General features: G+C 33.5%; 58 protein-coding genes and 3 tRNA genes (2 of these 61 only partly in view). 21 read left to right on the top strand and 40 right to left on the bottom strand.

Features of this window, described 5'->3' with window-relative positions:
• On the top strand, positions 1–172 hold the 3' end of the coding sequence (gene rpoN / locus AABD74_RS02940; protein ID WP_232681853.1) for an RNA polymerase factor sigma-54. It extends 1,289 nt beyond the left edge of the window; the window shows 172 of its 1,461 coding nt (coding positions 1,290–1,461); its start codon lies off the left edge, out of view; its stop codon occupies positions 170–172.
• Between the two features lie 319 nt (positions 173–491).
• On the opposite strand, the gene AABD74_RS02945 is transcribed toward rpoN, so the two are convergent.
• Both AABD74_RS02945 and AABD74_RS02950 read right to left on the bottom strand, forming a co-directional pair.
• Positions 492–911 carry a hypothetical protein gene (locus AABD74_RS02945; protein WP_232681852.1) on the bottom strand — a complete coding sequence of 140 codons (420 nt, stop codon included), beginning with the start codon at positions 909–911 and terminating at the stop codon, positions 492–494.
• A gap of 46 nt (positions 912–957) precedes the next feature.
• Positions 958–1,548: a thymidine kinase gene (locus tag AABD74_RS02950; RefSeq protein ID WP_232681872.1), complete on the bottom strand. Its 591-nt coding sequence runs from the start codon at positions 1,546–1,548 to the stop codon at positions 958–960.
• Positions 1,549–1,784: 236 nt separating this feature from the next.
• Between AABD74_RS02950 and AABD74_RS02955 the strand changes: the two genes are divergently transcribed.
• The 8 genes from AABD74_RS02955 to AABD74_RS02990 all read left to right on the top strand — a co-directional run bounded on the left by AABD74_RS02955 (position 1,785) and on the right by AABD74_RS02990 (position 9,950).
• Positions 1,785–2,765 carry a hypothetical protein gene (locus AABD74_RS02955; RefSeq protein WP_232681851.1) on the top strand — a complete coding sequence of 327 codons (981 nt, stop codon included), beginning with the start codon at positions 1,785–1,787 and terminating at the stop codon, positions 2,763–2,765.
• 136 nt (positions 2,766–2,901) lie between these two features.
• Positions 2,902–3,621, top strand: a complete 720-nt coding sequence (gene rsmI, locus AABD74_RS02960) for a 16S rRNA (cytidine(1402)-2'-O)-methyltransferase (RefSeq protein ID WP_232681849.1) — start codon at positions 2,902–2,904, stop codon at positions 3,619–3,621.
• 167 nt (positions 3,622–3,788) lie between these two features.
• Complete coding sequence (locus AABD74_RS02965; protein ID WP_035681760.1) at positions 3,789–4,133, top strand: HopJ type III effector protein; 345 nt, start codon at positions 3,789–3,791, stop codon at positions 4,131–4,133.
• Positions 4,134–4,251: 118 nt separating this feature from the next.
• Positions 4,252–5,952, top strand: a complete 1,701-nt coding sequence (gene recJ, locus AABD74_RS02970) for a single-stranded-DNA-specific exonuclease RecJ (protein ID WP_406844627.1) — start codon at positions 4,252–4,254, stop codon at positions 5,950–5,952.
• Entirely contained in the window at positions 5,942–7,222 is a 1,281-nt protein-coding gene (locus tag AABD74_RS02975; protein WP_406844628.1) for an MFS transporter, read from the top strand. Before recJ ends, AABD74_RS02975 begins: the two co-directional genes overlap by 11 nt.
• Positions 7,222–8,136 carry an alpha/beta fold hydrolase gene (locus AABD74_RS02980; protein WP_406844629.1) on the top strand — a complete coding sequence of 305 codons (915 nt, stop codon included), beginning with the start codon at positions 7,222–7,224 and terminating at the stop codon, positions 8,134–8,136. The genes AABD74_RS02975 and AABD74_RS02980 overlap by 1 nt, the downstream gene beginning before the upstream one ends.
• Before the next feature lie 166 nt (positions 8,137–8,302).
• The gene (locus AABD74_RS02985; RefSeq protein ID WP_406844630.1) at positions 8,303–8,659 is read left to right on the top strand and encodes a hypothetical protein; all 357 of its coding nucleotides are present in this window, start codon (positions 8,303–8,305) and stop codon (positions 8,657–8,659) included.
• An 82-nt stretch (positions 8,660–8,741) separates the two neighbouring features.
• On the top strand, positions 8,742–9,950 hold the full coding sequence (locus AABD74_RS02990; protein WP_232681843.1) for a cytochrome c3 family protein: 1,209 nt from the start codon (positions 8,742–8,744) through the stop codon (positions 9,948–9,950).
• On the opposite strand, the gene AABD74_RS02995 is transcribed toward AABD74_RS02990, so the two are convergent.
• From AABD74_RS02995 to AABD74_RS03010, 4 genes are all read right to left on the bottom strand, one after another.
• Positions 9,951–10,694, bottom strand: a complete 744-nt coding sequence (locus AABD74_RS02995) for a UDP-2,3-diacylglucosamine diphosphatase (protein ID WP_232681842.1) — start codon at positions 10,692–10,694, stop codon at positions 9,951–9,953. It lies immediately after the preceding gene.
• A 78-nt stretch (positions 10,695–10,772) separates the two neighbouring features.
• Entirely contained in the window at positions 10,773–11,225 is a 453-nt protein-coding gene (locus AABD74_RS03000) for a 6-carboxytetrahydropterin synthase (protein WP_053473283.1), read from the bottom strand.
• A 32-nt stretch (positions 11,226–11,257) separates the two neighbouring features.
• Complete coding sequence (locus AABD74_RS03005; RefSeq protein WP_232681841.1) at positions 11,258–11,434, bottom strand: hypothetical protein; 177 nt, start codon at positions 11,432–11,434, stop codon at positions 11,258–11,260.
• Between the two features lie 117 nt (positions 11,435–11,551).
• Positions 11,552–12,316 carry an enoyl-CoA hydratase/isomerase family protein gene (locus tag AABD74_RS03010; RefSeq protein WP_406844631.1) on the bottom strand — a complete coding sequence of 255 codons (765 nt, stop codon included), beginning with the start codon at positions 12,314–12,316 and terminating at the stop codon, positions 11,552–11,554.
• A 519-nt stretch (positions 12,317–12,835) separates the two neighbouring features.
• On the opposite strand from AABD74_RS03010, the gene AABD74_RS03015 reads away from it, so the two are divergent.
• Together AABD74_RS03015 and AABD74_RS03020 are read left to right on the top strand one after the other, a co-directional pair.
• Positions 12,836–12,909: transfer RNA gene (locus AABD74_RS03015), tRNA-Ala, on the top strand.
• Positions 12,910–12,982: 73 nt separating this feature from the next.
• Complete coding sequence (locus AABD74_RS03020; RefSeq protein ID WP_232681839.1) at positions 12,983–13,231, top strand: GIY-YIG nuclease family protein; 249 nt, start codon at positions 12,983–12,985, stop codon at positions 13,229–13,231.
• A gap of 102 nt (positions 13,232–13,333) precedes the next feature.
• Here AABD74_RS03020 and AABD74_RS03025 read toward each other — a convergent pair whose 3' ends face one another.
• Complete coding sequence (locus AABD74_RS03025) at positions 13,334–13,510, bottom strand: hypothetical protein (protein ID WP_232681838.1); 177 nt, start codon at positions 13,508–13,510, stop codon at positions 13,334–13,336.
• A 226-nt stretch (positions 13,511–13,736) separates the two neighbouring features.
• On the opposite strand from AABD74_RS03025, the gene AABD74_RS03030 reads away from it, so the two are divergent.
• Together AABD74_RS03030 and AABD74_RS03035 are read left to right on the top strand one after the other, a co-directional pair.
• Complete coding sequence (locus AABD74_RS03030; RefSeq protein ID WP_232681837.1) at positions 13,737–14,768, top strand: oxidoreductase; 1,032 nt, start codon at positions 13,737–13,739, stop codon at positions 14,766–14,768.
• Between the two features lie 38 nt (positions 14,769–14,806).
• Positions 14,807–15,376 carry a hypothetical protein gene (locus tag AABD74_RS03035; RefSeq protein ID WP_406844632.1) on the top strand — a complete coding sequence of 190 codons (570 nt, stop codon included), beginning with the start codon at positions 14,807–14,809 and terminating at the stop codon, positions 15,374–15,376.
• A 341-nt stretch (positions 15,377–15,717) separates the two neighbouring features.
• Here the strand turns inward: AABD74_RS03035 and AABD74_RS03040 are convergent, their stop codons facing one another.
• From AABD74_RS03040 to AABD74_RS03050, 3 genes are read right to left on the bottom strand one after another with little or no spacing between them, the layout of a single operon-like run.
• Complete coding sequence (locus AABD74_RS03040) at positions 15,718–16,674, bottom strand: lipid A deacylase LpxR family protein (protein ID WP_406844633.1); 957 nt, start codon at positions 16,672–16,674, stop codon at positions 15,718–15,720.
• Positions 16,664–17,443 carry a monofunctional biosynthetic peptidoglycan transglycosylase gene (gene mtgA / locus AABD74_RS03045; RefSeq protein WP_232681834.1) on the bottom strand — a complete coding sequence of 260 codons (780 nt, stop codon included), beginning with the start codon at positions 17,441–17,443 and terminating at the stop codon, positions 16,664–16,666. Before mtgA ends, AABD74_RS03040 begins: the two co-directional genes overlap by 11 nt.
• Entirely contained in the window at positions 17,443–18,555 is a 1,113-nt protein-coding gene (locus tag AABD74_RS03050) for an NAD(P)/FAD-dependent oxidoreductase (RefSeq protein WP_406845620.1), read from the bottom strand. The genes mtgA and AABD74_RS03050 overlap by 1 nt, the downstream gene beginning before the upstream one ends.
• Positions 18,556–18,858: 303 nt before the next feature.
• Between AABD74_RS03050 and AABD74_RS03055 the strand changes: the two genes are divergently transcribed.
• Together AABD74_RS03055 and AABD74_RS03060 are read left to right on the top strand one after the other, a co-directional pair.
• Positions 18,859–20,760 (top strand): alpha/beta fold hydrolase, encoded by a 1,902-nt coding sequence (locus AABD74_RS03055; protein WP_406844634.1) that lies wholly within the window; start codon positions 18,859–18,861, stop codon positions 20,758–20,760.
• Positions 20,761–20,938: 178 nt separating this feature from the next.
• A complete protein-coding gene (locus AABD74_RS03060; RefSeq protein WP_406844635.1) occupies positions 20,939–23,377 on the top strand; it encodes an ATP-binding protein in 2,439 nt (812 codons plus the stop codon).
• On the opposite strand, the gene AABD74_RS03065 is transcribed toward AABD74_RS03060, so the two are convergent.
• From AABD74_RS03065 to pdxA, 12 genes are all read right to left on the bottom strand, one after another.
• Entirely contained in the window at positions 23,374–24,726 is a 1,353-nt protein-coding gene (locus AABD74_RS03065; protein WP_406844636.1) for a sigma-54-dependent transcriptional regulator, read from the bottom strand. The two genes, AABD74_RS03060 and AABD74_RS03065, sit on opposite strands and share 4 nt — an antisense overlap.
• A gap of 129 nt (positions 24,727–24,855) precedes the next feature.
• Positions 24,856–25,152 (bottom strand): PepSY-like domain-containing protein, encoded by a 297-nt coding sequence (locus tag AABD74_RS03070; protein WP_232681830.1) that lies wholly within the window; start codon positions 25,150–25,152, stop codon positions 24,856–24,858.
• 16 nt (positions 25,153–25,168) lie between these two features.
• Entirely contained in the window at positions 25,169–25,465 is a 297-nt protein-coding gene (locus tag AABD74_RS03075) for a hypothetical protein (RefSeq protein ID WP_232681829.1), read from the bottom strand.
• Between the two features lie 18 nt (positions 25,466–25,483).
• Positions 25,484–25,774 (bottom strand): hypothetical protein, encoded by a 291-nt coding sequence (locus AABD74_RS03080; RefSeq protein ID WP_232681828.1) that lies wholly within the window; start codon positions 25,772–25,774, stop codon positions 25,484–25,486.
• 24 nt (positions 25,775–25,798) lie between these two features.
• On the bottom strand, positions 25,799–26,098 hold the full coding sequence (locus tag AABD74_RS03085; protein ID WP_232681826.1) for a hypothetical protein: 300 nt from the start codon (positions 26,096–26,098) through the stop codon (positions 25,799–25,801).
• Between the two features lie 69 nt (positions 26,099–26,167).
• Positions 26,168–26,464, bottom strand: a complete 297-nt coding sequence (locus AABD74_RS03090; protein ID WP_232681825.1) for a hypothetical protein — start codon at positions 26,462–26,464, stop codon at positions 26,168–26,170.
• Between the two features lie 545 nt (positions 26,465–27,009).
• The gene (gene accC, locus AABD74_RS03095; RefSeq protein WP_232681824.1) at positions 27,010–28,356 is read right to left on the bottom strand and encodes an acetyl-CoA carboxylase biotin carboxylase subunit; all 1,347 of its coding nucleotides are present in this window, start codon (positions 28,354–28,356) and stop codon (positions 27,010–27,012) included.
• 110 nt (positions 28,357–28,466) lie between these two features.
• Positions 28,467–28,958, bottom strand: coding sequence for an acetyl-CoA carboxylase biotin carboxyl carrier protein (gene accB / locus AABD74_RS03100; protein ID WP_406844637.1), 492 nt, complete (start codon positions 28,956–28,958; stop codon positions 28,467–28,469).
• Positions 28,959–28,981: 23 nt separating this feature from the next.
• The gene (locus AABD74_RS03105) at positions 28,982–29,980 is read right to left on the bottom strand and encodes a beta-ketoacyl-ACP synthase III (RefSeq protein ID WP_232681822.1); all 999 of its coding nucleotides are present in this window, start codon (positions 29,978–29,980) and stop codon (positions 28,982–28,984) included.
• Positions 29,981–30,151: 171 nt separating this feature from the next.
• Positions 30,152–30,346, bottom strand: coding sequence for a 50S ribosomal protein L32 (gene rpmF, locus AABD74_RS03110; RefSeq protein WP_008465217.1), 195 nt, complete (start codon positions 30,344–30,346; stop codon positions 30,152–30,154).
• Between the two features lie 9 nt (positions 30,347–30,355).
• Complete coding sequence (locus AABD74_RS03115) at positions 30,356–30,898, bottom strand: DUF177 domain-containing protein (protein WP_232681821.1); 543 nt, start codon at positions 30,896–30,898, stop codon at positions 30,356–30,358.
• Between the two features lie 105 nt (positions 30,899–31,003).
• Positions 31,004–32,053 (bottom strand): 4-hydroxythreonine-4-phosphate dehydrogenase PdxA, encoded by a 1,050-nt coding sequence (gene pdxA, locus AABD74_RS03120; protein ID WP_232681819.1) that lies wholly within the window; start codon positions 32,051–32,053, stop codon positions 31,004–31,006.
• A 57-nt stretch (positions 32,054–32,110) separates the two neighbouring features.
• Between pdxA and AABD74_RS03125 the strand changes: the two genes are divergently transcribed.
• Positions 32,111–32,701, top strand: a complete 591-nt coding sequence (locus AABD74_RS03125; protein ID WP_232681818.1) for a riboflavin synthase — start codon at positions 32,111–32,113, stop codon at positions 32,699–32,701.
• A 34-nt stretch (positions 32,702–32,735) separates the two neighbouring features.
• Here AABD74_RS03125 and AABD74_RS03130 read toward each other — a convergent pair whose 3' ends face one another.
• Positions 32,736–32,978 (bottom strand): hypothetical protein, encoded by a 243-nt coding sequence (locus tag AABD74_RS03130; protein ID WP_232681817.1) that lies wholly within the window; start codon positions 32,976–32,978, stop codon positions 32,736–32,738.
• A gap of 559 nt (positions 32,979–33,537) precedes the next feature.
• Between AABD74_RS03130 and dcm the strand changes: the two genes are divergently transcribed.
• A complete protein-coding gene (gene dcm, locus AABD74_RS03135; RefSeq protein ID WP_406844638.1) occupies positions 33,538–34,527 on the top strand; it encodes a DNA (cytosine-5-)-methyltransferase in 990 nt (329 codons plus the stop codon).
• Positions 34,528–34,530: 3 nt separating this feature from the next.
• Here dcm and AABD74_RS03140 read toward each other — a convergent pair whose 3' ends face one another.
• Together AABD74_RS03140 and AABD74_RS03145 are read right to left on the bottom strand one after the other, a co-directional pair.
• Entirely contained in the window at positions 34,531–34,971 is a 441-nt protein-coding gene (locus tag AABD74_RS03140; RefSeq protein WP_406844639.1) for a very short patch repair endonuclease, read from the bottom strand.
• A gap of 126 nt (positions 34,972–35,097) precedes the next feature.
• A tRNA-OTHER gene (locus AABD74_RS03145) sits at positions 35,098–35,169 on the bottom strand.
• A gap of 128 nt (positions 35,170–35,297) precedes the next feature.
• On the opposite strand from AABD74_RS03145, the gene AABD74_RS03150 reads away from it, so the two are divergent.
• Positions 35,298–36,509 carry a tyrosine-type recombinase/integrase gene (locus AABD74_RS03150; RefSeq protein WP_406844640.1) on the top strand — a complete coding sequence of 404 codons (1,212 nt, stop codon included), beginning with the start codon at positions 35,298–35,300 and terminating at the stop codon, positions 36,507–36,509.
• Positions 36,510–37,098: 589 nt separating this feature from the next.
• Here AABD74_RS03150 and AABD74_RS03155 read toward each other — a convergent pair.
• The 14 genes from AABD74_RS03155 to AABD74_RS03220 form a co-directional block, all read right to left on the bottom strand.
• Positions 37,099–37,260, bottom strand: a complete 162-nt coding sequence (locus tag AABD74_RS03155; protein ID WP_406844641.1) for a hypothetical protein — start codon at positions 37,258–37,260, stop codon at positions 37,099–37,101.
• Positions 37,212–37,832, bottom strand: a complete 621-nt coding sequence (locus tag AABD74_RS03160; RefSeq protein WP_406844642.1) for a zeta toxin family protein — start codon at positions 37,830–37,832, stop codon at positions 37,212–37,214. Before AABD74_RS03160 ends, AABD74_RS03155 begins: the two co-directional genes overlap by 49 nt.
• 680 nt (positions 37,833–38,512) lie before the next feature.
• The gene (locus AABD74_RS03165) at positions 38,513–40,948 is read right to left on the bottom strand and encodes an arylsulfatase (protein ID WP_406844643.1); all 2,436 of its coding nucleotides are present in this window, start codon (positions 40,946–40,948) and stop codon (positions 38,513–38,515) included.
• A gap of 163 nt (positions 40,949–41,111) precedes the next feature.
• A complete protein-coding gene (locus AABD74_RS03170; RefSeq protein WP_406844644.1) occupies positions 41,112–41,663 on the bottom strand; it encodes a hypothetical protein in 552 nt (183 codons plus the stop codon).
• 16 nt (positions 41,664–41,679) lie between these two features.
• Entirely contained in the window at positions 41,680–42,696 is a 1,017-nt protein-coding gene (locus AABD74_RS03175) for a relaxase/mobilization nuclease domain-containing protein (protein ID WP_406844645.1), read from the bottom strand.
• A complete protein-coding gene (locus AABD74_RS03180; RefSeq protein ID WP_406844646.1) occupies positions 42,693–43,073 on the bottom strand; it encodes a plasmid mobilization protein in 381 nt (126 codons plus the stop codon). The genes AABD74_RS03175 and AABD74_RS03180 overlap by 4 nt, the downstream gene beginning before the upstream one ends.
• A gap of 122 nt (positions 43,074–43,195) precedes the next feature.
• On the bottom strand, positions 43,196–44,287 hold the full coding sequence (locus AABD74_RS03185; RefSeq protein ID WP_406844647.1) for a toprim domain-containing protein: 1,092 nt from the start codon (positions 44,285–44,287) through the stop codon (positions 43,196–43,198).
• A 109-nt stretch (positions 44,288–44,396) separates the two neighbouring features.
• Positions 44,397–45,629 (bottom strand): primase-helicase family protein, encoded by a 1,233-nt coding sequence (locus AABD74_RS03190; RefSeq protein WP_406844648.1) that lies wholly within the window; start codon positions 45,627–45,629, stop codon positions 44,397–44,399.
• Positions 45,630–45,715: 86 nt separating this feature from the next.
• A complete protein-coding gene (locus tag AABD74_RS03195; RefSeq protein ID WP_406844649.1) occupies positions 45,716–46,051 on the bottom strand; it encodes a helix-turn-helix domain-containing protein in 336 nt (111 codons plus the stop codon).
• Positions 46,052–46,231: 180 nt separating this feature from the next.
• Positions 46,232–47,053 (bottom strand): hypothetical protein, encoded by an 822-nt coding sequence (locus AABD74_RS03200; protein ID WP_406844650.1) that lies wholly within the window; start codon positions 47,051–47,053, stop codon positions 46,232–46,234.
• A 129-nt stretch (positions 47,054–47,182) separates the two neighbouring features.
• Positions 47,183–47,256, bottom strand: a tRNA-Ile gene (locus AABD74_RS03205).
• Between the two features lie 146 nt (positions 47,257–47,402).
• Positions 47,403–47,807, bottom strand: coding sequence for a methylmalonyl-CoA epimerase (gene mce / locus AABD74_RS03210; RefSeq protein ID WP_053473314.1), 405 nt, complete (start codon positions 47,805–47,807; stop codon positions 47,403–47,405).
• Positions 47,808–47,816: 9 nt separating this feature from the next.
• Positions 47,817–50,174 (bottom strand): hypothetical protein, encoded by a 2,358-nt coding sequence (locus AABD74_RS03215; protein ID WP_406844651.1) that lies wholly within the window; start codon positions 50,172–50,174, stop codon positions 47,817–47,819.
• A complete protein-coding gene (locus AABD74_RS03220; RefSeq protein ID WP_232681870.1) occupies positions 50,134–51,111 on the bottom strand; it encodes a hypothetical protein in 978 nt (325 codons plus the stop codon). Before AABD74_RS03220 ends, AABD74_RS03215 begins: the two co-directional genes overlap by 41 nt.
• A 199-nt stretch (positions 51,112–51,310) precedes the next feature.
• Here AABD74_RS03220 and AABD74_RS03225 point away from each other — a divergent pair, with 199 nt between their 5' ends.
• Positions 51,311–52,999 carry an Ig-like domain-containing protein gene (locus tag AABD74_RS03225; protein ID WP_406844652.1) on the top strand — a complete coding sequence of 563 codons (1,689 nt, stop codon included), beginning with the start codon at positions 51,311–51,313 and terminating at the stop codon, positions 52,997–52,999.
• Here AABD74_RS03225 and AABD74_RS03230 read toward each other — a convergent pair.
• The gene (locus AABD74_RS03230) at positions 52,996–53,763 is read right to left on the bottom strand and encodes a nitrilase family protein (protein ID WP_406844653.1); all 768 of its coding nucleotides are present in this window, start codon (positions 53,761–53,763) and stop codon (positions 52,996–52,998) included. The genes AABD74_RS03225 and AABD74_RS03230 overlap by 4 nt on opposite strands.
• Before the next feature lie 237 nt (positions 53,764–54,000).
• Here AABD74_RS03230 and AABD74_RS03235 point away from each other — a divergent pair, with 237 nt between their 5' ends.
• Both AABD74_RS03235 and AABD74_RS03240 read left to right on the top strand, forming a co-directional pair.
• Positions 54,001–57,156 (top strand): SusC/RagA family TonB-linked outer membrane protein, encoded by a 3,156-nt coding sequence (locus tag AABD74_RS03235; protein ID WP_232681809.1) that lies wholly within the window; start codon positions 54,001–54,003, stop codon positions 57,154–57,156.
• 34 nt (positions 57,157–57,190) lie between these two features.
• A protein-coding gene (locus AABD74_RS03240; protein WP_406844654.1) for a SusD/RagB family nutrient-binding outer membrane lipoprotein crosses the window boundary here: on the top strand, positions 57,191–57,671 show its start. It continues 1,046 nt past the right edge of the window; only the first 481 of its 1,527 coding nucleotides appear in the window; it begins with the start codon at positions 57,191–57,193; its stop codon lies beyond the right edge, outside the window.

Below are 57,671 nucleotides of genomic sequence, written 5' to 3' on the forward strand. Positions count from 1 at the left end.
CAAAAAGATTTTGAAGAATACAATTGAAGAAGAAGATAAAAAGAAACCGCTTCCAGACGATCAATTGGCAGAAATCTTAAAAGAAAAAGGTTACCCAATTGCGAGAAGAACTATTGCGAAATACCGCGAGCAGCTTGATATTCCGGTTGCGAGAATGAGAAAGAAAATTTAATTTTCTATATATCATATCAAACCCGACAGGTTTTAAAAACCTGTCGGGTTTCGTTTTTATTAATTATTCTATTTTTTATTCCGTAGGAATATCTCGTTGGTAGAAAAAAAATGGTGTTATTTAGGTTGTGTCCTGTAGGGACACTTGTAATCATCAATAAATATCTCGAACCACAATCAAACGTTCCTACGGAACGTGTATCTAAATCCAATTAAAAATTCTACCGACCAAACATTCCTACGGAATGATTTTTTCTAAACGAAAAACCCGACAGGTTTTTAAAACCTGTCGGGTTTAACAACATTTTACAAACGTTAAATTATTTATATTCGTCTGGTAAAATCTTCACATCAAACAAAAACACTTTCTTTTTATCACTGTAACTATAATTCAAAGTATAATCATTATCTCTAAAAACCTGAAGTCCCGGATTTGCTTTTGCTGTACTTAAAAGGCTTTTCTCAATTTCGCCCTGTATAACATTAATTTCAGCCGTTTCTTTTTCTACATTCAGCAATGTTAAATTATACTGAACGACTCTTTCTTCATGTAAGCTAACGCTGTCTAAACGAATACCTTCCTGAATTTTTAACGGACAGCTTTTATTATATTTTTCAATTAATTCTGTAATTTCTGTATTTACCTCATCCGCTTTTTCAGAAAGAAAAAATTGAAAAAAAACAGCCAAAGCAACCGCAATTCCAATCACAACTAATAGTAAGATATTTTGTTTTCTCATATTTTGCTTTTCTTGTATTGGTTATTAAAGTTAAATAGAATTTAGATTATTTTTCCTGATTTTTTTTCATTGCTTTAAAATAGGCAGCACGGCTCAGCGGCTCATATTCTTCGGTTTCACCAAGCATTACCAGTTTATCATTATCCGTTTTACGGAAACTATAATTGGCAAGGTTTCCGGTTCTGGTACAAACGGCGTGAACTTTCGTTACATATTCGGCAGTTGCCATAAGTGCCGGCATTGGCCCAAACGGATTCCCTTTAAAATCCATATCAAGTCCTGCAACTATCACGCGAATTCCCTGATTGGCAAGATCATTACAAACTGTAACAATTTCATCATCAAAAAACTGAGCTTCGTCAATACCAATAACGTCACAGCCTTGAGCTAAAATAGCAATATTGGCTGCAGCCGGAACCGGCGTAGAACGAATTTCGTTGGCATCGTGCGATACCACCATTTCGTCATGATAACGGGTATCAATAGCGGGTTTGAAGATTTCGACTCTTTGTTTGGCAAACTGGGCGCGTTTTAATCTGCGGATTAATTCCTCGGTTTTACCCGAAAACATTGATCCACAAATAACTTCAATCCAACCAAATTGTTCTTTGTGATTTACTGTATTTTCGAGAAACATTTTGTATTTTTCTGCCTTTAAAAATGAATAGTTTTTATTACTTTGTACTGGTAATAAATCGACGTAAAAATGTACTGTTTTACATTTTTTCAAAAGTAGAAAATTTTTATCAAATCGGAGATTGGCAGACGCTTATTAACAGAAATAAAAAAATATCTATCAGATTTCCTTAAGAATTAAAGACATTCAGACACCAAATACACTAAAATACCTTATTCACTATAATTTCAACAGTTATGAAAAAAAAATTGGAAGCCGATTTAATCAGCATTGCACATCGAATTTTAAAACTTAAAAACAAATCCGATATCAATCAATTATATCTTGAAACTCAGAAATTATATGAGAAATTAGCGATTTTAAAATTTGTAGATGAAAATTTCGATGAAGCAAAACCAACAATCAGCCACAGCGAAATAAGCTCTGAAATTGAAACTATTTTTGAAAAAGAAGCCGTTTCTGAAAAAATAATTCCAGCGGAAACTGTAATCGAAACTCCAGCTCTTTTTAAAGAAATTAAAGCAGAAGAAACCCCAGAACCAGTAATTGCTGAAGAAATAACTGCAGAAATTCCTGAAGAAAAAACTCCTGAACCTGTTGAAGAAACTACCGAAGAACCAATAACAGAACCAGAAGTTGTTAAAGAAATTGAAAAAACAGAACCTGAAAATAATATCGAAGAACTTTCGTTTACGACTGTAAACAATTTAAAACCAATTCCGGATTTCAAACCTATTTTTGAATTAGACACAGAAGAAATAAAAGAGGAGGCTAAAGAAGAACCAAAAACAGAATCAAAAGCAGCGCCCATTCCAATTGCATTTGAAGATTTCGGAATCAATTATGCCGATGCGCAATTTGTAAAAGTGGACAGTTTCGAACCTGTTTCTTCTTTAAACAATGATTTAAAAGAGAAAAAGAATTTTGAAATTCCAGTTTTAGAAACTCCAAAAGAACCAAAATCAGTTTCTTTAAACGAAAAATTAGCAAAAGGTTTCCATATTGATTTGAACGATAGAATCGCTTTTACAAAAAATCTTTTTGGAAACAGCACAGAAGATTATAGCCGTGTTTTAAACCAATTACTAACTTTTGATTCTTATGCCGAAGCAAAGGATTTCATCGAAAACATGGTAAAACCGGATTATAATAATTGGGAAGGAAAAGACGATTACGCAGAACGTTTTCTTGGAATTATTGAGAAAAAATTCGCTTAAAAATAAAACACAGATTACACGAATTAACACTAATTTTTTCTTTGTGAAATTTTTTAAAAGCACTTGTAATCTGTGTCAATTAGTGACTCGAGCGAAAGCGAACAGACGAAGTAAATTCGTGTTATAATATAAAAATATGTCAAAATTATATATCGTTCCAACGCCAATTGGCAATCTTGAAGACATGACTTTTAGAGCCATTCGGGTTTTGAAAGAAGTCGATTTGATTTTGGCTGAGGATACCCGAACAAGCGGAAAACTCCTGAAGCATTTTGAAATTGGCACGCACATGCACAGCCATCATATGCACAACGAGCACAAAACAACCGAAAATTTAATTGCGCGTTTGAAAGCAGGCGAAACCATCGCTTTAATTTCTGATGCAGGAACTCCGGCAATTTCAGATCCGGGATTTTTGTTAACTCGTGCTTGTGTCGAAAATAAAATTGAAGTAGAATGTCTTCCGGGCGCAACGGCTTTTGTTCCAGCACTTGTAAACAGCGGACTTCCAAATGATAAATTTATTTTTGAGGGTTTTCTACCTGATAAAAAAGGACGTCAGACTCGATTTTTGGCTTTAGCCGAAGAAACCCGAACGATGATTTTATATGTTTCTCCGCATAAACTCGTTAAAACATTAGCCGAATTTATTCAATATTTTGGAGAAGACAGACAAGTCTGCGTTTCGAGAGAATTATCAAAATTACACGAAGAAAATGTACGTGGAACGGCGAAAGAAGTTTTAGCACATTTTGAAAAAACCGCGCCGCGAGGCGAAATTGTAGTAGTCGTTGCCGGAAAAACAATAACAAAAGAACCTAAGAAAAGTAAGTTTTCGAAGGACGAAGAAGAATAAATAATTATTTCAGCCACAGATTAAAAGGATTAACACAGATTAAGAATAAGGCTGTCACGAATTACACTAATTTCCACTAATTCAATTCGTGCTAATTCGCGAAATTCGTGGCAAAAAAATCCTTTTTAATCCTTTTAATCTGTGGCAAAAAACAATAAATAACAATCATGAGCATTCAAGCCTTTTTAGAAAAAGTAAAACAAACTCCAACTCAAATAACATTTCCAGAAACTATTGCAGTAATCGAAGAAAATTACAACTTTACACCAACCGCTTTTCAAAACGGGACACAGCATAATGCTGCCGGAGAAAATTCAGGTTCTTGTAAATTATTTTCATTCGCAAAACTGCAAAACTTAAGCAAAGAAGAAACCTTGGCGTGTTTTGGAGCTTTCTATTTTGAAGAAGTTTTAGGAGATCCAAACGGAACGAATCACCAAAATATTAGAAATTTCATCAACTTAGGCTGGGACGGAATTAAGTTTGAAGGAAACGCTTTAGAAGCAAAATAATTCTATTTAAGATTTTTGATTAACGATTTTTGATTTCAGATCTTAAAATCAAGTACTTTAAGATCATCTATAGCAAATCAAAAATCTAATATCAACACTCTAAAATCTAAAATCAATTATGCGTTGGACCATAAAACAAAAACCTTCTGAAAATAAAATCAAACATTTGGCGCAAGCCCTAAATGTAGAAGATTTTGTAGCAGCACTTTTAATTCAGCGTGGTATTGAAACATTTGAAGATGCCAAAAATTTCTTTCGACCGTCATTAGAACATCTTCACGATCCATACTTGATGAAGGATATGGACAAAGCCGTTGCCCGAATAGAACAGGCAATTGAAAATCAGGAAAACATATTAGTTTTTGGCGATTATGATGTTGACGGAACAACAGCCGTTTCTCTGGTTTCTTCCTATTTAAAATCGCATTATTCCCATATTACAACTTACATACCAGATCGCTATGACGAAGGTTATGGTATTTCGTATAAAGGAATTGACTATGCAGACGATAATGGAATTTCATTGATTATCGCGCTCGACTGCGGAATAAAATCAATCGATCATATTGCTTACGCGAAAGCAAAAAACATAGATTTCATTATTTGTGACCACCACAGACCTGGAGAATTTCTTCCGGATGCGGTTGCGATTTTAGATCCAAAAAGAGAAGACTGTTCGTATCCTTATGACGAATTATGCGGCTGCGGCGTTGGTTTTAAACTGATTCAGGCTTTGGGACAAAACCGAAATGAAACTATTCAAGATTTGGTTCCATATCTGGATTTAGTTGCTACGGCAATTGCTGCAGACATTGTTCCGATTACGGGAGAAAATCGTGTTCTGGCTTATTTTGGTTTGAAGGTAATTAATGGCGAACCAAGACCCGGAATTAAAGCTTTGGTGCATCAGGTAAAAAAGAAAGTTTTAGATATTACCGACGTTGTTTTTATTATTTCTCCCCGAATTAATGCTGCCGGGAGAATCAAACATGGAAATCATGCAGTTGAATTATTAACTGAATTTGATTTTGAACAAGCGCAGCAATTCGCTTCAGAAATTGAACAATACAACGCAGACCGAAAAGATTTAGATAAAAAAATCACCAAAGAAGCGTTTCAGCAAATTCTGGAAAACAAAGAAGAAGAACGTTATTCTACTGTTGTTTTTCAGGAAGACTGGCACAAAGGTGTTATCGGGATTGTGGCCTCGAGATTAATTGAAACCTATTATCGCCCGACTTTGGTTTTTACTAAAAGCGGAGACAAATATGCCGCCTCTGCCCGATCTGTAAAAGGATTTGATGTTTATAATGCATTAGACGCGTGCGCAGAACATTTGGAACAATTTGGAGGTCATATGTACGCAGCAGGAATGACTTTAAAAGCTGAGAACTATCCGGCTTTTAAAGAAGCTTTTGAAAAACAGGTATCTGCAACTATTTTACCGGAAATGCGAACTCCGGAAATTGAAATTGATGCCAAAATAAATTTCTCAGATATAACTCCAAAACTCATCCGGATTTTAAAACAATTTGAGCCTTTTGGTCCGCAGAATATGACGCCGGTTTTTATGACTTCGGATATAAAAGATACGGGTTATGCCAAAACTTTGGGCGCTGAAGAAGAACATTTAAGGCTTTTCGTTAAACAATCTAATTCCGACGGAATTGCTGCCATTGGCTTCGGGCTCGGAAAAAAACTTAATATAGCGCAAAATCAAAATCTGTTTCAATTGGCTTATACAATTGCAGAAAACGAATGGAACGGAACTATTTCAACACAGCTTATGCTGAAAGACATTAGAACAAATGACAACTAAATCAAACAAACCTGATCCCTATCAGGCACTTCGTTACAGAGAATTCAACGTATTTTTATTATTGCGTTTTGCTATGGTTTTTGCCTGGGCAATGCAGTTTATCATAATAGAATGGGAGGTTTACAGTTTAACTAAAAACCCGCTTTCGTTAGGAATTATTGGTTTAATGGAAGTTATTCCTGCCGTTGGTATGGCTTTATTTGCCGGACATATTGTTGACCAAAAAGAAAAGAAGGGATTACTGGTAAAATGTATTTTGGGATTTTCGATAATTAGTTTTGGATTGTTTTTACTGACCTGGCCAAAAGTTATTGGTGATTGGTCCCCAACTGTTATTTTATATTCCATTTATGCTTTAGTTTTTTTGGGCGGATTAGTTAGAGCTTTTCTTGGACCAACTATTTTCTCTCTATTATCCTTAATTATTCCTAAAAAGGCATACCCAAATGCTGCCACCTGGAGTAGTTCGGTTTGGCAGATCGGAGCTGTGATGGGCCCGGCACTGGCTGGATTTTCCATTAACTGGATTGGCGTTCACTGGTCAATGTGTCTGGTTTTCGGATTTTCTCTTCTTTCATTAGTAGCTTTATCACAAATCAGTACAAAACCAATCATAAATCCAAAGATTGGAGAATCGATAAAAGACAGTCTTACAGAAGGTTTGACTTTTGTTTTTAAAAATCAAATTGTTTTAGGTGCCTTATCGCTTGACATGATTGCTGTACTTTTTGGAGGCGCTGTAGCGCTATTGCCCATTTTTGCGCAGGATATTTTAAAAGTTGGTTCTGAAGGATTTGGAATATTAAGAGCCGCGCCTGCAGTTGGATCTTTTATTACAATGCTCGTTTCTGCTTATGTGCCCTTATATAAAAATGCAGGAAAGAAACTTTTAGTCGCCATATTTGTTTTCGGATTATCGATCATCTTATTTGGTCTTTCTACGTCGTTCTGGCTTTCTGTTTTCGCTTTATTTTTAAGCGGACTTGCTGATGGAATTTCTGTAGTAATTCGCCAGACGATTTTACAGCTTAAAACTCCCGACCATATGCGTGGGCGTGTTGGTGCTGTAAATTCGATTTTTGTTGGATCTTCTAATGAATTAGGTGCCTTTGAAAGTGGCGCAACTGCTAAATTGATGGGAACTGTTACCTCAGTAGTTTTTGGAGGAAGCATTACACTTTTGACCGTTTTAGGCTTTGGTTTTATATCTCCTACCTTTAGAAACTTAGATCTGCATAAAGATATGGAGGACCATCATAATCAGGAGTAATGAAACAATTACTATTGATTATCTTTTTAATTAAATCCATTTTAATGAATGGGCAAAATCTTTATATCAAAACATACGGAAACGAAAACAATGAACCCATAATTTTCATTCACGGAGGTCCAAGCGGCAACGCAGCTTTATTTGAAGGAACAACAGCTCAAAATCTGGCTGATAAAGGTTTTTATGTTATTGCATACGATCGAAGAGGTGAAGGAAGATCTGCAGATCCTGATGCAAAATTTACTTATGAAGAAGCTTTTCAGGATTTAAATTCAATCTATAAAAAATACCATTTAAAGAAAGCAGTTTTACTTAGCCACAGTTTTGGCGGTTTAGTTGCTACACTTTATACCAATAAATATCCGCAGAATGTAAGCGCTTTGGTTTTAGCCGGGGCTTTATTTTCTCAGCAGGAAACTTACGATCATATTTTAAATTCTGTAAAGAAAATCCACTACGGCGATTCTAAAACGCTGAATAAAATAGCTTACGTAGAAAAACTCGACAAAAATTCCGCTGGATATAGGAAACATTGTTTTGACTTGGCAAGTGATGAAAATTATTTTAAAATGCCAAAACCAACAAAAGCTTCAAAAAAATTATATGCCGATTATGAAGCCGGAGAATTTTTCAAAACCAACATTCGGAACAAAAATGCGCCTTTGCTTTTTTATCAAAACGAAAAGCAAAATAACATCGACAGCAGACCTTTTTTAAAAAAAATTAAAGCCACAGGAGTTCCAATTTTCGCTATTTATGGAAAAGAAGACGGTATTTTCTCTTCGGCGCAAATTACTTCAATTAAAAACCTGGCGGGCAAAGATCACTTCGCATTGTTAGACAATTGCTCACATTATCTTTTTGTTGATCAACAAATTGAATTCATTTCCAATATTAAAAAATGGCTTAGATAGTTTTTTAAACCATATAAGTGATATAAGTTCATTTAATAAAAAATTGAAGGCGAACTTAAATTACCTTATATCACTTATATGGTTCAATATTTTTTCATTTTTACGATCTTTTTATTTAGAATTAATATAAATAATATTTATATTTGTTGAAATAAAAGGATTTACGATGAGAGAAATAGAACAGATATATCATAACAATTTTGGAATAGCCTTTTACTGGAAACAAAATAATCAAACCATTTTAGACAAAGTACAGCTGGTTTTTAAAGAAACAGGCTTTTATTTCAGCGTATCAGAATTGAATCAGTTTTGCGATTTAATTGAAGACAGCTTAATCGAAAATACATGTTGTGAAACTTGCGAAATGAAATATTCCTGCCATAAATTTTTATTGAAAACACCTTGTCCATCTATAGATTTGGCCGTTTCTATGACCGAATTAAAATCGATTAAAGATTTGGTAGAAGGTTCATTATTCAAAATTGAATTAGACGAATATGTATACGGAGCAGGTCTAAACTAGAAACATTACAAATATTTTAACAACATTTCTTCATTATTGAAATATATTTTGATTGTATTCAAAATAAAGTATATTTACAGCAATGAAAAAAATTGGCATTCTTTTTATTCTTGTTGTTTTATCAGTTTTCTTTACTAACTGTGCCAAATCTGATGAATATATTGATCCACGCGGAACTGACTATGCAGGCTCTGAAAGCTGTATTCAATGTCACCAGGTTCAATACAATATGGCATTCCAGAGTTCCCACTTTAAAGCTACCGCTCCCGCAAATTCAGAAAATGTTTTAGGCAATTTTGACGAAGGCAGTCATACTTTTATTTATGACAAAAACACCCGGTTAGTTATGGAAAAACGTAACGACAGTCTTTATCAGGTTTTATATAAAAATGGTAAAGAAGTAGAAGCGCATCGATTTGAAATTATTTTTGGAACTAAACATGCACAGACATCTGTTTACTGGCGTAATCACAATACTTACGAATTACCTGTTTCTTATTACAATTCTATACATAATTGGGCAACAAGTCCTGGGTTCCCTGCTGACAAACCTTATTTTGACCGAATGGTTGTTAAGGATTGTTATTCATGCCATGCATCAAATGCCAGCAGCAGAAGTGTAAACCAAAGTTCTGAGGAAAAAAATTTTTTATCGATGGATGTTGAGGATATTATCGATAAAAAAACCATTGTTTACGGAATTGATTGTGAGCGCTGCCACGGCCCTGCAAAGAAGCATGTTAACTTTCATTTAAAAAATCCAACTGTAAAAACAGCAAACAGTATTACGAGTTTTAAAACACTAAACAGACAGCAAAAGCTGGATGCCTGTGCACTTTGCCACGCCGGAAATGACGGAATGAAAATGAAATCGCGTTTTGAATTTAAACCGGGAGATAATTTATCTGAGTTTTTTCGTGAAACCAGAAGTATTAACGATACAGCCAATTTTGATGTTCACGGAAATCAGTTTCGTTTAATGGCGCAAAGCAAGTGTTTTATAAACAGCGAGAAAATGGATTGTATTACGTGTCATAATCCACACGAAAATGCTTCGAAGAATATGGCATCGTATTCTAAAATATGCATGAGTTGTCATCAAGGTTTAAAACACAATGAAAAAACGCTGAAAATAATGCCTGAAAAATTATTGGCAGATAATTGTGTAGAATGTCATATGCCGAAAAAAGCATCAGGAGCAATTAAATTTCAGCTTTCAAACAGTAAACAACTTTCAGAATATATTCTGCGAACACATAAAATTGGTATTTATCCAATGGAAAAAAAGTAGTTACGATTCGAATTTTTGAAGCTCGAAAGTTTCTCCGTCAAAAACACCGTAAGTAAAATATCCAATCCAGTCGCCCAGATTTACGTAGTTAGAATCCTCTCCTACCGGAATTATCATAGGCAAATGACGATGCCCAAAAATGAAATAATTGTAATGTTTAGTTTCTAATTTACGTTTGGCGTACAAAACCAGCCATTCGTTTTCTTCACCCAAAAACTTTACATCTTCGTCTCCAGAAATTAGTTTGTTTTTTACTGATAAATATTGCGCTAAACTTACGCCAACATCTGGATGCAGCCAGCGAAAAAGCCATTTTGAAAACGGATTTGTAAATACCTTTTTCATTCGTTTATACCCTTTATCACCTGGGCCTTTTCCGTCGCCGTGCCCAATCAAGAAAGTTTTTCCGTTAAAAGTAAACTCTTTATTGTCGTGGTAAACCGGGATATTCAATTCGGTTTGAAAATAATCATTCATCCATAAATCATGATTTCCAACGAAAAAATAAATCGGAATACCGCTGTCACGAATTTCTGCCATTTTTCCTAAAACACGTACAAAACCTTTTGGCACAACTGTTTTGTATTCGAACCAAAAATCAAATAAATCACCTAATAAAAAAATAGCTTCGGCATCTTCTTTAACTTTATCAAGCCAAGCTACAAATTTTTGCTCACGCGGCAGGCTCAACTCAGGAGTTGGCGCACCAAAATGTTGATCTGAAGCAAAATATACTTTTTTCATTTAGATTATTAGATAGTTAGAATCTTAGACTTCTTAGATTATAATTTAGAAACTTTTGACTTTTGACTTTTGACTTTTTTACAAATTATCACTTGCGTACCATTCTGCAAATGATGATTCTGTTTCCTGAAGTTTAAGTGAGAAAAGAGAAATTCCAGACGGAAGTCTTGCAATGATTCTTTCTGCAAAATCTACCACCATGTTTTCACTTGTTGGCTGATAATCAACCAAAATCACATGATGTCCACGGTTTTTTAATTCATTTGCTAATTCAACATGCGGCGTTGTTTGATTAAAAACTGTTGCATGATCGAACTGATCGACAATTTCTTCTTTTACAATTTTCTTTAGGTCAGAAAAATCAATTACCATTCCGAATTTCACATTAGACCTGTCAGTGATTGGCGAGCCAATAACGGTTACCGACAATTTATAACTGTGCCCGTGAACGTTCTTGCATTTTCCGTCGTAACCGTACAATGCATGTCCGGTTTCGAAACTAAATTGTTTTGTAATTCTGATATTACTCATCGATTATTAATTTAAGCTTGCAAATTTACAAATTAATAACCGTTTTTGTCTCTTTTTTTGGCTCTGATATACATCCAGTAAGCAATTCCTACTAAAAACAGGAACGGAATAAAAGATCCAATTAAAACTCCAATTTGATAACTGCTGTCCGGAGCGTTTTTAATTTTCTCCGCAACATCGACTTTTTGAAATAATGAAATGAGTTTCATTTAAACTTATATTTATTGTTATTTTTTATTTGGCCACAGATTAAAAGGATTAATTGGATTATTTTAAAAATCATTTTAATTCTTCTAATCCCGATAGCTATCGAGAGTGGCAAAAATTTACTTTTTAAATTGTCTCAAGGCATTTCTGCTAAAATCAGACAAAACCAGTTTTCCTGTAATTGAAGCTCGTTCAATTAACAGAGATTCCCATTGTTCTGTTCCTTCCCAAATAATTTTTTTCATTTCCTGAAGTGCTTCCGGATTATATAAACTTAATTTCTGGGCAAAATTCTGAACATCATTATCCAGATTTTCTGAATTGGATAAAACAGAATAAAGTCCTTTTTGAAAAGCCCAGTCTGCCGATTTCCATTCGTGCGCCGTCAAAGTCATTTCGGCCATTGCGGTTTTTCCTATTTTACGAGAAACAGCCGGTTCGATTACAAAAGGCCCTATTCCGATTGCTAATTCAGACAATTTTACATCACTTTCAGGAGCTGCAAAAACATAATCGCAGGCAGCAATAATTCCCACACCTCCGCCAACTGCTTTTCCCTGAACGCGGCCAATAATCAGCTTATTGCAATTGCGCATCGCATTTAGTAAATGTGCAAAACCAGAGAAAAATTTCGTTCCCTGTTCTTCATTTTCGACTTGCAAAAGTTCATCAAACGAAGCGCCTGAACAAAAAGCTTTTACGCCCTGGCTTTTTAAAATAATAACCGAAACACTCTCGTTTCGGCTCAACTCATTAATTTTGGTTGTTAATTTATCTAACAATTCGCGTGGAAAAGAATTACTTGCAGGATGCCCAAACTGCACTATGGCAATTGTATTTTGAAAAGAAGTCTCTAAAGATCCTTTTATATTTTCTAAACTCATAAAAATATTTTTAAACGTAAAGTTACGCTTTTGAAAAATATTTTGTCAGATAGGTCCTGAAATTTGTTTTTTGAAAATTATTTGACTTTATTTGTTAATGCTTTGGGGGATTAGCTCATTTGGCTAGAGTGTCCCGATGGAAAATCGGGATGGTGATAGTTCGAATCGGATATTTTCCACAAAACAAGGGGGATTAGCTCATTTGGCTAGAGCGTCCCGATGGAAAATCGGGATGGTGATAGTTCGAATCGGATATTTTCCACAAAACAAGGGGGATTAGCTCATTTGGCTAGAGCGTCCCGATGGAAAATCGGGATGGTGATAGTTCGAATTCGGTGTTCTTCACAAAACAAGGGGGATTAGCTCATTTGGCTAGAGTGTCCCGATGGAAAATCGGGATGGTGATGGTTCGAATTGGATATTTTCCACAAAACAAGGGGGATTAGCTCATTTGGCTAGAGTGTCCCGATGGAAAATCGGGATGGTGATGGTTCGAATTGGATATTTTCCACAAAACAAGGGGGATTAGCTCATTTGGCTAGAGCGCTTGCCTGGCAGGCAAGAGGTGATCGGTTCGAATCCGATATTCTCCACAATTTTTTTACAATTTTATCACAACAAAAATACCCGAACAAAAACGTTCGGGTATTTTTATTTATAGCCATTATGTTTTATACTTATATTCTTTATTCAGCTACTCTTAACAAATATTATATTGGTTCTTGTCAAGATATTCAGAAACGTTTGCAAGACCATTTAAATAGTCGAAGTAAATTTACTAAGGTTGTAAAAGATTGGGAATTAAAGTATCACGAAACTTTTGAAACTCGAAGCGATGCGATGAAAAGGGAGTTGCAAATAAAAAAAATGAAGAGCCGTAAATACATTGAAAGCTTAATAGAAACAAAAGGCTAGAGTATCCCGATGCATCGGAAGGGTGACCGGTTCTAATCCGGTATTCTCCACAAAAAACCGTATTACAAATAAGTAATACGGTTTTTTTATTGATTTCATTATCTACTTTTCATTTGCCGAATCCTCAGCATCAACTCTGTCTTTTTTTGCTTTTTTGAAATCATTATTCAGCAAATCAGTCAGTTTCTTTTTCTCTTTTTGATTTTTTTTAATTGTCAGCACAACCAAAATAATAATCAAAACGGCTACAACTCCTATTACAATCCAATTAATTTCCATAATCTTAAATTTTAATTAAAAGTAAAAATTTAAACTACACTCCATATTATCAAAATGTTAAGCATTATTTTTTGAACTTCATTTTAAACCCGTAAGCTAGAAAAAGGTATCTTTTCTATTGAGGTCAGAAAAGAATGCTCTTTGTTTTGTGAAAACTTTTTTTACATTTATAATCGGTAATCACAATCAACTATAAATTTTAAAAGTACATTTAAATACCACTTTTATGAATATTAAATTACAAACATTACTCGCCGCGACAATTTTATTATTTTTTTCTTGTAACGATAAAAAAACCATAGAAACCCAGGAAACCCCAGCAGTAGACAAAACTGCAGCAGTAGAAAATGATACAATCGAAGATGAGTCGGCTCCCAGAAAAGAAAGCATTAATTTATTTATGGTTATGCAAAAAGACAGCAGTGATATTGCTTTTGTTTCTCTTTCAGATATTTATCATCTTAATGATACCGATTCAGATACACTTGCTCTGCCTAACATAGAAAAAATAGGTATTGAGAATGCCGAATACTTTACGTTAGAAAAAAAATACAGAAACAGATTTTTATCTAAAACAAACATTTCCGAAACCGACTCTGTATTTGTATACGATTATGGTAAGAAAAAATTGGCTTCGTTTTCTGTAAAAAATCTAAAAGCCGCTGCATTACTTAATGGTTATTCATCTCAAGAAGACTGGCCTTATAAAAGATATGATTATATGATTGGCTTCGAAATCAATAAAAAATATTTAAACGGATTTAGTGAATATTACAGAGATGCATTTGTATATGTTGGTAAAGAAAATCCGTTTTCAAAAGAACCTTTGCAGGCAATTATATGGAAGAAAATTTCCAGCAAAGAATATCCATCAAAAGCATTAAAAAATGGAGATCGTACTATTTTAAAAAATACCGTTGCCGGAAATACGTACTTGTATAAAAATGACAGTTATAATTATTTTTTACAAGACTATCTTGATGATCGTAAAATGATTTATGCCAGACGTCTTTTAGTTACAGACTCTAAAACTGCAGCTATCATAATTGAAAAACTTTACAGTCAAAGCGAAGGCAGCTCTCCTTCTCCGCTTAATTATGAAGATGGACTCGATGCTAACCAATGGACAGGAAAACTTTTTAAAAATAAACCGCAAGTTGTTTTCGGCTTTTTGTATGAATCATTTGGATGTCCGGGAATTTCAATTATTGATAAATCAAACGAAGAAATTTATCTGCAGTGCGATAATCGCCATTAAGAAACCGAGCAAATATTGTACAACTCAAAATCTAAATCATGTCTGAATTAAGCTCATTATATTGTAAAGTAAAAATCACAAAACCACAGCTGGAAAAGTTTTTAAACAGTTCGCTTGAAGAACCGGAATTAAACAAAAACTGGACCGAATGGTGGAACAGCCGCAAAATGTATTCAAAAATGGAATTAACTCCAGAATTACTGCGCGCCTATAACGACGATATTAATAAAGAAGTTATTGACGGATGGATTGATTATCCCGAAGCAATGGCTTTTTCAGATTATGACGAAGCGATTGAAGAATGGCATTGGGGAATGATGTTTTTCAGTCAGAATTTTACAGAAATGATACCAATGTTTGCTTTTATCATTAGCTTAGATAAATACGTGATTGAAAGTACAGAAAACCAGGCAATTGTTTTTCCTTTCTTTTGGGGAGATAATGCCGTTCATGCATATATTTATTTTGAAGATGAAAAAGCGATATTGAGTCCGAAAGCACAAACTTTAAAAGATGTAGATCCGAATTTTATAGAACAGACGAAAGATTTTCTCAACAAAAAATGGGATCAGATGGCGAAAGAAATGGATTTAGATAATTTGGATTAATTTAATCCCTACGGGATATTTTGGGGATGGGTTTACATATGTCTACCGATATATAACTCCTAGCGGAGTATTTCGTAGCAATTAAATATAGATAGAAAAATATTTGTTGAATTTTGCATATGATATCTGTTTATTAGAAATCTAATTTAAAAACTCCGTTAGGAGTTACATATCGGTAGAAAAAAACATTACACACACGAACATTTGTCCCGTAGGGACTTTATAAAATATCGACAGCACAGATTTGCAATCCATTCCCGAAAAAGTAAAATCCAATCAAATTGCATTATACAGCTTAAAACAAAGAAATTTTTGCGTCTTAATGCCTTCGTGGCAAAACCTTACCTCAACAAAAACCCCATCCGGATCGACCCAAAAAAGTACCCAGTATTCGTATCATTAACATCGCCTTCTAATTCCCTTCCTCGGTAAATAAAAGAATACGACATATTGAAGTTGTTGTGTCTGTATTTCAAACCAAACTCGGCATTGAAACGAAGCGGAACCAAATCGAAAGTTACAGGACTTGTATCGTTAAACATACTTCCTTCGATTGTCGCATCATAAAACTGATAATTGACGCTTGGCATTGCGTAGAAATAAAATTCTCTAATATTTGGCTGCACATTCGCACTTACCGAAGCATCATGAAGATTAGAATCGTAAATTGGAGTCAGTCTCTTAAAACCAATTCGGGTTAAAAATCCTGTCGAAACTCCTGTAAAAATAGTTCCCAAATTGGCTTCAGACTGAAAATGAAGATCTATAAAATCGTTATGTTTTGCTGGAAATAATTTCTTCGAATACATAACATGCGCCTGAACCGCAAAAGCATTATGAAGCTGATTTTCCCAGCCGTATACTGTTTTATATCCAATTAGTTTATGAAAACCTTCCTGTGTTTCTTCGCCCAAAGCATTCGGCCCCATATAACCCAATTGAAAATCAGTTTTTAAAACCGATTCGCTTTCATAAAAAAAACTTCTTCCGGCTTCGGCAAAAAGGTAAGCTGTAAAAGGGCGATCGTTTTCAAGAACTGCTTCTTTATTAATAAATCTCGGATTATAAATATACTGCCCAATTCTAAATTCGGTTATTTTTTTATTGATTTTCTCGTTTTCATTCTTAGATAAAAATCGATAAAAAATCTCCAAACCGTTGGTGTAATACATATCATTTTTTGATGATGTGTATAAATCATTATCGGATATAAAACCTATTTCTGTAGTTTTTCCTTGTCCAAAAGTTAACGCTGCTGTCAAAATTAGAAAAGCAAAAAATGTTTTTTTACTTTCCATCGTAATTTATTTTTCCCACGTAACGCATCTCGCGAACAATTCGTTCTTTTCTCCTGTTAATATAACTTGACGAGCCGGTAGCTTTAAATTTTCTAGGATTTGGTAAAATTGCAGCAATTCCTGCAGCCTGCATTGGTGTTAAACTCGACGCATCACGACGATACCAATGTTCTGTTGCTGCATAAGCACCATAAACACCGTCTCCCATTTCGATACTGTTCAGATAAACTTCCATAATACGTTCTTTGCCCCAGATAATTTCAATTAAAACAGTAAAATAAGCTTCAAGACCTTTACGGAAATAACTTTTTCCCTGCCATAAAAAGACATTTTTTGCCGTTTGCTGCGAAATTGTGCTTCCGCCTCGAATTCGACGTCCGCGTTCATTGCTTTTATAAGCTTTTTGCAGCGCTTTAAAATCAAAACCATTATGCGTTAAAAAAGTTCCGTCTTCACTCGCAATTACGGCTTTTTGCAAATTCATAGAAATTTTATCAATTGGTTCCCAATCGTGGTCAAAATAAACTTCCTTCCCCCCTAACTTGTTTTCGATGGCGCGAATAAGCATTAAAGGAGTAAATGGTACTGGAACGTATTTAAAAAATATAACCGATCCTATCGAAAGTCCAAAAAACCACAACATTGTTTTAATCAAAAACCATTTTACTTTTTCGCCAAAAGAACGATTTGATTTCTTTGCAGACGTTTTAGATTTTGGTTTACTCGTGGTTGTTGTTTTTTTTGGTGCTGGTTTTTTGGGTGCTGCCATTATATTAAATCTGCTAATTCTGTTCCTACTAAACTGCCTATTGCTACTCCCATTCCGCCTAAACGTACTCCACAAAACACGTTTTCAGACAATTGAGAAACAACAGGATTCTTACTATTTCCAATTCCCATAATGCCGCTCCAACGGTGCGCAATCTGGAAATCCTGATTTGGTAAAATTACATTTTTCAGTAAATCTTCCAATTTATTTTGAACAATTTTCGTCTGGCCAAATTCAGTTGTAGTTTCTGTTTCAAAATCGAGATTTCGGCCTCCGCCTAAAAGGATTCGGTCGCCAATATTTCTGAAATAATAATAACCTCGGTCTAAATGAAAAGTACCTTTTATATCCAGATTTTTAATGGGTTCTGTAATTAAAACCTGCGCTCTTGCAGGTTTTACTGCTCCGTTTGTCAAAGCATTTGCAAAACCATTTGTGGCAAAAAGTAATTTATTAGTTTTAAAGCTAAAATCATTCAGCACCACTTCAACATGATTTCCGGCATCAGAATAAGAAGTTACGGTTTGCTGATTAAGAATTAAAATATCTGCAGATACGGCTTGCTTCAACAATTCCTGCATCATATTTCCGGTATCAATTTGTGCTTCAAACGGATTAAAAATTAGATAATCCTGAATATTTCCAAACCCAAATCGGTCGGTTTCTTTAGAAAAAACATCGGCCTTAAAAAGCGGTTTTAAAATTTCATTTATAAAAGGCAGTTTCAAAATACATTCACTAAACCCAAGTTCATCTTCTTTCAAAAACAACTCATATCCGCCGTGAGGTTTAAAATCAATTGCCTGATCTCCTAATCTTTTTCGAAGCAGCTGCAAACCTTTCCAGCGTTTTTCGATAAGTGCGGCAACATCTTCTTCTGAATGCGTTTTTAAATCATCTAAAATTTCTGAGAGACTTCCGAAACAGGCAAAACCTGCATTTTTTGTACTCGCGCCTTGTGGAAGCATTCCTCTTTCGAGAACCAAAATTTTTGCGGCAGGAAATCTTTCGCGTAAGCGTAAAGCGGTATGCAGACCAACAATGCCGCTGCCCACAATTGTATAATCAATATCTGTGAACCAGTTTTTTAGTTCCCAATAACTTAGTTCCATATCTATATTAAATTCCAATATTAAAATTTCAAATTCCAATCTTGGGTTAAATTACAAATTTTTAAATTCCAAATTCCAAACTTTGCTGTTGATTTTTTTAATAACCACGAATTCACGAATTATTTTTTGATAATCTTTGAGAATAAAATTCGTGAATTCGTGGTGAATAAAATTTTTAAAGACAACGTTTTGGAATTTGGAATTTTAAAGTTTGGAATTTTAACAATAATTTGGAATTTGGAATTTAACTATTTGGAGTTTAAATGTTGTATTTTTAGCACACAAAAAAATAGAATTTTTATTATGAAAAAAGTATTATTAACAACCTTAATAATGATGAGTTTAAACGCTATCGGGCAGAATGTTATGTCTCCGGAATTATTATGGAAATTAGGCAGGGTTACTCCGCTTGGAATTTCTAAAGATGCAAAAAATGTAGTTTTTAAGGTTTCAACACCTTCTGTAGAAGAAAACAAATCTCATTCTAAATTTTACACCATTCCGGTAAACGGAGGAAATGCAGTTGAAATTAAAGACACAAAAGACGTTTTAGCAGATAAAAATGTTTCGCCTGACGGAAAATATTTAGTTTATAATGAAGAAGTAAAAATCGACAAAGTTTTAGGTAAAGATTTTTATCCAAAATTAGATAAATCTGATGCCCAGATTTATGATGGTTTAGATTATCGTCATTGGGACACTTGGAACGAAGGAAAATTTAATCACATTTTTTATAAAGAAAACAAAGACGGTGCAAAAGGAACCGACATCTTGAAAGGTGAAACTTTTGATTCTCCGCAAAAACCTTTTGGAGGCGATGAAGATTATATCTGGTCGCCAGACAGCAAAAGCATTTTTTATGTGTGCAAGAAAAAAGCAGGAACGGCTTATGCAGTTTCTACAAACACAAATATTTATGAGTACAATTTAGAGACTCAAAAAACAACGAATAAAACCGAAGATAATTTAGGTTACGATACGGCACCGCAATTTTCTCCAACAGGAAATTTATCTTGGTTACAAATGAAACGTGACGGTTACGAGTCAGACAAAAACGATATTATTGTTGAGTTTAAAGGAATCAAAACTAATCTAACAGCAAACTGGGACGGAACTGTAGATAATTTTATCTGGAGTAAAGACGGAAAAACAGTATTTTTTGTTGCGCCAATTGACGGGACAAAACAACTTTTCTCTGTAAATTTTCCTGGTTTAACTAAAATTGCAATTCAAGTTCGCCAATTAACAAACGGTGATTTTGACGTAAATGATTTAGTTGGTTTTTCTGGAGACGATATCATCGTTACGAGAACGGATATGAATCATGCTGGTGAGATTTTTTCTTTTAATTTGAAGAAAAATACCTGGAAACAATTATCAAACATCAATACTGAAACGTACAAAACTTTAGCATTAAGCAAAACGGAGAAACGTTATGTTACTACAACCGATGGTAAAAAAATGCTGGTTTGGGTTATTTTACCTCCAAACTTTGATGCTTCTAAAAAATACCCGACTTTATTATTCTGCCAAGGCGGACCTCAAAGTGCGTTGACACAATCGTATTCTTTCCGTTGGAATTTCTCTTTAATGGCGGCAAAAGGTTATGTGGTTGTGGCACCAAACCGCCGTGGTATGCCGGGACATGGTGTTGAATGGAACGAACAAATTAGTAAAGACTGGGGCGGACAAGTTATGGACGATTACCTTTCGGCAATTGATGATGTGGCTAAAGAAAGCTACGTTGACAAAAGCCGCTTAGGATGTGTTGGTGCAAGCTACGGAGGATATTCTGTATTTTATTTAGCAGGAATTCACAAAAACCGTTTTAAAACTTTTATCGCTCACGATGGTGTTTTCAATACTGTTTCAATGTTAGGAACTACTGAAGAAGTTTTCTTTAACAACTGGGATTTTGGCGGACCTTACTGGGAAAAAGATAATGCTGTGGCTCAAAAAGCGTACACTACTTTTAATCCTGCAACTTTGGTTCAAAACTGGAACAAACCTATTTTAATTTTCCAGGGAGGAAAAGATTTCCGTGTGCCAATTGGGCAAGGACAAGAAGCTTTTCAAGCTGCCCAGTTAAGAGGTATCAAAAGCCGCTTTGTGTATTTTCCAGATGAAAATCACTGGGTTTTAAAACCGCAAAATGCACAGGTTTGGCAGGGAGAATTCTTTAAATGGTTAAACGAAACTCTTTAATGAATTATAAAAAACAGAATTGGCCGCAGTATTATTTATATAATCTGCGGCTATTTTGTTTTTAAAACCTTTGAATTATGTAAATATTTGATTTGCTTTTACTTTTCTTAGATGGAAATTTTAAATAAATTGCAGTAAATTGTAATAAGAGAACTTCGTAAACGCCAAATAAACACTTATGGAAAGCAAAAAAAGTTATACAGCACTTAAGGTTTTATTCAGCTATGTTGCATTACTTGCTTTGGTGGTTACTGTGGGGTGGTTTCTATATTCAGAAAATGTAGTTTACAATAAACTCGAAGACAAAATTGCCCAGGAAAAAACCAAAATCCTCCGCGTAAGTAAATTGTTTTCGAATGTCTATAAAACAGAGAGTTTAGCAAGGAAAACTATTCAAACCAATTCTGAAAACGATTTTAAAAGTTATGTTATTGAAACCGATTCTTTAAAAGCAAGAATTGACACTTTAAAACAAATCGTTACTACAGAATATCAAAAAACACTTTTAGACAGTGTTACTTATTTGTTGTCTGAAAAAACAGAAAACATCAGACAGTTAAAAACCATAAAAAACAAAGCCGAAGACGAAGTTTCTGTAAATAACGCCATTGATGAAATTACCAAAATGGAGTTTAATCTTCGAAAACTGGAACTTCAGGATTTTACCAAAAACCCAAATGAATTAGGCAGTTATCAGCGCAATGTACTGCAAAAATATGTTGATTATTTAAACCAGAATATTCCAGATGACAGTACAAACACGCTTAGTAAAAAAGCATCAGATTCTATTTTAGCCAATTCAAAAAAACTGCTCAGTAATGTAAAACTGAAAGCAGAAAAGAAAAAAGAAACGCTGAATTTTGAGGAAAATAAATTACTGAAAAATGAAATTGCAATCTCAGAACAACTTCGAAAAGTATTGCGAATTATCGAAAGGGAAATTATCATCAATTCGATAAAAAATAACTCTTTAAAAGAAAAATCACTTAAAAAAGTCAATGAGATTGTAACGGCTTCGGCGATTATTGGTTTAATATTGACGATCTTTTTTTCTATTTTAATTGTGAGCGATTATTCGAAATCACAGCTGTATAAAAAACAGCTTGAAATAGCAAATTTTAAAACCAAAAATTTATTAAAAAGCCGTGAACAGTTAATCTCAACGGTAAGCCACGATTTAAAAACGCCTTTGAGTACAATTGTAGGTTATTCTGAACTTTTAGGCAATTCTGATATTAATACAAAACAGTCTTATTTCGTAAAAAACATCAAAAATTCATCTGAATATATTACGCAGCTTGTTCAGGATTTATTAGATTTTTCGAGAATTGAAGCCGGAAAGATTACAATTGAAAAAGTTCCGTTTTTTCTTCCTGAAATTATAGAAGATACTGCGAAAAATATTCAGACTGTTTACAAACAAAAAAACATTGATTTGATTATTAATGTTGATGAAAAGCTAAATACCAAAATTGTTGGCGATCCGTTTCGACTGAAACAAATTTTGACCAATATTATTGGAAACGCTTATAAATTTACAGAAGAAGGCCATATCAAAATCAGTTCTTATGCAACTGAAAACGAAAACTTTTATGTTATTACAATAACTGATACCGGAATTGGAATTGAAAAAGGCAATCAAAAATTAGTTTTTGAAGAGTTTGCCCAGGCGAATGAAAATATCGAAAAGAAATACGGCGGAACTGGTTTAGGACTTGCAATCTGTCAAAAAATAGTTTCGCTTTTAGGAGGAAAAATAAGTCTCGAAAGTACTTTTGGAAAAGGAAGTACATTTGAAATTAAAATTCCTCTGGTTTTTGATCATAGCGAAATTACAGTTGAAGAAATAAAAAGAAATATTGCAGAAAACACGAATAAACAAACTTTTATTGTAATTGACGACGACATTAATCTGCTTAATTTAACCAGCGGTGTTTTACGACAGGAAGAACATCAGGTTTTATCTTTTAATAGTGCTGTAAAAGCATTAGAAGCCATTCAGGACACTAATTTTGATTTTGTGATTACTGATATTCAAATGCCGGAAATGGACGGATTTATGTTTCTAAAAAATCTTCGAAATTCTGAAAAAGGTACTTATAAAAACCAGCCCGTAATTGCCTTAACGGGAAGAACAGATTTAGATGCTGCCGTTTATACTGAAGCCGGTTTTACAACAGTTGTAAACAAACCGTATTCGCCTAAAATATTACTGGAAACGATTCAGCATATTCTGGATAATGATACACTGCCAAAAGTAAAAATAAATACAGTTGAAGAAACTGCTTCTTCTCAACTTTATACTTTAGATACTTTAAAAGAATTTTTACACAATGACAGAAATGCCTTAAATGATGTATTAAAAGCTTTTATAATAAGCAGTAACGAAAATTTAGAACTGCTCGAAAATGCTGTTAATGAAAAAAACATTCCTGAAATAAATTCTATAGCACATCGTATTGCACCAATGTTCAGGCAGATAGAAGCACGCGATATTGGCACAATATTAAAAACACTGGAACAAAATAATCTTGAAATTTCAGACTTGAAAGATATTTATACAGCTCTTAAAGCAAAAACAAACAAACTTTTTGCTGCTTTAGAACAAGAAGTTTAATCGATATTGTAGTGCTTTAATTTATTGTAAAGTGTTTTTCTGGTAATTTTAAGCAGTTTGGCCGCTTCAGATTTATTATTCTGCGTTCTGTTTAACGCTTGAATAATAGCTTCCTTTTCATTATCTGACAAAGAAAAACTTCCGCTGAAACCTGATTGTTTCTGAGCCTGAAAAAATTCAATTGGCAAAACATCACTTTCAATAAAATCACCTTGTGTTAAAAGTGTAGCACGCTTTACACAGTTTTGCAATTCACGTAAATTTCCCGGCCAGCTGTAATTTTGAAAAATTGAAACAACTTCCAGCGAAAATCCTATTACCTCTTTATTCAACTGCTGATTGGCTTTTTCTAGGAAATAATCTGCAAAAACCATTAAGTCTTCATCACGGTCTTTTAAAGATGGAGACTGAATAGAAAATTCGTTGATTCTATGGTACAAATCTTCTCTGAAATCGCCGTTTTTTACTGCCTCGCGTAAATCTTCGTTTGTAGCTGTGATAATGCGGATATCGACGTTTATTTCTTTATTGCTACCAACAGGCTTAATTTTTCTTTCCTGAAGCGCGCGCAATAACTGAATTTGGTTTTCATAGGAAAGATTTCCTATTTCATCCAAAAAAAGAGTTCCGCCGTTTGCTGCTTCAAAATACCCCATTTTGTCGCTGATTGCTCCGGTGAAAGATCCTTTTAAATGCCCGAAAAATTCGCTTGCCGCCAGCTCTTTTGGAATTGCTCCGCAGTCTACTGCAATAAAGTTATTATTTTTTCTTTGGCTTTGCTGATGAATGCTTTTGGCAATAATTTCTTTTCCTGTTCCGCTTTCACCAATGATTAAAACTGACATATCTGTTGGACTTACCAATTGAATATGATCTAAGAGTTTTTTTGAAGCAACAGAAATTCCGCGTACAAATTCATTTTCCACAGCAACAGGTTTCTTTACCGATTTTTTTTGTTTAGCCGGAACTTCATTTTCTTCTTCGATTCCTGGAGTCTGCAGTGCATTTGTAATTACAAGCAAAACTTCATCCGGATTGAAAGGTTTCGAAATATAATCGGCCGCGCCATTTTTAATTGCTTTTACGGCAGTATTGACATCAGAATATCCGGTCATTAAGATTACCGGAATTTCAGGATGTGAGTTTTTAATTTCAGACATAAGCACAATTCCGTCAGAATCAGGCAGACGAAGGTCTGTCAAAATCAAATCGAATGATTCATTTTTGATTGCCGATCTGGCTTCTGAAGCAGAAAAAGCGATGCTTACTTCATATTGGTTTTTTACTAGAAATTTCTCTAATAATTTGCAAAACGAAATATCATCTTCTATTACTAATATCTTTGACATGTGATTGGAGGGACTTTTTTGCTAAAATAACACTATTAAAGTTATAATTTCTTAAAATTATGCGAAAAAAAAAGAGATTGCGTTGCGCAATCTCTTTTTCACCAAAAACATAAATCTAATTTCACCTAATTATATCTTCAACCAGTTGCCATTGACATCTGAATACACAGTAGCCTTTTGGTCCCCAACTGATATTTCAAGTTTATATTCTTTTTTATCATTAACATACGCTTTCTCCAGTTTTGCATTTGGATAAGCAGTTTGCAGAGCAGTCTTTACAGCTGCCGGGACAACATCTGTGCTAATTTCAGTATATTCTGTCTGAACGGAAACTGTTGTTTGTGCATTATTTGGAATTATCGCCGCTATTGCAGAAATTGACAAGCTCCCTAAAAGAATAGCTGCTGAGATGGCTAACTTTTTCATATTGCTCTGTGTTTAATTATTTTTTAATGATATTTCCTGAAGCATCAGTAAAAAAAGTATATTTCTTACCTTCTTTTGAAATTTCAAGTTTGTACTCGTCCTTAGCATTTTTCCATGCTTTTTCCAGTTTAGAACCTACAAACGATTTTTCAATTGTAGATTTTACAGCTGCCGGTACGGCATCTGGTGCAACTTCAGTATATTCATCCTGAATGTTTACTGATTTAATTACTGTATTTGATTCTGATGGAACCGCTGCCTGAATTGACAAACCACCCAAAACAATAGCTGCTGATAAGATTAACTTTTTCATAATACTTAAGATTTATAGTTATTTTTTTAAAATGTTTCCTGCTGCATCAGTGTAGACGATTGATTTTTCGCCTCTCACTGAAATTTCAATTTTATACTCTTTTTTTGAATTCACATAAGCTTTTTCAAGTTTTACACCAGGATAAGCTTCATCCAGAGATTTTTTAATCGCAGCCGGAACAGCATCGACTTCTTTATAATCATCTTGATATTTAACTGAATTCACTGCCGGGCTGGTCAGGCTCGCATTTTCTGCTTGTATTGACAAACTTCCTAAAAGAATAGCTGTCGATAGGATTAGCTTTTTCATAGTAATAGTTTTTAGGGTTAGTTTTTACTTATTTTTTACCCAGGATCCATCTGCGTTAGCATAAAGAAAGCCTGCTTTTTCTCCAACTGTTATTTCTAATTTGTATTGAGAAGAACTGTTTTTGTATGCTTTACTAAGAACTGCATCCGGATATGCTTTTTTAAGTGCATCTGTTACCGCTGCCGGTACTTCTGTTACATTAATTTCTACATAATCATCTTGTAATGATACTGCTTTTACGATTGTATTTGTAATTGGCGAAGTTGAAGCAAATGATGTTAAACCTCCCAAAACGATTGCGGCTGATATAAATAAATTTTTCATGACAATTATTTTTTAATATTCGTAACTTAATCTTAGTATTCTTAATTTGGATTTTCACAGCACATAAGATTATTTTTTAATCCAGGTTCCATCGGCATTAGCAAAAAGATTTCCTACTTTATCGCCTACTGTTACATCCAATTTATATTCTGACTTTTCATTTTTGTAAGCTTTAGTAATTACTGCATTAGGGTAAGCTTTTTTCAAAGCTTCAGTAATTGGAGCTGGTAATTCTTCTAATTTAATTTCAACGTAATCATCTGCAATAGAAACAACTTTTACAATAGAATTTGTTATTGGAGAAGTTGAAGCAAATGATGTTAAACCTCCTAAAACAATTGCGGCTGATAAAAATAAATTTTTCATAATGTGTATATTTTAATAGTTAATAGTTTGTTTACACTTTAGATAAAGAAACTATTGTGCCGAAAATAATGTATCAACCTTAAAACCTCTTTAAAGCCTGAAATTAAAGAGATTACTTAAAATGCACCAAAAATAGAAATAGGATAAAAGTGTGTATTTTGTAGAATAAGTGTGTAAAAAGTATACACTTATTGTGTATACTTAGCTATTTTAAATAAGAAGCTATTTATTCCATAGGAATATCTCATTGGTAGAATTTAATTTGGTTCATCAGTAGACGTTCCGTAGGAACGTTTGATTATCGAATAATAAATTCCGTTGGAATAACAAATATCCTTTTTTTTAAACTGGACTGAAGTCCAGCTCCACAATATAATTCGTTCCTTTGGAACTTTGAAAAGAGCCTTTGGCTCTATATTGCCGGCCGGATTTTAATCTGGTGTATGTATAGATATATAAAACAAACCCGACAGGTTTTAAAAACCTGTCGGGAATAATAGAGGAAATTCCTAAAATAAAAAAGGCCGTCGATGACGGCCTTTAAATTATTCTGGACTATTCATTTTGAAAGTATCCATAAATGCAGTTGTATAATCTCCTGCAATATATTTTGGATCATCCATTAATTGTCTGTGGAAAGGGATTGTAGTTTTCACACCTTCGATTACGAATTCGTCAAGAGCCCTGCGCATTTTGCTGATGGCTTCTTCGCGAGACTGCGCTGTTGTAATTAACTTAGCAATCATTGAATCGTAATTTGGCGGAATGCTGTATCCTGAGTAAACGTGAGTATCTAAACGAACTCCGTGTCCTCCCGGCATATGAAGCGTAGTAATTTTCCCTGGTGAAGGACGAAAATCGTTATAAGGATCTTCTGCATTAATACGGCATTCGATAGCGTGTAATTCTGGTAAGTAATTTTTTCCTGAAATTGGAATTCCGGCAGCAACCATAATCTGCTCACGAATTAAATCGTAATCAATTACTTGTTCCGTAATTGGGTGCTCAACCTGAATACGGGTATTCATTTCCATGAAATAGAAATTTCTGTGTTTGTCTACAAGAAATTCTACAGTTCCAGCTCCTTCGTATTTAATAAATTCTGCAGCTTTTACAGCAGCTTCTCCCATTCTTGTACGTAAGTCATCTGTCATGAAAGGCGAAGGCGTTTCTTCAGTAAGTTTTTGGTGACGACGCTGCACAGAGCAGTCTCTTTCAGAAAGGTGACACGCTTTTCCGTAAGAATCTCCAACAACCTGAATTTCGATATGACGTGGTTCTTCAATAAGTTTCTCCATGTACATTCCGTCATTTCCAAAAGCAGCAGCGGCTTCCTGACGCGCACTTTCCCAAGCTTTTAAAAGCTCTTCTTCTTTCCAGATTGCACGCATTCCTTTTCCACCACCACCTGCAGTAGCTTTCATCATTACTGGGTAACCAATTTCTTTAGCTACTTTTTGCGCATGTTCGTAAGATTCTAATAATCCGTCTGAACCTGGCACACAAGGAACTCCTGCAGCTTTCATTGTAGCTTTTGCAGAAGCTTTATCTCCCATTCTGTCGATCATTTCAGGAGCCGCACCAATAAATTTGATTCCGTGCTCCTGGCAAATTTTTGAGAATTTAGCATTCTCCGAAAGGAAACCGTATCCTGGGTGTATTGCATCTGCATTTGTAATCTCTGCAGCAGCAATAATATTTGACATTTTTAAATACGATAAGTTACTTGGAGGAGGACCAATACAAACCGCTTCGTCGGCAAATTTAACATGCAGACTTTCTGCATCGGCTGTAGAATAAACTGCAACAGTTTTAATCCCCATTTCCTTGCACGTACGAATTACACGAAGTGCAATTTCTCCTCTATTCGCAATTAATATTTTTTTAAACATCTTATTTTAATTAGATAATTAGACAATTTGATAATTAGATAATTTTAGATGCCTGATGTATTAATTCTGTCAGATCAATCTAAAATCTAAAATCTAAAATCTAAATTTATTTATGATGGATCTACTAAGAATAAAGGTTGGTCAAATTCAACTGGAGACATATCGTCAACAAGAATTTTTACAATTTTACCTGAAACTTCTGATTCGATTTCGTTGAATAATTTCATTGCTTCAATTACACAAAGAACATCCCCTTTTGCGATAGTGCTTCCTACTTCTGTAAAAACTGGTTTATCTGGAGATGGTTTTCTATAGAATGTTCCAATAATTGGAGATTTTATAGTAACATATTTAGAGTCAGCAGCAGCAGCAGGAGCCTGAGTTTCAGCAGCTGTATTTACAACTATTGGAGCTGTAACTTGCGGCGCAGCTTGCGGCAATGCAGCCTGAGCTGGTAATTGCTGTACATAAGTAGTCTCTGTAACATTTCCTTCTAAAGTTGTTCTGATCGTGATTTTTACATCATCCATTTCTAACTTCACTTCCGCAACTCCCGAATTTGCTACAAATTTGATTAGGTTTTGAATTTCTTTTAAATCCATAATGATTCGTTTTTAGTTTTAATTTATTTTTTATCGTAAGCCCATTTCAGGTAAATAGATCCCCAAGTGAATCCTCCTCCAAATGCAGCTAAAATAATATTATCTCCTTTTTTGAATTGATGTTCAAAATCGCTAAGTACCAAAGGTAATGTTCCTGAAGTTGTATTACCGTATTTTTCGATATTAACTAGTACTTTAGACTCTTCAAGTTCAAGTCTTCCTGCAGTAGCATCGATGATGCGTTTGTTTGCCTGGTGCGGCACTAACCAATCAACGTCCTGATTCGTTAAATTATTTCTTTGCAAAATTAATTCGCTGGCATCAGCCATATTAGTTACAGCATATTTAAATACTGTTTTACCATCTTGCATTATATTGTGCTGTCTGTTTTTTACAGTCTCTTCTGAAGCTGGGATTAAAGATCCTCCCGCAGGTATTTTAAGAAAATCACGTCCTACACCATCACTTCTTAAATATTCATCCTGTAAACCTAAACCTTCATAATTTGGCTCAAACAAAACAGCTCCTGCCCCATCACCAAAAATAATACAAGTTGCTCTGTCTGTATAATCTACAATTGACGACATTTTATCTGCACCTATTAATAGTACTTTTTTATATCTTCCAGATTGTACATAAGCCGCAGCAGTTGACATTCCGTATAAGAAACTTGAACAAGCCGCCTGCAAATCGTATGCAAATGCATTTGTTGCTCCAATTTCTGTTGCAACATAAACTCCTGTAGAAGCCACCAGCATATCTGGTGTTGCTGTCGCCATGATAATCATATCTATCTCCAGCGGATCTATATTTGCTTTTGCTATTAAATTTTTTGCTGCTTGTATGGCAAGGTAAGATGTTCCTTTGTCAGCATCTTTAAGAATTCTTCTTTCTTTAATTCCGGTACGAGTGGTAATCCATTCGTCATTGGTATCTACCATTGTTTCCAATACTTTGTTAGAAAGTACAAAGTCTGGTACATAAGCTCCAACAGCGGTAATTGCGGCTGTGATTGTATTCATTATATTCTATATTTCCTTTCAAATATTATTATTTGAAAAATTTTTAAAAGACTCGAAAATTACAAAAAAAAATGTAACGAATTTGCGTGTATTTTCTTAAAAAGCAAAAATTATAACCAACAAAAAAAACTCTCACTATGTGAGAGTTCTAGTATAACTTACAAAAACGTATTAAGCAACCGCTTCAGATTTATCGATAACAACTTGCCCTCTGTAGTACATTTTACCTTCATGCCAGTAAGCTCTGTGGTATAAATGTGCTTCACCAGTGATAGGACATGTAGCGATTTGAGCTACAGTAGCTTTATAATGTGTTCTTCTCTTATCTCTTCTTGTTTTCGAGGTTTTTCTCTTAGGATGTGCCATTTTACTATATTATTTATCCGTTAATAGTTTCTTTAATTTTTCCCAACGCGGGTCAATATCTTCTTCTTTATTACTCTCTTCCTTTTGTTCTTTTACACTTAATTCATTCAACTTTGTTAAAGCTTCGGTTTGTAATGTACCGTCTTTAACGCCAGGATGAATTCTTTTTTGAGGCACCGAAAGCGCAATCATTTCATAAATGTATTGTGACACATCTAATTCATGTTCTCCATGTGGCAAAATCAACAATTCTTCATTATCATTATTGAATTCATCTCCAAAACGAACAATTAACTTCATTTTTCCCTTAATAGGTAAATCAAAATCTTCGCCGGTCAAATCACAAGGCACATTTACGGTTCCTTTGTGTTTAAATTCTAACTCTAACATATTGCTTTTCTTATCGAAAACCAAATTCACTTTAATATCTGAACTTTGAAACTCATCATAGTCAAAGTCCTTAAAGAACGTGTTATTTATTTGATACTCAAAATGGTGTTTTCCCAGCTTTAACCCTATAAAAGGAATTAAAAATTCTTTTGATTTGCTCATTTCAACATCAGTTTGTTTAATTCAAATACAAAACTACATATCTGAATTGGGGTGCAAAGATATAAAATTATTGTAAATCTAATAATCTTATTCACCTTTTTTTGTTTATAACTGTTTTTCTTTTATTTTAAGAGGTTTTTCGCTAATCTCCTCATACTGATTACGAGAGCGAAAAATATCTAGTGCAAGGTAAACTGCTTCTTTAAACGAATTAAAATCGGCCATGTCTTTTCCGGCAATATCGTATGCTGTTCCATGATCTGGCGATGTCCTAACCTTATTTAACCCTGCCGTATAATTAACTCCTTTTCCAAATGAAAGCGTTTTAAACGGAATCAATCCCTGATCGTGATACGTTGCTACAATAGCATCATATTTCTCATATTGACCGCTTCCAAAAAATCCATCGGCAGAAAATGGCCCAAAAACCATAGTACCGCTGTCAAATATTTTCTTCAAAACCGGTTTTAGGATCAAATCTTCCTCTTTTCCAATAACACCACCGTCTCCGCTATGAGGATTTACCCCTAAAACTGCAATTTTTGGTTTTACTATACTAAAATCCTGAATAAGGGATTTTCTGATTGTTTCGATTTTTCTGGTAATTAATTCTTCTGTCAAATGAGATGAAACTTCATTTAACGGCACATGATCTGTTAACAAACCAACTCTTAAATTATCCTGAACCATCATCATCAGCGCATTTCCTTCTAATTCCTGATCCAGATAATCTGTGTGTCCCGGAAATTTAAACTCTTCTGACTGGATATTATATTTATTGATTGGTGCTGTAACCAAAACATCAATCCCTCCATCTTTTAAAGCCTTAGTAGCTGCAACAAATGATTTGATCGCATACTCGCCAATTTTCTCATCATTTGTTCCTAATTTAATATCGACTCCTTCTCTCCAAAGATTAAAGACATTTACTTTCCCCGGAATAATCTGATCCAGCTTATCTACACCGTGAAACTGCACAGTCGAAGTAAAGCTTTTTTTTACGAAAGAAAGAATTTTAGCATTTGCAAAAATAACTGGTGTACACAATTCTAACATTCTGGAATCTTCGAATGTTTTTAGTATAACTTCGCTTCCAATACCGTTTAAATCTCCAACTGAAATTCCAACAATTATATTTTCTGCTTTTTTATTCATGAGCTCAGCCTATTTATTACTAATTTTGATGTGCAAATTTAGTAAAATAAAACTACAATGTTTACAGGAATTATTGAAACCCTTGGAAGAATCCACGAAATACAAAAAGACAAAAACAATCTGCATGTTACTGTTGAGTCATCGATCACTAACGAATTAAAAATCGACCAAAGCGTTTCTCATAACGGAATATGCCTTACAGTCGTTGCTATAAAGGATTCATTTTATACCGTTACAGCTATTGAAGAAACGATTTTAAAAACCAATATTGGGGATTGGAAAGCCAATGATATTGTAAACTTAGAAAGAGGAATGAAACTTGGTGACCGCCTTGACGGACATATTGTTCAGGGCCACATAGACCAAACCGGAATATGTACAAAAATTGAAGAAGCAAACGGAAGCTGGAATTATACTTTTGAATACGACCAAAACCTAAACAATATTACAATTGAAAAAGGGTCTATTACCGTAAACGGTGTTAGTTTAACTGTCGTAAATTCTAAAACAAACGAATTTAGTGTTTCGATAATCCCGTATACTTTTGAAAACACCAATTTTAAAGATTTCAAAGTTGGCACTAAAATAAATTTAGAATTTGATGTTGTTGGAAAATACATTTCAAGACTTTATTCTATAAATAAATAATCCGAAAAAGTTAACGCATAAAAAAAGCTTCAGTTTAAACTGAAGCTTTTTTTATTTTATTTCGGTATATAATTGTCATTCCTAAAATAAATCCTCCTGCCAGCAAATACGGTATATGCTCATTAATAGGCAGTCCCGGAGGCGGTATATCATCTTCATCAGCTGTCGTAGCTGCAGATTTAGCCGTTGACGGCGGCGGCGGCGTACTAGCTAAAATAACCGACGCATTCGATACAATTAAAAAAAATGCTAAAAAAATAATTCTTATTATCTTCATAAATTCAACGTGCTGAAATTCAACATACTATACTACTGGCAAATATTTGTTAGAAACACATCACTAAAATGATTTCTAAAAGGAAATTCTTTGGCAAAAATATACGATTTTTACAAAAAAGCAACTTTATAAGCAATAAAGTGATGTAAAATTAATATACGTATTATAATACAATTCAGATCTAAAGGTAAATAAATTTAGATTTAAAACATAGATTAACTACTTAAATCATCGATTAACTGCAAGAAAAAATCTAACTATTAAACACTGAATTTCAAATGTTTATTATGCAAATCGCTTCTTTTACATATCATTTATGGCTTTTTATAAATTTTTAAAAATACAAGAATATTCTTATGTAATATTTTTTTAGAAAAAATGTCCTAAATTTCAATAAGTCAGAAAGAACTGTAATTTTAGGGAGTTAAAAAAAATAATAGACCTCATTTTTTCAATTTTGAAGAACAATCAAATATTTCTGAATTAATATATTTGCATTCAACAAATTTACAGTAAAAGATCTTAAGACTTTTTTTGAGTCAAAAACAGCAATTAATAAATGAAAAATAAATATACAGTTGGAAGTTTGTATGCAGGCGTAGGCGGTATATGTTTAGGTTTTGAAAAAGCTGGTTTTAATTTGAAATGGGCTAATGAATTTGACAAAAAAGCCTGCGTTACCTATAGAAACAATTTCAAACATAATCTTATTGAAGGTGATGTAATGGAACTTGACACGGCAACTCTTGAACAAGTGGATATTTTAACTGCTGGTTTTCCCTGCCAGCCATTTTCGCTGGCCGGCCACAGAAAAGGTTTTGACGACCGAAGGGGAAATCATTTTTTTAAAATTCTGGATTTCATTGACGAAATCAGGCCTAAAGTGGTTTTTCTTGAAAATGTAAAAAATCTAAAAAGCCACGATAAAGGGAACACATTAAAAGTTATAAAAAGTGAAATAAAAAAACGCAACTATACTTTTGACAGTTCTATTTTAAATACCAAAGATTTTGGAAATACTCCTCATAACAGAGAGCGGCTTTTCATGATTGCTTTTGATAAAAACTTCTTAAATAATAAAAGTTTCAAGTTTAAATTCCCCGAAAAGGAACAATTAACGAAGTCTATTAAAGATTTAATTATTACAGAAAAAGTTTCTGATAAATTTTATTATGGCGAGGAGAAGTACATGTACAACAAATTGAAGGAAGCGGTTGTAGACAAGAATCACATCTATCAATTTAGAAGACAATATGTTAGAGAAAACAAATCAGGCTTATGCCCTACGCTGACAGCCAATATGGGAACGGGCGGACATAACGTTCCGATCATTACAACCGATTTTGGCTTTAGAAAACTAACTCCAAGAGAATGTTTTAGACTTCAGGGCTTTCCTGATGATTATAAACTGCCTGCAATTTCAAATTCAAGCTTATATAAACAAGCTGGAAATTCGGTTAGCATGCCGGTTATTCAAAGATTGGCTGAAGAAATTTTTAAGGTTATAGAAAAGGTTGAAGCAAAAGAAAAGAAGAAAGAAAAAGTATAATTTTCAACTCTTTTTTTCTTCTGTTTTTATTTTTGAAGATTCTATTTCTTCCTGAATTTTTTCGACACAAGAATTTAATTCTTTTTGAACTTCTTTACTCCAAAACCGAATTACTTTCCATTTTTTAGCCATCAAAAAAGCATTGACTTCAATATCACGTTTCCTATTTCGTTCGATTTTCGGAATCCAATAGTCACGATTTGATTTAATTCGCAATTGCTGCGTTTCCCAATCTTTTCCGTGAAAAAATTCGCTGTCTATAAAAATGGCAATTTTATACTTTGCAAAAGTCAAATCCGGTTTTCCAAATATTTTTTTATTGTTCTTTCGATAACGATAACCCAATTCCCACAAAGCTTTGGCAAGCCTGACTTCTTGCGTTGTTGCCGTGCTTTTTATGGCCTGCATATTTTTTCTCCGTTGTTCGGGAGTTAAATTATCCATTGTTTTGTGAAGATTAAAATTGCCTTTTAAACATAAAGTTACTTTATTTTCTTTGAAGGCGAACAAAACTAGCACAAAACAAAAAAGCCTCTACATTTCTGTAAAGGCTTTCTATTTCTAAAGAAGTGGTCCCACCTGGGCTCGAACCAGGGACCACCTGATTATGAGTCAGGTTTTATTTATTTCACTATAACTTATTTTAAATTACAATACCTGATAATCAAATATTTATATTTTTTAAAATGATTAATAAATCATTATTTCTTATTTTAATTGTACTTTTGCTCGTCAAATGCTCGTCAAAATTATAATATAAATTTTCAATAATGGTATCATACAAATTTACACTAAAATCAACGCCAAATGCACAAGGCGATTATTTTATTAATCTTGTATTAATTAAAGACAGAACAAATACTAGTTTATCGATCAAGAAAAAATGTAACTATGAAGATTGGTCATTTGAAACAGAACGTCTTAAAAAATCTCATAAAGAATACAAGCAAATTAATGACCTGATTGAAAAATATTCTGGTCGGGTTAACAATATTATCCATGAATTTGAATTAGATGAAACTCCATTTACCTTACAGGATATTATAACCAAATTCAAAAAGGACTCAGGAAAACAACAAGCATTAAGTTATACTTCTTTTCACGAAAGTTTAATAGAAGAAATTAAAAATGCAGGAAAACTGTCCACCTCAAACATTGAAAAAGACACCTTAAAATCGATTCAACGATTTTTCAACAGAACCGAAATCACTTTTAAAGATTTATCAGTAGATGCAATCTATAAGTATCAATCTTTTTTAAGCAGCAATAACAACAGCCAAAGTACAATTGGCATAAGAATCCGCACTTTAAGAGCCGTTTTTAACAAAGCTATTAATCGTGAAATTATCCCTTCAACGATGTATCCTTTTGATAAATTTAAAGTATCAAAAATTAAGGAAAGTGGTAAAAAAGAATATTTGTCTGAAGAGGAACTTGAACTATTGAAAAATGCAGAATTACTAAATAAAAGTGACATTATTGCACGAGATATGTTTTTGCTAAGTTTTTATGGAAGGGGAATTAATTTCATTGATTTAATACAATTAAAAAAAACAGATTTATACAAAGACACAATTACATATAAAAGAAGTAAAACCGAAGTAATAGTGAATTTTAAAATAAATGAACATTGGAGGCGCAAAATTGAAGAATATGTTTCGCCAGCCGACTCAATCTATTTGTTCAATATCATCCATAATAATCAGAGCTCCAAAATTTATATAAATAACAGAAAAAGGAAATATCTGAAAATTTATATAAATATACCTCTTAAAACAATTATTACTGATCTAAATATTCAAAAGAAAATTACCTACTACTGCGCAAGACATTCATTTGCAACAATTCTAAAATTTAATAATATTTCGGTAGACATTATAAAGGAAGCTTTAGGTCATAAAGATATTAAATCCACTATGTCTTATTTAAACACACTTCCAAGCAACACTCTAGATAAAATGATTGATGATATTATTTTTTAAATAAGTTTCAACTCTCTCTAAAATTACCTATACAAAATTCATTTTAATCTTTAGTCCGACGTTCTAACTGTGCAATAATTCTAGATTACATAAAAGAAAACGTTATAAAACCAGTTCATATTATTAAAGAAAGCTATATCTAATACAGTCGAGCTTCTCGTAAAGCACCTTATCCGGAAATAAGGAATTAAAAAGGTAAATGGTAAAACATCAATATGAGAAGAGTTACATATTTCTCAATTACTGAATGAGATTGAAGTCATTACATATACTCAAAAGTCAGATTTATTACATTGTTTTCAAATCTGCCAATTTTGATTTACATATTTGAGAAAAAAATCCTCTTTTTCAAAACCTATATCTGTTAATTCATCTAAAATTTTCTCATAGTTGCTGCAAAATCATACATAAACTATTGCGTCAGAACTTCAATTTACTACTTTTTAAAAAACTGTACAATTTTTATTTACTCTTATTCAATCTATTATGGGATATAATTAATTATTTCGCTAATAAAATAATCCACTTATTTATACCCATAAAAAAGCCCTCAGGAATGAGGGCTTTAGATCATTATTGAATTAATATTTTATAAAGAAGAAGCTTTTATTCTTACTATTTTACCATCCTGCATAACAACTATATCGCTGTTATTTTTCTTTTTAAACTCAATTAATTTTTCAGAAACTTTATCCATTGCATCTATAATTTTCTTCTGAGTCGGTGTCGTTGTTGTTTTGTGTTCTCCCATGATTCGTTATTTTTGAGTTTATCGAACTTAATTTTATCTTTAACTTCAATATCGTTACCTAATATCTTTTGTGCTATTAATTCAGCTTTTACTGCTGTATTATCAAAAATCAATGCCTCATTAACTATCGGCAAATATATATCAAATAAATTAGTTATTCCATTTTTATATCTTCGCTTAATAACATCGGTTTCAATGTTATGACCACCTTCTTGAACCCGAAGCTTAACTCTTTCAATAGCCAAGTCAACATTATTAAGCCAAAAAAACAAAAGCACCACTTTATATCCTTTTTCCTGAGCTGTAATCACTTTCTGTTTATAGCTTTTCGTTGCTAAAGTTGTTTCAAAAGCAAAAACTTCGTTATTAGCTAATAATTCATTTATTCTGTGAAGCATTATTCTCCCCGCTTCAAAAGCTACCTTTTCCGGTTGAAATGGAGAAAGCCCTTTGGCTATTTCATCAGCATTTACAAACTCTTTGCAATTTAATATTTCAGGAAGTATTGTAAACGAAGCAGTCGTTTTACCCGCTCCATTGCAACCTGCGATTATATATAGATTTTTACTCATTATTACAAAGATAAGAAATTTCAAATTTAATAAATGCTATTTTTATATACTTGGAAATAGCTATTAATCATTTCTCTCTATTGAGAACTATTCACTATAATATATTTTTCATAGTCCCTGGCTATTTATGCTCACCTAATTCCTCCGCTCTTTCTAAAGAAATATTCTTCTCATTTAGCTAGTTGCAGATCACACTCATTTTAATAGTCTACGGATTCAATTTTTAATCTGGAAATAATGTCTTTAGCGGATCAATCATCCCATGAATATCAAACTGGTCATAATATTTTTACATGTCTCATATTCCAAATAAAACCATAAGGCACTGTAAAACAATACCTTATTACTTAACTTAAATTCAGAACGAGTGTATTTTAGTCCTTTCAACTGAACCATCTGTTTTACAAGAATTTACAGCTATAATAGAGGTTTAAAAAAAACATGTGACTTTCGAAAATTCTAAAGAGATTAAATCTAACTGTAGCTAAACCTCTTAATTTAAAACTCGCACTGGAGTGCGAGTTTTAGATACTTCTTTCTATAAATTATTATAAATTGAAATAGATCTACTTAATGCGCAAACAAAAAGACCATTAAGTTAAAGTAAAATAATACGAACTACTTTTCCTTTCATTTTGGTTAGCCCCCGATTATCCCGACATTATATTTTTTTTATCTGATTAACTTTTCCTCTTTCCTGTTTTTACCGATTGAATAGGTTCAGGCTTTTTAGTATCCACTCCTAAATCAATTGTCACTTTTTCAATTTTACCACTAAATTTGAATGGCATTTTATAGGTCCAGTCAACAGGAGAACCTCCATCTTTACCAACATCTATTCCTTCAATAATAGAAAACTGAACTGGTACTGTTTTTTCTAGTCGACCGCTTCCTATTTTTTTTCCACTATCTGTTATTGTGATTGTTCCTCCTTTACCCATTCCTCCACCATCATATCTAAAATCTACAATCAGTTTATGTTTTCCTTTAGGCAAAGCTTCTGTAGCCACAATAGAAGTTCGGTCTAATGCAAGATAATTGTAAACAAATGTTGGTTTTCCATCTCTTAAATACAATCCGTAACCTGCCTGCATACCACCATGAGTAATAATAACACCATTTTCACTGGCATTATTCAATTCAATATCTGCAGTAATAGTCCATGATTTATTAAGCATAGAAGGCGCTGCTGCATCAGGCAGACCATTAGTTCCATCATAATAAGTCATTGTTTTACGATCTCCTACGAGAGTAGGTCTTCCCATTAATTCAGAATTCATTCTTATGGAACCTCGCCAATCAAGAGGCAGCACATTATATTTTGCAGCTTCTACCCACCAGAGATCTTGCAATTGTCTGAGTTTCTCGGGTTGTTTAACAGCCAAATCATTTGCTTGACTAAAATCTTCATCAATGTTATAAAGCTCCCATTTTTGCTTGTCTGGATCAAAGCTTTCTCGATTTGGATTCCAAGGCACAAATGCTGTGGCAGATGCCATCCAGCCATTTGAATAGAGACCTCTAGTACATCCCATTTCAAAATATTGAACTTTATGATGTCCTTTTGCCTGTGTACTATCTTTAGGAAAAGTATAAGCAAAACTGGTTCCTTCAATCGGTTTCTGTTTAATTCCGTTAAGTTCCGTAGGCGGAGTAATACCACAAACTTCATAAATTGTAGGAACAATGTCTATCACATGCATAAATTGGTTTCTCAATCCGCCTTTATCTTTAATTCTTTCCGGCCAATCAATAATCATAGGGTTTCTGGTTCCTCCGAAATGACTAGAGACTTGTTTAGTCCACTGAAATGGCGTGTTCATAGCCCAAGCCCAAGCAGAAGTAAAATGATTATAGTGTTTAGGGCCTCCTAATTCATCTATTACTTTTAGGTTGTCCTGCCATTTTTCAGGAAATCCATTAAAGAATAGCATTTCGTTTACGGATCCTTCAATTCCACCTTCTGCGCTTGCTCCATTATCACCAGCTATATAAACGATCATAGTGTTATCTGCATCTGGCAACTCTTTTACAGCTCTTATGATACGTCCCATCTGATCGTCACAAAATGCTCCATAGGCAGCAAATACTTCCATCATGTGTGCATATAATTTTTTTTGATCAGCATTAAGAGATTCCCATGCAGGCAGACTTTCAGGACGCGGTGTAAGTTTTGTACTAGCAGGTATAACACCTAATTTTTTTTGACGTTCAAATGCTTCTTCTCTGTAACGATCCCATCCCATATCAAATTTACCTTTAAATTTTGCTATCCAATCAGCAGGTGCATGATGAGGTGCATGGGTAGCACCTGGGGCAACATATAAAAAGAAAGGCTTATCAGGAGCAATACTTTTAGTTTTTTGCATCCAGGAAATGGCATGATCTGCCAAATCTGTGGTCATATAATAATTTGGATCTGATGAAGCTGGTACCAAATTTCGGTTTTCAAACAAAACAGGATTCCAATGATTCATATCACCTGAATTAAATCCATAAAAATAATCAAAACCTAATCCGTTGGCCCAATGATCAAAGGGACCGGCTGAGCTTAATTCCCATGGCGGCGTATTATGATTTTTACCTATCCATGCTGTAGTATAGCCATTCTGACTTAACACTTCTCCTACTGTACCACAGCTCTTAGGAAGAATACAAGTATAGCCCTCATAGCCTGTAGCTACTTCGGTGATACCGGCGAATGATGCTGAATGGTGGTTACGACCTGTAATCAAGGAGGCACGAGTAGGACTACATAATGCAGTGGTATGAAAACGATTAAATCGCAAGCCTTCAGCAGCAAGATTATCCATTGTAGGAGAAGGCACTCCTCCTCCAAAAGTGCTAAACTGTCCAAAACCTGCATCATCTAATAAAATAAGTACAATATTTGGCGCTCCCTTAGGAGCTTTTGCTGGTTGAGGAAACTGAGGAGGATCTGATTCTAGATAAGTTCTCCCAACGTTTCCAGGAAAATGAAAATCAGGACGAGGCAAAACCTGTGGGGTTCCATTTTCTTGCGCTAAAACCCCACCAGTGCCAATAATCATAAACATAATAATTAAAACTATTTTGTACTGATTTCGGCACACTACTTCTATAATTCTCTTCTTCATATTTTACTGATTTTAAAAGATTTAATATAAAATTAAGAATTAATTTAAGAAAAAACATATTTTAAATAATAATCTATAACTTATTTTCCCTTAATAAAGAACAATTTTTATATTTTAGGAAATTTACTTTCACTAAAATCCCACTTTAGCAAAAACACTAATGTCATTTACTTTCCATCGAATTTATATACGCTTTTTTCATTAGCTTTTTAATTTCTTTATCATTATTAGCATACATATACTCCCAAGCTTCTCTTATCCTATCATTTTGTATTTGTTGCATTTCAACTTCTCTACTATTATCGCTATAATGTATTCCCCAATTGTAAAGATTACTTATGGCTACCATTATAACAAGCCATAAAAACCACCTTCCAAAAACAATTTTGTAAAACAGTTTTGCGTCCTGTTCCGGAAATAACAAAACCTGAAATTTCTTGGTAATACTTTTCGGCTGTCTGCCAATCATAAATTTTATATCCAGGAAACCTTTTTGTAGGATAGCTTCTATTGGTCTAATATCTAATGGCTGCGAAACATTTTTTTCTGTTTTATACTCCTTTTCAAATACATCGATTTTATCGCCTACGGTATTAACCGCAGTAATAAGTTCTCCAATTTGCTGGTTATTTGTTTTCTGTTCCTGTGTAAATTCCTCCAGTACTAATTGCAACGTCTCTCGTTCTATATGACCTTTGTTAGCATTTGTTTCCATGTTATTATTTTTAATGTTATCTTCTTAATGCTGGTTTCTTTTTTTTCTTTTGAGGAATCCTCTGTAATTCAGGATCAATGTAATCAGCCGAGTATTCGGAATTCATTAGTTGACCTATAACCACGACAGCCTGCTTAACAACCTCTCCTGAACTATCTGAATTATAATTTTGCTTTTCTTCATTTTTCTTCCCTGTATTGAAAAAATTGAATACTAAAGTACTATCTGTATTACATTTTTTTTCTTCCCCCGTATTTTTCATGACTGGATGTTGATTCTGACTTAATATTTTTTCAATTTTTACCAATGAAAAACCAATTTCGCTCCCTTTTATTTTTACTTTTTTATCATCTATAAAAGAAATCCCCCTCCCTTTAAGGGCTTTATAACCCAAATTCAGCATTTGTCTTTCAAATACTAAATAAGAACTTGCAGACTTTAATGCCTGTTGAATATCGGTTTTTAATTTTTCTTTTCTACTGTCATGGCGAGGCAATAATCTATCTTTAGGAGACAGGAATGCCTTTGGACTTAATACCTCTTGAAGACCATATTGCTTTTCAAGACGACGACAAAGTTCAGCCATGCGTTTATAACTATTGCTGTCACTGGCAACCTTGCCATTAAAACCTACTCGATTAGCTGCAATATGAATATGCTGTTCTTTGGTATCATTATGCAGTACACAGATGTATTGATTGTCTGCTATACCGAACTCCTTAGCACATTCCCTACCAATCTCTCTAAATTGTTCTTTGGTCAATATATCTTCTGGAGCTAAACGTAGGGTCAGGTGTAACATTGGTTTTTCAACACGCCTGCTTAATTTCCTAACATCCTTAAACTGTTGTGTAAGTTCATACTTGTTCCCAAAGCACTTATTGTATTCTAATACTTCTGCTCGATCTTTATGCTGCAAATGATCTTGTATTGCAAGTGTAAGTTTTTTCTCTTCAGACAATTCTCTTTTATCCTCCAAACAGTAGCTAATACAATGGTAGAAAGAGCTGCCTATACTTACATGACCTATCATGACATAAAGCTTTTAATTTGAATAGCAAGATCTTTAACCTGCCCGGTCTGTACTTTTAATTCTGCCCGTTCAAGCGGGCTTAATTCATCATTGCTATTTCTCTTTTTTGCTATCTGATTCAGGTTGGCTGCCAAATGATTGAGCACTCCTGTAAAGCTTAAAATTTCCTTTGGAAGGGCTTTACTTCTGAAATCAATCTTTGCAGTTAATCCGATTTCACGAAGGTATTCGGAAACGGTAAGATTCGATTTTTTAGCTTTGGCTTCAATTATTTTACGCTCGTAGAGTGTACATTTAATTGCCATCAGTTGGTCTCTTTTAATTGCCTTTTTTGGTCGACCTCCTCTGTTTTTTTTAGTTCCATTCTGTTCTTCCATAATCTTTCATCATTTATTTTTTGAATGCGGCAGCATGAAAAAAATCCCCTCAACGAATGCGGCAGCATGAGATGAGCCAGCGTTTTGGTTTTACCAAAACATAGCTGGCTACCACTCGGACGTCATATAGATCGCCTAAAATTTTGGCTTCGATTAACTTTCTGTGCCTCATTTAACCATTCATTTAAATCTTTCTTCTGGTCATATAAAAAGCTTTGATCGGTATATTTATCAGGTTGTCTTTGCAGAGCTTCACCAGTTAATTTCAGACCTGCTGTATCCCTGTCTAAATAGAGGTTTACTCGCTCGTGTTTTTCCATTAACTGTATGGACTTGTTAAAAAAGGACAGCGAATTAAGTATCAGGAAATTTGTTTGTGGGTTAATCGATTTTTCGTTCATTACTTTATAAGAGAGGTAATCGAAGAAGCCTTCAAAAACTGCTGTTGATTTTGCCTGGTTATCTATAAAAGTGATGTCTTTTGGTGAGCTGCTGCCTTTAAAATTTTCACTTCGCAATTCATATCCTCCTGCATTATTCTGAAATCCTATAGCAGTTTGCTTTTTTGCATTTAAAGAAAATTCAACCTCTTTGCAATGCTGTTTTGCAATTTCGAGCGGAATATTCCGCTTCTCTAAGTAATCCAGCAACACTTTGTTTTCCAATATCCGTACATCAACTAGGACAATTTTATCAGGGAGGCTATCTTTTTTTTCATTAGCAAAACTTAGATTAGAAGGTTGTCGATTATTACTCTTAATTGATAAACTTATAGCGGAAGAGATATCATTTCCATTTAAAAGCTGTAAAAATTCAGAAACTGTACATCTAAAATATTCAATTCCAAAATCAACTACATTTCCTCCCTTGCCTAGCCCATGGTCATACCATACTTTTAATTTTCGATTCACCTTAAAAGAGGGTGTGTTTTCATTTCTGAATGGAGATAAATACCAATAATCCTGATTTTTTATTTTTGATGGTTCATGCCCTAATGTTTCAAGATAATTGACTAAATCAATTCCATTTGCAATTTTACAATTGAACTTTTCCATAATTATTATTTTTTGTAAATCTTCTATTTGATTGGTACAAGTCTGTTCATTTGCTATTGAAAAAAGAATTTTTGTTTTACTTTTTTTTGATACTTCGATGCAAATACCGTCTAATGCATTGATTTTAGTACGATTACCCTGCATCAATGGTTGCATCATTGCATCACTTTATTTTTCCGCTGCATCAGTTTTGCATCAAAAAAGATCTTTTTTTAGTTTGATGCAGGCTTTGACTCAGGTGTATTCAACTCACTTACAGCACTTTACATCAATCCTGCATCAAAGCATCAAATATTTTATAGAACAAAATTTTTTTTATCGTATAAAAACGTCCTCTCCGATCTACTTTTACATATTCACCATGGGACAATAATTCGATTCCACAATAAGACTTCGTATTATCTTCAGGCGCAAAACCCCATCGTTTGAGAATATTTCTTATTTCATTAGCAGAAATATTCAGTCTGTTGTTTTGCTTTCTTAGTAGAATAAAAATATCGTTAGGAGCTAATTTTAATTCATCCTCTTCCATTTTCTCAAAGCATTCATGTATGAGTTCAAGAATAAGTATTTCTTCCTTATTTCGATTTACAAGCTTTAATAGAGAGGCAGTCATTATCTGTTCGGGTTTAAACCACATTCTCGTTTTTTGTTGAGAAAAATAATTCCTAGCTTGGAGGTACTTTAAGAAATAGGGAATTTCTTTGTTTAGTTTTTCAAGAAAAAATACATCTTCTGTATTTATAGTACGAATTTTACGAATCCAAAAACGGATTTCTTCTTCGTCTATTTGAATAAAATTATCTTCATTATTAGAACAAAGAATAAACTTTGCAAAGAATTCAATTTCTTGCCTATCCTTACCTTTTGCTTCTATTTTATCCTTGTCGGTCGTAGATAGATACTTTAAACGTTCTGTAATTTCCTTTTTATCAAAAAAGACTTCATCAATTGCTACAAGTAACATACTTGCCCAATCAGAATTAAACTGCGAGCCAAACGAATCGCCTTTTATGTAAGTCATATTCATTCCGAAAATAGCTTTCAGCCACTTTATAAAGGAGCTTTTACCTGTCGATCGCTCTTTACTTACTAAACAAAGGATTGGCAACGTTTGCGTAGGCTTCTCATACAAGAGTTTTATATAGTCCAAGCCTAATTGCGTTTGATCTCCAAAAATATGATGGATAAACTCCAATGAATTCGGAATCAATTTTTCGAGTTCATGTATCGAAAAACCCTTACCGGTTGGTTGATTTGGAAGTTCATGATACGTATTATAGAAATCATCAACAATTTGTTCGTAACCAAAATGGTTAGGGATACAGCAAAACCCGTCTAATTTGGATATATCGTTTAAAAACGATTTTCCGTGATCCGTAATGATTGTTTCGCGATTCCACCGAACCATTACTTTTACTTTGTCGCCAGAAATTAAAGGTTTATCTATGATTTTAAAGTAGGAAGTTCCTACTCGGATATAAGGAATATCTAAGTTCATAACACTACAATTACAACCTCTACAAAATCCGTAAAGATTTGATTAAAAAAGTTCGTTGATTGGTTCCGCTTAAAAAACTGAGTACATTATTTTTTCCAAGACAGAGCATTAGCCCTTTCAAGATCCTCAGAAGTACTGATAATATCTCCATTTAAATAATCGATCAGATCGACTTTTCTAAAATAGATTTTCTTTTGACCTTTTTTCTTTGTATACCTAATCTTTCGTTGGTGGGTGAGCTGATAAATGTACTTAACCTCGATTGACAAAAATTCGGCTGCTTCTTCAGAGGAATAAATATCCTTACTACTTAAAGATAATTTCATCAATACTTTTTCAATAAATGCATCTTGCTTCTTTGCTAAGTCCAATATGATCAATTCTAATCGATCAATTTTAGAAGTAAAATTACTTGTTTCCATGATTCTATGTTTTTTGAATTATGAAACAAGTTTACGGAGGTTTAGTTATGTAAAAAATCGTGTAAAAACAATTTACAAATCTAAAATAATCAATAATGATAAATTCCCAAGCAGGATGAATCACTTTAGCTTATTTTATTAAAAAAGAACATAATGTAGTAATAACATTTTACATAGAGTCTAAACTGATTTCACAAATAATCGTGTGAAATCGTTAATATGCAATATTTTATCTGCATCATTTATTATGATATACTTATTCAAAAAATCAATAATTTTTGTATTTGTTTTATCTTTACTTTGAGAATTCCAGTTTTTTTGAATATTGAAAAGGGAAGTTAATATTTCTACTATGTTCTGCTTTGAGTTTCTTTTATTATCGATATTTATAAAAATTGACCCTTCTTTTACTTCAATTCCATTGCACAGCTTATAAAGATTCTCGATTGAAGAATTATCCCGAAAAATACTAACATAATTCTCTATTATTAGATCAAACTCTCTTCGATGAACCTGTTTAATGATATCTCCATTGGTTAGATTTACAGCATCTTTAAAATTTACTCCATTTTGATTTATTGATCCAGTTACATTACTTTCTTCAAAAACAACTTCTCTTTGTTTAAATATTTCCTTAGGGTTTTCAAAACAATCTTTTACTATTTTAAAAATACTCTTGGGCGTTTTTATTTCAAACATATAAAACAATACAAATTGAGTAAGAACTAGTAAAAAGAGATTCAATAAGATTTTGTAACTTTCTGAAACACTCAAAACTTCTTTACCAAGAAAGACTCCTAATAAAAATGATAAAAGAAAAATTACAATCAAGATCAACAGCCTACTTTTATTGATTCCTACATAATATCTAAATTTTTCTTCAAAATATAAATTTACAAACAGAGGTTTAACTATGAAAAATAATCTAAAAAGCAAATATACAGGAACAAGAATTCTTGCAAAAATTAGAAGAAATGACAAGACGTAAATGTAAATGGTCATATTACAATCAATTAAGTTATATAAAAGTAAACAAAACTAATTGATTATAAAACAATTGATGTTCGTCAAATGCTCGTCATAAGAAAACAAAAAAGCCTCCACATTTCTGCGAAGGCTTTATTTTACTAGTGGTCCCACCTGGACTCGAACCAGGGACCACCTGATTATGAGTCAGGTGCTCTAACCAGCTGAGCTATAGGACCGGTTTAGAGGATGCAATATTACTACTATTTTTCGTTCACTCCAAATATTTTAAGACATGATTTGCATTTAATTTCAATTCAATGCCTCGGTTTTAAAAACAAGATTGATTTTCAAGACCTTATTTAAATTCAAAAAGTGATGTTTTTTATTTAATTTCCTGACAAAGCTCAACCAAAACGCCATTTGTATTCTTTGGATGCAGGAAAACTACCAATTTATTGTCGGCGCCTTTCTTCGGAACTTCGTTTATCAGCACAAAACCTTCATTTTTTAAACGAGAAATTTCGGCATGAATATCTTCAACATCAAAAGCGATATGATGAATTCCTTCTCCTTTCTTTTCCAGAAACTTTGCAATAGGACTTTCCGGGTTTGTCGCCACTAAAAGCTCAATTTTGTTATTTCCGGTTTGAAAAAACGAAGTCAAAACACCTTCGCTTTCTACCGCTTCCATTTTATAAGATGGAACGCCAAGCATTTTTTCGAACAATACATTGGCATCATCCATGTTTTTTACCGCGATTCCGATATGTTCTATTTTATTAACCATGACTTTCTATTATTGATTAATGTAAGTATTAAAATAACCGCATTCAGCAATTACGTCTTTATAGTATTGAGTATCTGAATAATCCTTTTTTAAAGTTTTAAAACCGTTCCAAGCTATAAAATTAATTTTATCACCCTCAACACTCCACCAATTTGTAACATTATTGTATTTGTTATTGTAATATTCATTTCGCTCGCATTTCGAAATCAAATACACACATTTTGCTTTTTGCTCTTTTGTCGCTGCTGCCTGAAGTGCTTTTTGATAATAAGCTTTAGAAACGTCACAATTGGTAATCATTTTTTTCATGGAATCTCTAAACGAATACGGACTTGAACCATAACCTACAATACTAATTTCATAAAAAGTTCTTCCGTTTCCAAAATGCGAAATATTATAAAATGCATTTCCCAGCAATAAACTATTTGTGTAAACATCTTCTTTTTGAGCCAGTTTATCCTGCATTTCTTTTACTGTATTTAAAAAATCAATAAAAGTATATTTCCTTTTTTGATACGCCGCATGATCACAATCGTGACAATCTTTAATGCTTCCGTTAAACGGATTCCCTAAAAATTTATAATATTGAACAGAATCTGTTTCCTTCATAAAAGCAATTGCTTCGGGAATTTTATTTTTAAAAGTTGCCTGAACTGCCTGAAAATTACTGATATCTTTCAATTTCAAACTATAAATTCCGGCTCCAATTTTCTCGATCTCGGTTTTATTTGGCTTTGCCAAAAATGTTTTTATATCCAGCAGATTCTTTTCATTATCATAAAACGCATTTCCGTCATTCCAATAACTGTAACGCGATTCTCCAAAAATCTCCGCCATTACCGGATCTGATTTTCCTTTATAAAGCGCAGACAAATAATTTCTGCTCCATGAAGAAGCGTTTTGATAACGAAACTCTCCTCCTTTATACGTTTTTGGAAGCTCATAATACAGCCAGTTTAAATCGGCCAGAATTGTTTTCTCGTTTTTATCCGTCAGCTTATCAATTTTATTCAAATTATTTACAAAGCGTAACAAACGAAGCTGCATTCCCGCCAATTCTGTTTTAGGGAGTGTTTTTACCGCTTTATCAAAACTTTTATCAGCATTTGCATAATCACCTTTTAAAGTCTGCAGATATCCCAAAGACAAATCCCATAAATAAGGTCTTGCCGTATTATCTGCTGCCGAAATTTTGGCAACTAAATCAAATGCACTTTTATCCATTTTAGATTGGTTTTCGGTTTTATTCTCGGCAATCGTTTGGTTTTTCACCGGCTGATTTTCTTCTGCCTTTTGCTGAAATGAATTATTAAGTGCCTCTTCTTGCTTGTTTACCAATCTCGTTGCCAGATAATTTAAATGTTCGCTTTTTGGATCTAATTCATAAATCTTTTCAATGGCCTGTTTTTCATCTTTATAAAATCCGTGAATCGCCCAAAGCGCTGCTTTCTCTTTATTATTTTTTGCCATTGCCAGCGATTTTGTCCAGTCGGCTTCATTTTTTGGATGAAAACTATACGCCGTTACAATTCTCAATTCCGGGCATTTGTCAAAAACCTGTGCATACAAATAATTAGAAACTGCATATTTTTTCTGCTGATAATTAATTCCGGCAACGTACGAAAGTGCACGATAATACAATACGTTTTTAGGAACAGAACTCTCGGTTTTATTAAAAAAGTCAATTGCTTTTTGTTTACTGTTACTGTAAAAACGAGCTTTCATCGTTAAAAACCAATATCTGTTTTTCAAGAATGGATCTGCAGTTGTGTTGTAAACATTTTCGATCGACTGGATCATCTGCGAATCATTAAAAGTTTTGGCCACAACAGGATCATAACTCCAATAATCTTCGCCAATTGAAACGGTTTCAATTTTTTGTGCCAAATACAAAAACTCAACAAAGCTTTTCACTTTTGCGTCTTTCAAAGGCATTTTTTTACCCCATTTTATAGAGGAAGGATTTTGCTTTTTGTTTTTATAAAAAACATGTAAATCTGTAATTTCTTCTTTGTTTTTTATCGTGTTTTTTTCATCAGAATAGTATCTTGGCTTATCATCTCCAATTAAAAAATAATTTACCGTCATAGTATCAACAACACCTTTTAGATAAGTTCCCCAATCTGATTTTATGTTTTCATTGAAACGCGAATTATGTTTGGTATCAAAACCAACTCCGTAAAAAATATCTCCGGCTAAAAACAAGGGTGAATACGATTTATCTGCAAAAGTTTCGGGCGTGAAATTAGAATTGTAGCCGAAAAAATCCCAATCGTCTCCGCCGCCGCAGGCGTATATTATTCCGTAAACAGAAAGTATCGTGGCACTAGAAACAAGAAATAACTTGCTCAAAAATATTCTTTTCATAACTTTTTAAATTGAATTCGTCTAAATCGTAAAATATAATTTCTTTTGGGGCTTTCGCCGAGTTTTCGCTTAAATCTTCTCCCATTTCTTTTAAATCTTCGGCAGAAATTGATTCTATTTTAAGGAGATCGTTTTCTTCATAATAAACACCATTTTTATAATTTGATTGTCTGGCTTTAAAAAAAACAGCATTTATCTGAACGAAGTTTTTATCCTTTTTGAGTTCGCTGAAATTCAGTTTCGAACGAAGTCCAATAACTTTTTGATTCCTAATGTGAACTGCCCACGAATATATCGGCAATGCATAATCTAGATCAAGTGGATATTTCTTTAAACTCTTTAAATAATTGGCCGAGATTTTTTTGCTGTAAATAGAATTTAGAGAATCCGGCGCAATAGTTCCCATATTATAAAACATCAAAACACCGTGATCTACATTTGGGATTTTCGTTTTTCTGAAATATTTTACCTGATGAAGCCGGATTGTTGCTGAGAGTTTTTTCTGCGAAAGCTTTTTAATCTGTTCAATAAACTTCAAATAATTGTCTTTACTGTTTAAGGTCCAGTCGCAGTCAATTTGAATTTCAGCATAATTAATTTTATTCTTTTTATTTATTTCATCAATTAAACGAATGGTCTTTTTAGCCAGATCCTCAATATCAAGATTGGTTTGCAGCATTACTTTATTCTGAATAAAAACTACAGGAACAATTTCAAAATTCTGGGTATTTTCCTGAAAATGAATTGGACTTATGGGAATTGGAGATTGCGTTTCAGGATGAAGTCCGATGTCAAAATAACGAACATACAATTTGTGAACGTCATTGTCTTTTAAAACTTCCTTTTCTGTTTGAGAAAACTTCAAATTGGTTTTCCAATAATAAAAAGCAATTAGAGGTTTGTCATTTTTACTGCAGGCAGAAAACAAAACAACCATTACAATCAAAAAAAATCTTTTTATCAAAACCGGAAGAAATTATATTTGAACTCAAAAGTAAGAAATTATAGCCTATCGTTTCTTTCAAATTTAAAAAAAAGAAGTAAATCTAAAAGCTGTAAATCCTAATAAATGGCCAAAAAATTTCAATTAAAGCAAATATAATTGTTATTTTGTGCAATCAAATTTAAAAACCGCTATGTTTAAAAGCAAACTCAAATACATTTCATTTTTATTGGTATTATTAATGATGAGCTGCGCCAAAAGAGGCAGTATAACTGGCGGATTAAAAGATACTTTGGCTCCTGTTTTGGTTTCGAGTGTTCCTAAAAATTTCAACACTGAGTTTAAAGGAAACGAAATTACACTCGTTTTTGATGAATATGTGAAGCTGAAAAACCTCAACAAACAGCTTATTATTTCACCGCCAATGAAACACGAACCGTTGATTTCACCAACGGGAGTGAGTAAATTTTTGAAGATTCAAATCAAAGACACTTTACAGCCAAACACAACCTATAGTTTTAATTTTGGACAAAGTATTACTGATAATAACGAAGGAAATGCAATAAACCAATTTAAATATGTTTTTTCAACAGGATCTTATATTGATTCGTTGAAACTTAAAGGAAGTATTAAGGATGCATATGAAAAAAAGGTAGATAATTTTGTTTCGGTAATGTTGTATGAAGCAAATGATAAATACAAAGATTCTGTTATTTACAAAGATTTTCCGCGTTACGTTACCAATACTTTAGACAGTTTAAGAACTTTTCAGTTTGAAAACTTAAAGGCCGGAAAATATCTTTTGGTTGCTTTAAAAGATAAATCAAGTAATAATAAATACAACCCAAAAGATGATAAAATTGGGTTTATCAAACATTTTATTACGGTGCCAAATGATACGGTTTTTGATTTGGAATTATTCAAGGAAACACTTCCGTTAAAAGCATTTAAACCAATTCAGGCATCAGGCAACAGATTGCTTTTACCATATGAAGGAAAACAAAATTTCAAGATCAAAAAACCAACTATTGTACTTAAAAACAACGATCAGATTCTTGAAACCATTGTAACGCAGTTTCCTAAAAAAGATTCGCTTCAGGTTTGGTATAAACCTTTAAAAGCCGATTCTTTGTCTTTAGAAGTAAGTCGTGATACGTATAAAAAGAGATTTACTTTTAAAGTAAAAGACCAAAAAAAGGACACTTTAAACATTAAAGCGGTTCAAAACGGGATAATTAATTTTAGAGAAAGATTTACTTTAGAAAGCGAAACGCCTTTGGTGAAGTTCGATAAATCAAAAATTAAATTAGTTAATAAAGATTCAACAGCTGTTGATTTTACTACAGAATATGATGAATTTAATCAGAAACTGTATGTCGATTTCAAAAAAGAACCTTTAGAAAAATACAATTTTACATTTTTCCCAGGCGCGCTGACTGATTTCTATGAAAAAACAAACGATACTTTATCGTATAAACTCTCTACAAAAGAGGCTGCCGATTACGGAAATTTAGTTTTGAATTTGAAAAATGTAAAACGTTTCCCTATCATTGTTGAAATAACCAACAAAAAAGGCGACGAAGTTTTAGCCAGCGAATATTCTGAAGGAAGTAGTAAAATTGAATTCAACTTATTAGTACCAACTCAATTTACGGTTAGGATTATTTACGACGATAATAAAAACAAAATGTACGATGCCGGAAGTTTTCTCGACAAACGATATGCCGAGGAAGTTTTCTATTATCAACAGGAAGTCGATGTCCGCAGCAATTGGGATGTTGATCAGAGTGTAGATTTAAATATTCCGTATAGTCCCGAAATTGAGAAAAAAGAAGACGCAAAAAAGAAGAAAAAAGAGGAAAAGCAGCGAAAAGCTTTCTAGGTTTTAATCTCAAAAACATCTTTATCGCTTAAAAAATCGAGCTTTTTACGAGTTTCCAGCATTTCATTTTTATCTAAATCAACCACAAAAACACCTTCTGTTTCTTGTGGTTCTAAAATGTAATTTCCTAAAAAATCAACAACCTGCGAATGTCCTGTATGCTCGTAATTATTGGCGTCAAGCCCAATTCTGTTTACACCAACCACATAACTTAAGTTTTCAATGGCGCGCGCTTTAAGCAAAGCGTCCCAGGCATTGGTGCGTACTTTTGGCCAGTTGGCCACATATAAAAGTAAATCGTAGTTTTCTACATTTCGCACAAAAACAGGGAAACGTAAATCATAACAAACCTGCAGGCAGATTTTCCAATCCAGATAATCAACAATTGCTTTGTGAATTCCTGCTGTATAAAATTTATCTTCTCCTGCTAACGTAAATAAATGACGCTTATCATAATATTGGATTTCTCCTGACGGAAAAACAAATAACATTCTATTATAATAGTTGCCGTTTTTGGTAATGACCACGCTTCCGGTAACGGCACTATTTTTTTCTTTCGCCATACTTTTCATCCACAAAACAGTTTTCCCATCCATCGTTTCGGCAACTGCCGAAGGATTCATAGTAAATCCTGTCGAAAACATTTCAGGCAAAACAATCAAATTGACCTGCTGATCGATCTGTTTTATTTTCGATTCAAAGTTTTTTCTGTTTGCAGAAGCCTCTTCCCAAACCAGTTCTGATTGAATAAGTGCGATTTTCATTTTTCAAAAATACGAATTTTCAGCCAAAATTATTTTTTTAATGAAAAAGCTCATTCTGCAAAATTTTCTCAAAACACCTCTATAATTCAGGTAATTTTTAGATTTAAAAAATACATGAATAAATTTTATTGCAAAAAAAATGCAGTTATTGCAAAAAAAATGCAAATGTTTGAAATTAATCTATATATTTGATTTGCCAATAAAAAACCAAAAGAAAAACATGAAAACCAAACTATTATGAAAACAAAGCTTATTTCATTAGTGTTTATTGGAGGAATCATCTTCTCCACAAACGCCAAAGAGACTGCAATAAAAAAGCATCTTTTTGAACAACAAAGCAATCAGGTTGAGATTTCGGGCCAAATATTAGGTCAGGATGATGGAATGCCAATTGCCGGAGCTACAATTTATGCCGAAAGCAATAATAAAATAGCAGCAATATCTGATGAAAACGGAAAATTCAAATTAAAGGTTCCTGAAAACGAAGTTCATATTATTATAAGCTACATGGGCTATGAAACTTTATCATTTGCCTTACTCAAAACTTCTGATTTAACTATTAGATTAAAACCTGCCGAAAATGTTTTAGAGCAAGTTTTAGTTACTGCACTTGGAGTTAAAAAAAGCACTAAAGCTGTTGCTTATGCGGTTACAGAATTGAAAGGAACTGAATTTACAAAAGCAAAAGAAACTAATATTTCGAATGCATTGGTTGGAAAAATTGCCGGAGTAAACGTGAGCAGTACATCAACCGGAGCAAATGGATCAACGAGAGTTGTAATTCGTGGAAACGGATCTTTAAACGGAAATAACCAGCCGATGTACGTAGTTAACGATTTACCTATTGATAATACACAGCTTAATTTACCTGGAATTGGAAACGGTGCGGGTTCAACAAGAATAAATGTGGATCGTGGTGACGGAACTTCTGTTATCAATGCTGATGATATTAAAACGATTACGGTTTTAAAAGGCGGAACGGCTGCCGCACTTTATGGTGCAAATGCAGCAAACGGTGTAATTTTGATTCAAACGAAAAGAGGTTCTGCTCAAAAAGGAATTGGAGTGGAGTATAATTCTTCATTTACATTCGAAACGCCTTCGATTATACCAGACTGGCAGTATGAATACGGTTCTGGAGCAAACGGAAAAAAACCAACCACGCAGGCAGAAGCTGTTGCAGCCGGACGCTGGTCGTGGGGTGCTAAAATTGACGGAAGCAGCGTAGTTCAGTTTGACGGCGTTTCAAGACCTTATGTTGCACAAAAAAATAACATTAAAAATTTCTACGAAACAGGAACAACATTCATTAACTCTCTTGCTTTATCTGGAGGAAATGAAAAAGCTACAGGCCGTCTTTCGTTCTCAAATATGGACAACCAAAGTGTGGTTCCAAATTCTGATTTTAACCGAAAAAGCATCAATATTGCGAGTAATGTGAACTTAACAAACTGGTTGAAATTTGATGTCGTAGCACAATATAATTTAGAAAAATCAAACAATAGAGTAACGGTTTCTGATGCAGAGGCAAATCCAAATTGGGGGACTTATATGATTGCCAATACTGTTGATATTCGAAATCTTGCCCCGGGTTATGATGAAAACGGAGTTGAAGAAGCATGGAATCCTGTTGCAGTAGCAACAAACCCTTATTTTGTTGTCAATAAAATTAAAAACAAAGACACAAAAAATCGTTTCATTGGGATGCTGAACGTAAAAGTAAATTTCACTCCTGAATTATTCCTTCAAGGTAGAATTGGACAAGATTATACCGATTATGATTTCTTCGGATACATTCCAAAAACAACTTTAAACAATCCGGTTGGATATGCGCAGGGTTCAAAAATGAAATTATCCAATCTAAATTCTGAAGCAATTCTTAATTATACCAAAAAGAATATTTTTAATGATTTCTCTTTAAATGCTTTAGTTGGAGTTAATTCTCGAACTACATTGAGAGACGAAACCAGAGTAGAAGGTTCAAATTTTGTATTAGACAATTTTTACGCTTTAAGCAATTTATCAACCTTGGCTTATAGTTATCCTTACGGAAAAACTAAAACCAACTCGGTTTACGGTGCTGCCGATTTTGATTATAAAAACATTGTATTTTTAAATGTAACAGGCCGTCAGGATTGGTTTTCTACCCTTTCAAAAGAAAACAATACGGTATTTTATCCTTCTGTTGGAACAAGTATAATTGTTTCAGACATTTTTACAATGCCTGAATTTGTTTCGTTTGCTAAACTTAGAAGTTCATGGGCACAAGTGGGAGGTGCAACGCCAGATCCTTATGCTTTGAACCAATCATATTCTATGATTCAGGGCGGACATAACGGTCAGCAGGTTCAGGGGCCAACAAGTTCAAGAGTTCCAAATGCGACTTTAAGTCCGTTGACTTCTACAACATTTGAGATTGGAACAGATTTAGGATTCTTTAATAATCGTTTAAATCTTGATTTTGCGTGGTACAACCGTGCGACTACAAACGATATTGTTGAAACTACAATTTCTACAGCTTCTGGAGCTAATACTGCTTTATTGAATTTAGGAAAAATGAGAAACAGAGGGGTTGAGTTTTTAGTAAGCGGTAAAATTATCAATTCTGATAAGTTCTCCTGGGACGCAAGTTTCAACGGATCGTACAACGAAAACAAAGTCGAAGCACTTACAGATCAACTAAACTCAATTACAATGGCAACTTCTGTAAACGGATATGTAACGATTACAAGTGATGTTGGACGTCCGTACAGTATTATAAAAGGGTACAGACCTCGTAAAGATGCTAACGGAAATACGGTTTATAATGTAAGCGGCGGATCTGCAACTATTGCGCAGGGGCCGCTTGAAGAATTAGGTCAGGGTGTTCATCCTTGGGCTGCGGGACTTACCAACGAATTCAAATACAAAAACATTTCATTGAGCTTTTTAATCGACGGGAAATTTGGCGGAAGCTTATATTCTGGAACTAACTTATACGGAACTCGTATGGGATTGACAAAATTAACGCTTGAAGGTCGTGAAAGCGGGTTGCCAATTAAAGGTGTTGACGTTAACGGAAATCCGGTTGATATGGTAATTGCTCCTGAAAACCTAAGAACGTATTATGATGGTTTAAGAAACATTTCTTCTGAATTTGTTTATGATGCAAGTTTCATCAAATTAAGACAAGTAATTCTGGGTTACGATTTACCTATTGAGAAAATAAAAGGATTATCAAAACTTCAGGGCGCTTCGATTTCATTTGTGGCAAGAAACTTATTCATTCTTTACAAGAAAACACCAAACGTAGATCCTGAATCTGTATTTAGTGCCGGAAATGCTCAGGGTGTAGAACAATTTGGAGTACCAAAAACAAGAAGTTTCGGTTTAAACTTAAATGTCAAATTTTAAGCTTGCTTTATTTCTAATAATTAAATTAAAAGACATGAAAAAGATAACCCTATTATATATCGCAGGCTTGCTTTTAGGAAGCATGACAGCTTGTAACGATGATTTTGATGAAATCAATACCAACCCAAATTCAGTTGATAAACCAAATCCGAATTTTGTTTTCAGTAAAGCACAGCTTGATGGATTGAACAATAATTATTTCTTTACTAATATTCTGGAATGCGGCGGATTGCTGCAGCATTATGCAACATACAAAGAAGCTTCTGGTGTGGGAGACAAATATTTAAGCAACGAAGTTTATTTTTCTGCTTATTTCAATCAGGCCTATCCATTGGCTTTAAATGAAACTGAAATTGTAATAAATGAGGTAAAAAATAATCCAAACGACAGCAACAAATTAAATATTGCGAGAATCTGGAAAGTGTATTTATATCATAAACTGACCGATTTATATGGAGATATTCCGTACTCTGAGGCTGCAAAAGCAAACACGACACAAACTTTCCTTCCAAAAT

The sequence above is a fragment of the Flavobacterium soyae genome (assembly GCF_045348165.1).
GTDB classification, from domain to species: Bacteria; Bacteroidota; Bacteroidia; order Flavobacteriales; family Flavobacteriaceae; genus Flavobacterium; species Flavobacterium soyae.

Bases quoted from the DNA above. Each gene is read 5' to 3' on its own strand.
- AABD74_RS02945 (WP_232681852.1), bottom strand. From the start codon at position 911: ATGAGAAAACAAAATATCTTACTATTAGTTGTGATTGGAATTGCGGTT.
- AABD74_RS02950 (WP_232681872.1), bottom strand. From the start codon at position 1,548: ATGTTTCTCGAAAATACAGTAAATCACAAAGAACAATTTGGTTGGATT.
- AABD74_RS02955 (WP_232681851.1), top strand. From the start codon at position 1,785: ATGAAAAAAAAATTGGAAGCCGATTTAATCAGCATTGCACATCGAATT.
- rsmI (WP_232681849.1), top strand. From the start codon at position 2,902: ATGTCAAAATTATATATCGTTCCAACGCCAATTGGCAATCTTGAAGAC.
- AABD74_RS02965 (WP_035681760.1), top strand. From the start codon at position 3,789: ATGAGCATTCAAGCCTTTTTAGAAAAAGTAAAACAAACTCCAACTCAA.
- recJ (WP_406844627.1), top strand. From the start codon at position 4,252: ATGCGTTGGACCATAAAACAAAAACCTTCTGAAAATAAAATCAAACAT.
- AABD74_RS02975 (WP_406844628.1), top strand. From the start codon at position 5,942: ATGACAACTAAATCAAACAAACCTGATCCCTATCAGGCACTTCGTTAC.
- AABD74_RS02980 (WP_406844629.1), top strand. From the start codon at position 7,222: ATGAAACAATTACTATTGATTATCTTTTTAATTAAATCCATTTTAATG.
- AABD74_RS02985 (WP_406844630.1), top strand. From the start codon at position 8,303: ATGAGAGAAATAGAACAGATATATCATAACAATTTTGGAATAGCCTTT.
- AABD74_RS02990 (WP_232681843.1), top strand. From the start codon at position 8,742: ATGAAAAAAATTGGCATTCTTTTTATTCTTGTTGTTTTATCAGTTTTC.
- AABD74_RS02995 (WP_232681842.1), bottom strand. From the start codon at position 10,694: ATGAAAAAAGTATATTTTGCTTCAGATCAACATTTTGGTGCGCCAACT.
- AABD74_RS03000 (WP_053473283.1), bottom strand. From the start codon at position 11,225: ATGAGTAATATCAGAATTACAAAACAATTTAGTTTCGAAACCGGACAT.
- AABD74_RS03005 (WP_232681841.1), bottom strand. From the start codon at position 11,434: ATGAAACTCATTTCATTATTTCAAAAAGTCGATGTTGCGGAGAAAATT.
- AABD74_RS03010 (WP_406844631.1), bottom strand. From the start codon at position 12,316: ATGAGTTTAGAAAATATAAAAGGATCTTTAGAGACTTCTTTTCAAAAT.
- AABD74_RS03020 (WP_232681839.1), top strand. From the start codon at position 12,983: ATGTTTTATACTTATATTCTTTATTCAGCTACTCTTAACAAATATTAT.
- AABD74_RS03025 (WP_232681838.1), bottom strand. From the start codon at position 13,510: ATGGAAATTAATTGGATTGTAATAGGAGTTGTAGCCGTTTTGATTATT.
- AABD74_RS03030 (WP_232681837.1), top strand. From the start codon at position 13,737: ATGAATATTAAATTACAAACATTACTCGCCGCGACAATTTTATTATTT.
- AABD74_RS03035 (WP_406844632.1), top strand. From the start codon at position 14,807: ATGTCTGAATTAAGCTCATTATATTGTAAAGTAAAAATCACAAAACCA.
- AABD74_RS03040 (WP_406844633.1), bottom strand. From the start codon at position 16,674: ATGGAAAGTAAAAAAACATTTTTTGCTTTTCTAATTTTGACAGCAGCG.
- mtgA (WP_232681834.1), bottom strand. From the start codon at position 17,443: ATGGCAGCACCCAAAAAACCAGCACCAAAAAAAACAACAACCACGAGT.
- AABD74_RS03050 (WP_406845620.1), bottom strand. From the start codon at position 18,555: ATGGAACTAAGTTATTGGGAACTAAAAAACTGGTTCACAGATATTGAT.
- AABD74_RS03055 (WP_406844634.1), top strand. From the start codon at position 18,859: ATGAAAAAAGTATTATTAACAACCTTAATAATGATGAGTTTAAACGCT.
- AABD74_RS03060 (WP_406844635.1), top strand. From the start codon at position 20,939: ATGGAAAGCAAAAAAAGTTATACAGCACTTAAGGTTTTATTCAGCTAT.
- AABD74_RS03065 (WP_406844636.1), bottom strand. From the start codon at position 24,726: ATGTCAAAGATATTAGTAATAGAAGATGATATTTCGTTTTGCAAATTA.
- AABD74_RS03070 (WP_232681830.1), bottom strand. From the start codon at position 25,152: ATGAAAAAGTTAGCCATCTCAGCAGCTATTCTTTTAGGGAGCTTGTCA.
- AABD74_RS03075 (WP_232681829.1), bottom strand. From the start codon at position 25,465: ATGAAAAAGTTAATCTTATCAGCAGCTATTGTTTTGGGTGGTTTGTCA.
- AABD74_RS03080 (WP_232681828.1), bottom strand. From the start codon at position 25,774: ATGAAAAAGCTAATCCTATCGACAGCTATTCTTTTAGGAAGTTTGTCA.
- AABD74_RS03085 (WP_232681826.1), bottom strand. From the start codon at position 26,098: ATGAAAAATTTATTTATATCAGCCGCAATCGTTTTGGGAGGTTTAACA.
- AABD74_RS03090 (WP_232681825.1), bottom strand. From the start codon at position 26,464: ATGAAAAATTTATTTTTATCAGCCGCAATTGTTTTAGGAGGTTTAACA.
- accC (WP_232681824.1), bottom strand. From the start codon at position 28,356: ATGTTTAAAAAAATATTAATTGCGAATAGAGGAGAAATTGCACTTCGT.
- accB (WP_406844637.1), bottom strand. From the start codon at position 28,958: ATGGATTTAAAAGAAATTCAAAACCTAATCAAATTTGTAGCAAATTCG.
- AABD74_RS03105 (WP_232681822.1), bottom strand. From the start codon at position 29,980: ATGAATACAATCACAGCCGCAATTACCGCTGTTGGAGCTTATGTACCA.
- rpmF (WP_008465217.1), bottom strand. From the start codon at position 30,346: ATGGCACATCCTAAGAGAAAAACCTCGAAAACAAGAAGAGATAAGAGA.
- AABD74_RS03115 (WP_232681821.1), bottom strand. From the start codon at position 30,898: ATGAGCAAATCAAAAGAATTTTTAATTCCTTTTATAGGGTTAAAGCTG.
- pdxA (WP_232681819.1), bottom strand. From the start codon at position 32,053: ATGAATAAAAAAGCAGAAAATATAATTGTTGGAATTTCAGTTGGAGAT.
- AABD74_RS03125 (WP_232681818.1), top strand. From the start codon at position 32,111: ATGTTTACAGGAATTATTGAAACCCTTGGAAGAATCCACGAAATACAA.
- AABD74_RS03130 (WP_232681817.1), bottom strand. From the start codon at position 32,978: ATGAAGATAATAAGAATTATTTTTTTAGCATTTTTTTTAATTGTATCG.
- dcm (WP_406844638.1), top strand. From the start codon at position 33,538: ATGAAAAATAAATATACAGTTGGAAGTTTGTATGCAGGCGTAGGCGGT.
- AABD74_RS03140 (WP_406844639.1), bottom strand. From the start codon at position 34,971: ATGGATAATTTAACTCCCGAACAACGGAGAAAAAATATGCAGGCCATA.
- AABD74_RS03150 (WP_406844640.1), top strand. From the start codon at position 35,298: ATGGTATCATACAAATTTACACTAAAATCAACGCCAAATGCACAAGGC.
- AABD74_RS03155 (WP_406844641.1), bottom strand. From the start codon at position 37,260: ATGGGAGAACACAAAACAACAACGACACCGACTCAGAAGAAAATTATA.
- AABD74_RS03160 (WP_406844642.1), bottom strand. From the start codon at position 37,832: ATGAGTAAAAATCTATATATAATCGCAGGTTGCAATGGAGCGGGTAAA.
- AABD74_RS03165 (WP_406844643.1), bottom strand. From the start codon at position 40,948: ATGAAGAAGAGAATTATAGAAGTAGTGTGCCGAAATCAGTACAAAATA.
- AABD74_RS03170 (WP_406844644.1), bottom strand. From the start codon at position 41,663: ATGGAAACAAATGCTAACAAAGGTCATATAGAACGAGAGACGTTGCAA.
- AABD74_RS03175 (WP_406844645.1), bottom strand. From the start codon at position 42,696: ATGATAGGTCATGTAAGTATAGGCAGCTCTTTCTACCATTGTATTAGC.
- AABD74_RS03180 (WP_406844646.1), bottom strand. From the start codon at position 43,073: ATGGAAGAACAGAATGGAACTAAAAAAAACAGAGGAGGTCGACCAAAA.
- AABD74_RS03185 (WP_406844647.1), bottom strand. From the start codon at position 44,287: ATGATGCAACCATTGATGCAGGGTAATCGTACTAAAATCAATGCATTA.
- AABD74_RS03190 (WP_406844648.1), bottom strand. From the start codon at position 45,629: ATGAACTTAGATATTCCTTATATCCGAGTAGGAACTTCCTACTTTAAA.
- AABD74_RS03195 (WP_406844649.1), bottom strand. From the start codon at position 46,051: ATGGAAACAAGTAATTTTACTTCTAAAATTGATCGATTAGAATTGATC.
- AABD74_RS03200 (WP_406844650.1), bottom strand. From the start codon at position 47,053: ATGACCATTTACATTTACGTCTTGTCATTTCTTCTAATTTTTGCAAGA.
- mce (WP_053473314.1), bottom strand. From the start codon at position 47,807: ATGGTTAATAAAATAGAACATATCGGAATCGCGGTAAAAAACATGGAT.
- AABD74_RS03215 (WP_406844651.1), bottom strand. From the start codon at position 50,174: ATGAAAAGAATATTTTTGAGCAAGTTATTTCTTGTTTCTAGTGCCACG.
- AABD74_RS03220 (WP_232681870.1), bottom strand. From the start codon at position 51,111: ATGGTTGTTTTGTTTTCTGCCTGCAGTAAAAATGACAAACCTCTAATT.
- AABD74_RS03225 (WP_406844652.1), top strand. From the start codon at position 51,311: ATGTTTAAAAGCAAACTCAAATACATTTCATTTTTATTGGTATTATTA.
- AABD74_RS03230 (WP_406844653.1), bottom strand. From the start codon at position 53,763: ATGAAAATCGCACTTATTCAATCAGAACTGGTTTGGGAAGAGGCTTCT.
- AABD74_RS03235 (WP_232681809.1), top strand. From the start codon at position 54,001: ATGAAAACAAAGCTTATTTCATTAGTGTTTATTGGAGGAATCATCTTC.